The 47,633-nt window shown below is 55.9% G+C and carries 39 protein-coding genes, 1 tRNA gene and 1 pseudogene; 15 read left to right on the top strand and 26 right to left on the bottom strand.

All coding sequences use genetic code 11. The features are described 5' to 3' along the window. On the top strand, positions 1–442 hold a 442-nt coding region (locus ACLL9E_RS02560), incomplete at its 5' end, for an ExbD/TolR family protein (RefSeq protein WP_411290177.1). A 63-nt stretch (positions 443–505) separates the two neighbouring features. Here ACLL9E_RS02560 and ACLL9E_RS02565 read toward each other — a convergent pair. The 4 genes from ACLL9E_RS02565 to ACLL9E_RS02580 form a co-directional block, all read right to left on the bottom strand. Beyond that, positions 506–1,990: a S41 family peptidase gene (locus ACLL9E_RS02565; RefSeq protein WP_411290178.1), complete on the bottom strand. Its 1,485-nt coding sequence runs from the start codon at positions 1,988–1,990 to the stop codon at positions 506–508. A gap of 7 nt (positions 1,991–1,997) precedes the next feature. Then, positions 1,998–3,314 (bottom strand): M20/M25/M40 family metallo-hydrolase, encoded by a 1,317-nt coding sequence (locus tag ACLL9E_RS02570; RefSeq protein WP_411290179.1) that lies wholly within the window; start codon positions 3,312–3,314, stop codon positions 1,998–2,000. An 85-nt stretch (positions 3,315–3,399) separates the two neighbouring features. Then, positions 3,400–4,308, bottom strand: a complete 909-nt coding sequence (locus ACLL9E_RS02575; protein ID WP_411290180.1) for a Brp/Blh family beta-carotene 15,15'-dioxygenase — start codon at positions 4,306–4,308, stop codon at positions 3,400–3,402. A 39-nt stretch (positions 4,309–4,347) separates the two neighbouring features. Continuing rightward, the gene (locus tag ACLL9E_RS02580; RefSeq protein ID WP_411290181.1) at positions 4,348–5,109 is read right to left on the bottom strand and encodes a bacteriorhodopsin-like; all 762 of its coding nucleotides are present in this window, start codon (positions 5,107–5,109) and stop codon (positions 4,348–4,350) included. Between the two features lie 179 nt (positions 5,110–5,288). On the opposite strand from ACLL9E_RS02580, the gene ACLL9E_RS02585 reads away from it, so the two are divergent. Further along, positions 5,289–5,903, top strand: coding sequence for a LuxR C-terminal-related transcriptional regulator (locus ACLL9E_RS02585; RefSeq protein ID WP_411290182.1), 615 nt, complete (start codon positions 5,289–5,291; stop codon positions 5,901–5,903). A 109-nt stretch (positions 5,904–6,012) separates the two neighbouring features. Beyond that, positions 6,013–7,068: a glycine zipper 2TM domain-containing protein gene (locus tag ACLL9E_RS02590; protein WP_411290183.1), complete on the top strand. Its 1,056-nt coding sequence runs from the start codon at positions 6,013–6,015 to the stop codon at positions 7,066–7,068. Between the two features lie 66 nt (positions 7,069–7,134). Here the strand turns inward: ACLL9E_RS02590 and glnA are convergent, their stop codons facing one another. The 7 genes from glnA to ACLL9E_RS02625 form a co-directional block, all read right to left on the bottom strand. Next, a complete protein-coding gene (gene glnA / locus ACLL9E_RS02595) occupies positions 7,135–8,547 on the bottom strand; it encodes a type I glutamate--ammonia ligase (RefSeq protein ID WP_411290184.1) in 1,413 nt (470 codons plus the stop codon). 46 nt (positions 8,548–8,593) lie between these two features. After that, the gene (locus tag ACLL9E_RS02600; protein ID WP_125231011.1) at positions 8,594–8,932 is read right to left on the bottom strand and encodes a P-II family nitrogen regulator; all 339 of its coding nucleotides are present in this window, start codon (positions 8,930–8,932) and stop codon (positions 8,594–8,596) included. A 172-nt stretch (positions 8,933–9,104) separates the two neighbouring features. Then, positions 9,105–11,297, bottom strand: a complete 2,193-nt coding sequence (locus tag ACLL9E_RS02605) for a PQQ-dependent dehydrogenase, methanol/ethanol family (RefSeq protein WP_411290185.1) — start codon at positions 11,295–11,297, stop codon at positions 9,105–9,107. A 69-nt stretch (positions 11,298–11,366) separates the two neighbouring features. Continuing rightward, positions 11,367–12,032: a DJ-1/PfpI family protein gene (locus ACLL9E_RS02610; RefSeq protein WP_411290186.1), complete on the bottom strand. Its 666-nt coding sequence runs from the start codon at positions 12,030–12,032 to the stop codon at positions 11,367–11,369. A gap of 88 nt (positions 12,033–12,120) precedes the next feature. Further along, the gene (locus tag ACLL9E_RS02615; protein ID WP_411290187.1) at positions 12,121–12,591 is read right to left on the bottom strand and encodes an RcnB family protein; all 471 of its coding nucleotides are present in this window, start codon (positions 12,589–12,591) and stop codon (positions 12,121–12,123) included. A gap of 129 nt (positions 12,592–12,720) precedes the next feature. Beyond that, the gene (locus ACLL9E_RS02620; protein WP_411290188.1) at positions 12,721–13,908 is read right to left on the bottom strand and encodes an acetyl-CoA C-acyltransferase; all 1,188 of its coding nucleotides are present in this window, start codon (positions 13,906–13,908) and stop codon (positions 12,721–12,723) included. 81 nt (positions 13,909–13,989) lie between these two features. Beyond that, positions 13,990–15,726 carry a class I adenylate-forming enzyme family protein gene (locus ACLL9E_RS02625; RefSeq protein ID WP_411290189.1) on the bottom strand — a complete coding sequence of 579 codons (1,737 nt, stop codon included), beginning with the start codon at positions 15,724–15,726 and terminating at the stop codon, positions 13,990–13,992. Positions 15,727–15,844: 118 nt separating this feature from the next. Here ACLL9E_RS02625 and ACLL9E_RS02630 point away from each other — a divergent pair, with 118 nt between their 5' ends. The 11 genes from ACLL9E_RS02630 to ACLL9E_RS02680 all read left to right on the top strand — a co-directional run bounded on the left by ACLL9E_RS02630 (position 15,845) and on the right by ACLL9E_RS02680 (position 30,442). Further along, the gene (locus ACLL9E_RS02630) at positions 15,845–17,266 is read left to right on the top strand and encodes a coniferyl aldehyde dehydrogenase (RefSeq protein ID WP_411290190.1); all 1,422 of its coding nucleotides are present in this window, start codon (positions 15,845–15,847) and stop codon (positions 17,264–17,266) included. Between the two features lie 73 nt (positions 17,267–17,339). Beyond that, positions 17,340–17,423 (top strand) — tRNA-Leu (locus tag ACLL9E_RS02635). Between the two features lie 360 nt (positions 17,424–17,783). Next, a complete protein-coding gene (locus tag ACLL9E_RS02640; RefSeq protein WP_411290191.1) occupies positions 17,784–20,291 on the top strand; it encodes a GcvT family protein in 2,508 nt (835 codons plus the stop codon). 4 nt (positions 20,292–20,295) lie between these two features. Continuing rightward, complete coding sequence (locus ACLL9E_RS02645; RefSeq protein ID WP_411290192.1) at positions 20,296–21,510, top strand: aromatic ring-hydroxylating oxygenase subunit alpha; 1,215 nt, start codon at positions 20,296–20,298, stop codon at positions 21,508–21,510. Beyond that, positions 21,507–22,760 carry a sarcosine oxidase subunit beta family protein gene (locus ACLL9E_RS02650; protein WP_411290193.1) on the top strand — a complete coding sequence of 418 codons (1,254 nt, stop codon included), beginning with the start codon at positions 21,507–21,509 and terminating at the stop codon, positions 22,758–22,760. The genes ACLL9E_RS02645 and ACLL9E_RS02650 overlap by 4 nt, the downstream gene beginning before the upstream one ends. A gap of 1 nt (position 22,761) precedes the next feature. Beyond that, positions 22,762–23,034 carry a sarcosine oxidase subunit delta gene (locus ACLL9E_RS02655; protein ID WP_411290194.1) on the top strand — a complete coding sequence of 91 codons (273 nt, stop codon included), beginning with the start codon at positions 22,762–22,764 and terminating at the stop codon, positions 23,032–23,034. Beyond that, positions 23,031–25,892 (top strand): glycine cleavage T C-terminal barrel domain-containing protein, encoded by a 2,862-nt coding sequence (locus ACLL9E_RS02660; protein WP_411290195.1) that lies wholly within the window; start codon positions 23,031–23,033, stop codon positions 25,890–25,892. Before ACLL9E_RS02655 ends, ACLL9E_RS02660 begins: the two co-directional genes overlap by 4 nt. Next, on the top strand, positions 25,885–26,391 hold the full coding sequence (locus ACLL9E_RS02665) for a sarcosine oxidase subunit gamma (RefSeq protein ID WP_411290196.1): 507 nt from the start codon (positions 25,885–25,887) through the stop codon (positions 26,389–26,391). The genes ACLL9E_RS02660 and ACLL9E_RS02665 overlap by 8 nt, the downstream gene beginning before the upstream one ends. A 33-nt stretch (positions 26,392–26,424) precedes the next feature. Further along, on the top strand, positions 26,425–28,014 hold the full coding sequence (locus ACLL9E_RS02670; protein WP_411290197.1) for a BCCT family transporter: 1,590 nt from the start codon (positions 26,425–26,427) through the stop codon (positions 28,012–28,014). A 137-nt stretch (positions 28,015–28,151) separates the two neighbouring features. Then, positions 28,152–29,141 carry a LysR family transcriptional regulator gene (locus ACLL9E_RS02675; protein ID WP_411290198.1) on the top strand — a complete coding sequence of 330 codons (990 nt, stop codon included), beginning with the start codon at positions 28,152–28,154 and terminating at the stop codon, positions 29,139–29,141. Continuing rightward, complete coding sequence (locus ACLL9E_RS02680; protein WP_411290199.1) at positions 29,138–30,442, top strand: alpha/beta hydrolase family protein; 1,305 nt, start codon at positions 29,138–29,140, stop codon at positions 30,440–30,442. The genes ACLL9E_RS02675 and ACLL9E_RS02680 overlap by 4 nt, the downstream gene beginning before the upstream one ends. Here ACLL9E_RS02680 and ACLL9E_RS02685 read toward each other — a convergent pair. From ACLL9E_RS02685 to ACLL9E_RS02720, 8 genes are read right to left on the bottom strand one after another with little or no spacing between them, the layout of a single operon-like run. Next, entirely contained in the window at positions 30,426–30,917 is a 492-nt protein-coding gene (locus ACLL9E_RS02685) for a hypothetical protein (protein WP_411290200.1), read from the bottom strand. The genes ACLL9E_RS02680 and ACLL9E_RS02685 overlap by 17 nt on opposite strands. Beyond that, positions 30,910–33,645 carry a 2Fe-2S iron-sulfur cluster-binding protein gene (locus ACLL9E_RS02690; protein WP_411290201.1) on the bottom strand — a complete coding sequence of 912 codons (2,736 nt, stop codon included), beginning with the start codon at positions 33,643–33,645 and terminating at the stop codon, positions 30,910–30,912. Before ACLL9E_RS02690 ends, ACLL9E_RS02685 begins: the two co-directional genes overlap by 8 nt. After that, positions 33,642–33,905, bottom strand: coding sequence for a sarcosine oxidase subunit delta (locus tag ACLL9E_RS02695; protein ID WP_411290202.1), 264 nt, complete (start codon positions 33,903–33,905; stop codon positions 33,642–33,644). Before ACLL9E_RS02695 ends, ACLL9E_RS02690 begins: the two co-directional genes overlap by 4 nt. After that, positions 33,905–35,161, bottom strand: coding sequence for a sarcosine oxidase subunit beta family protein (locus tag ACLL9E_RS02700; protein WP_411290203.1), 1,257 nt, complete (start codon positions 35,159–35,161; stop codon positions 33,905–33,907). Before ACLL9E_RS02700 ends, ACLL9E_RS02695 begins: the two co-directional genes overlap by 1 nt. Next, positions 35,158–36,294 carry an NAD(P)/FAD-dependent oxidoreductase gene (locus ACLL9E_RS02705; RefSeq protein WP_411290204.1) on the bottom strand — a complete coding sequence of 379 codons (1,137 nt, stop codon included), beginning with the start codon at positions 36,292–36,294 and terminating at the stop codon, positions 35,158–35,160. The genes ACLL9E_RS02700 and ACLL9E_RS02705 overlap by 4 nt, the downstream gene beginning before the upstream one ends. Next, positions 36,291–37,754 (bottom strand): FAD-dependent oxidoreductase, encoded by a 1,464-nt coding sequence (locus tag ACLL9E_RS02710; RefSeq protein ID WP_411290214.1) that lies wholly within the window; start codon positions 37,752–37,754, stop codon positions 36,291–36,293. Before ACLL9E_RS02710 ends, ACLL9E_RS02705 begins: the two co-directional genes overlap by 4 nt. Next, the gene (locus ACLL9E_RS02715; protein ID WP_411290205.1) at positions 37,754–39,007 is read right to left on the bottom strand and encodes a cystathionine gamma-synthase family protein; all 1,254 of its coding nucleotides are present in this window, start codon (positions 39,005–39,007) and stop codon (positions 37,754–37,756) included. The genes ACLL9E_RS02710 and ACLL9E_RS02715 overlap by 1 nt, the downstream gene beginning before the upstream one ends. Further along, positions 39,000–40,211, bottom strand: a complete 1,212-nt coding sequence (locus tag ACLL9E_RS02720) for an aromatic ring-hydroxylating oxygenase subunit alpha (protein WP_411290206.1) — start codon at positions 40,209–40,211, stop codon at positions 39,000–39,002. The genes ACLL9E_RS02715 and ACLL9E_RS02720 overlap by 8 nt, the downstream gene beginning before the upstream one ends. A gap of 176 nt (positions 40,212–40,387) precedes the next feature. On the opposite strand from ACLL9E_RS02720, the gene ACLL9E_RS02725 reads away from it, so the two are divergent. Next, positions 40,388–41,302, top strand: coding sequence for a LysR substrate-binding domain-containing protein (locus ACLL9E_RS02725; RefSeq protein ID WP_411290207.1), 915 nt, complete (start codon positions 40,388–40,390; stop codon positions 41,300–41,302). Here ACLL9E_RS02725 and fdhD read toward each other — a convergent pair. From fdhD to ACLL9E_RS02760, 7 genes and pseudogenes are all read right to left on the bottom strand, one after another. Beyond that, positions 41,250–42,050: a formate dehydrogenase accessory sulfurtransferase FdhD gene (gene fdhD / locus ACLL9E_RS02730; protein ID WP_411290208.1), complete on the bottom strand. Its 801-nt coding sequence runs from the start codon at positions 42,048–42,050 to the stop codon at positions 41,250–41,252. The genes ACLL9E_RS02725 and fdhD overlap by 53 nt on opposite strands. Then, the gene (locus ACLL9E_RS02735) at positions 42,040–42,252 is read right to left on the bottom strand and encodes a formate dehydrogenase subunit delta (RefSeq protein ID WP_411290209.1); all 213 of its coding nucleotides are present in this window, start codon (positions 42,250–42,252) and stop codon (positions 42,040–42,042) included. Before ACLL9E_RS02735 ends, fdhD begins: the two co-directional genes overlap by 11 nt. Continuing rightward, positions 42,249–45,107, bottom strand: coding sequence for a formate dehydrogenase subunit alpha (gene fdhF, locus ACLL9E_RS02740; RefSeq protein WP_411290210.1), 2,859 nt, complete (start codon positions 45,105–45,107; stop codon positions 42,249–42,251). The genes ACLL9E_RS02735 and fdhF overlap by 4 nt, the downstream gene beginning before the upstream one ends. Positions 45,108–45,111: 4 nt before the next feature. Then, positions 45,112–45,657 carry a molybdenum cofactor guanylyltransferase gene (locus tag ACLL9E_RS02745; protein WP_411290211.1) on the bottom strand — a complete coding sequence of 182 codons (546 nt, stop codon included), beginning with the start codon at positions 45,655–45,657 and terminating at the stop codon, positions 45,112–45,114. After that, complete coding sequence (locus ACLL9E_RS02750; protein ID WP_411290212.1) at positions 45,654–47,096, bottom strand: NADH-ubiquinone oxidoreductase-F iron-sulfur binding region domain-containing protein; 1,443 nt, start codon at positions 47,094–47,096, stop codon at positions 45,654–45,656. Before ACLL9E_RS02750 ends, ACLL9E_RS02745 begins: the two co-directional genes overlap by 4 nt. Next, complete coding sequence (locus tag ACLL9E_RS02755) at positions 47,093–47,482, bottom strand: NAD(P)H-dependent oxidoreductase subunit E (RefSeq protein WP_411290213.1); 390 nt, start codon at positions 47,480–47,482, stop codon at positions 47,093–47,095. The genes ACLL9E_RS02750 and ACLL9E_RS02755 overlap by 4 nt, the downstream gene beginning before the upstream one ends. Positions 47,483–47,503: 21 nt before the next feature. Continuing rightward, positions 47,504–47,633: pseudogene (locus tag ACLL9E_RS02760) on the bottom strand (S-(hydroxymethyl)glutathione dehydrogenase); the annotation flags it as partial.

A 47,633-nucleotide genomic window follows, 5' to 3' on the forward strand; every position in this document is an offset into this window, starting at 1 on the left:
CGGTAAAGATGATGGCCAGCCGATGATGGAAATGAACACGACGCCGTTGATCGACGTCATGCTCGTTCTCCTCATCATGCTGATGATCACCATCCCCCCGGTTTCGCACGCCGTAAACATCGATCTTCCGGTCAATGACCCGAATGCACCTCCACCAGACGTCCCTATTGATCCTGTTATTAACAAGATCATCATTCTTCCGGACAGCACGATCCAATGGAACGGCACACCAGTGACGTTGCAACAGATGGAGCAGTATCTGGTGCGGACGACGTCGATGAATCCGGAGCCTGAGCTTCAGTTTCAGCCGGCACCAACGGCGCCCTATGATACTGTTGATAAGGCACTGGTGTCGGTGAAACGCAGCGGAATTACCAGATTTGGTTTCGTCGGCAACGAACAATATCGCGTATTCGGCAAGGCCGCGCGTGACGGTCGGTAGTCTTTAGACGAACCCGATTAAAGTGAGATTGAAAGGGCGGTGCAGCATTGCGCCGCCCTTTATTTATGTCCGCAGCAGATGTTGCACAGCAGCCTGCAATTGAGGGTCATCGCCCGATTCAATCGCCTTTGCCGTCATCGCCACCGCAATGTCAGGCGTGATACCCGCATCCGGCATCTTGCCTTCAGGGAAATATCCAATCAGCGGCACATCAAACTCAATCCCAGAATCTGGCAAGCGTGCAAAGAAGAATGCGCCGCCATTAATGCCCCTCTGGTTCCCGCCTGTGGTTTCTCCAATAAGTGTTCCAAGTCGTAGCTGCTTTGTTAGCGCGGCAAACTGGAATGTCGCGCTGCTATTTTGGGCACTGGTCAAAACGGCCATCGGAACATTAAGCCTCTTCGACGCCGCTGGGGTAATCATCGAATCGGCATCTTGCTTGAGCCGATAAAACCGGCCCTGTTTGGCCTCGATCTTACCGCTCCAGTCACGGAAGCTGTCGTCCCATGTGTCGAGATAGCGGTTCAGATGCTCAGGCGTTTTGACGAAGCGAACCAGTCGGCCGAATTTCGGCTTGGCAATATCGCGGCCAGCGAGCCGGGTGAGAATAAGATCACCGCAGTCCAACCCGCCCTCATTCTCCCGGATATCGACGATAAGGCCCTTCGCACCGGGCAGGCTGTCCAGTCGGTCATTAAGCCAGCCAGCCCAATCCCAACTGCTGTTGTATAGTCCCCATCCATCCATCCGTAAAACGGCAAGCCCGTCATCGCGCATCGTCCATTGCCACACAGGCGCTTTGCCGCGATAATCGACCGGCCGCATGAAAGATTGCCGCTGTAACAAGGTCAAGGCGGGTAGGTTGACGATCGTGTCGGTTTTTGCCCCTGGGAGGCGCACACGAAGACGAAAGGTGCGCATTGGGGTGTTGTCGCCTAATGCATCGTTCTGATGGTCCAGCAGCCCTTGAAACACGTCAAATGTCTCAATCTCGTCGCCACCTGTCGCTGACAGCAGTGCCCTGCGTTTATTGTCATTGTTTCCGTCGGCGCGCGCATATGGCATCAGACGGGTAAGAATGTCTGTGGCGGGAATATCGTTTATTCCGCGAACGACACTGCCCGGCGGCAGAGAGGCCGTGCCGCTCTGGTCCTGCAAGACCACCATTTGGCTACCCAGCCACCTGAATGTAAATGGCACGCGGGTTTGCCGGTCAAAAAGCGAAGCTTGAAGCGATTTTTTCTGATTGAAGAAATTGGCATAGCTATGGCCGCATTTAATCGTCGCCAGAAACCGCGATAAGTGTAGGTATCGCTCCGCAAGGTCGGCATTTGCAGCCCATGCCTTCGAAAGCTGCTCAAGTGATCGTTCCATCGCCGAAGGGCTTTGGTAGCGGTATAACCCGGGATGCAGGGTGCGCAATATGTCCCCAAGCAAGGTGATATCGTCAGGGCCGGACTTCGCGCTGGTTGCGGACAGGGCCTTGGGCAAGATAGCTGTCGCTGCTGCACCAGCGATGCCGACAACCAAATCACGACGGTTTGGCATATACGTTCTATTGGCCTTTTCCACTTGCCAAACGCGTCATCAAAATCGCCGCGCGTTTGGCCTGCCGTTTGATGCTGGCAAGGTCCACTGACTCGCCCGGCGCATGGTCGCCTTTGCTATAGGCACCAAGGCCGACAAGGCCATCGACATCATTGGCAACAAAGCTGATATCGCCGGCGCCTCTTTTTAGTGGGTCAAGCGTCGCTTGCTGTGCAAGGCCGAGATCGCGGTTTACAACATTCAGGCTGGCGAGAAGCGCCTTGTTTCCCTCGGTTGGTGCCATGGCCGGATAGCTGCCTGGATCAAAGGAAATCTTTGCGCTGGTTTTCGGCGACGATGCAGAAACGATAGCCAGCATTTTTTCACGGACACGTGCGCTTTGCTCTTCGGATAACGTTCTGAAATCACCGCGCGCAAGCGCAATACCCGGTATGATATTCGTCTTGCCCTTGGCGCTTACGCGAACGCCATCGGCATCCAGACTTGCCTCTTGCCCTGCAGCGATGAGGCCAACGTTGAAGGTCAGGTTCTGCTCCGGTAATTGAGTCCGGAACTGGTGGATGATCCGCGCCAGTTCAAACGCCGCACCGTCGCCATATGTAGAGTCAAAAATCAGCGAACTATGCCCCGTGACGCCGGACACCTCGAGTTTCCAGCTGTTCGATGACCGCCGTGAAATAACACCCATGTCCGCGCCGTTCTCAATCGACAGCCCCTCGAAATCCAGCGCCACGTCGGCTGCCTTGCCAGCGGCAATCAATGGTGCACGCGTCACGTCAATTGGGTCGCCCGCATCTTCCTCGTCTCCGGTCATATGAATTTCGATGGCAGCATCTTTCAACGTGCCAGCGGCCTGCATCGCCCGAAGCGCGGAGACGATGACCACTATGCCGCCTTTGTCATCACCGGCGCCTGGCCCAATCGCTTCATCACCATTGCGGACAAAGGTCTGAAAGGGACTGTCAGCCTCAAACACGGTATCGAGATGCGCAATGAGCAAGAGCTTCTTGCTTCCTTTTTTGCCCGCCTTCGTCGCAACAAGATGGCCGGCACGCCCCGCCTTTGCCATGTCGAGCCATTCTACCTTGAAACCCAATGGTTCCAATTCGGCGCGCATCATGTCGCCGACGGTCTTCACGCCCGGAAAGTTCATCGTTCCCGAATTCTGGTTTACCAGCCGCTCAAGCAAAGCCACCGACCGTTCATATTCCGCATCGACTGTGGCGATCATTTTGGCTTCGGGCGGCGACAGCTTGGCGTAAGCAGCGGGAGAAAGGGCAACGAGGGCAGCGCTACAGCAAAGCTTGAGGGTAAGGGTTTTCATGAAATACTCCGGACTGATACCGGAACGATGTGCCGCGCTTTGCCGGGCGGGGCAAGGGTATTGATGATGAAGACTATACGCAGGACTAAGCAGGCTGTCTGTTCGACATCAAATGCTCCAAAATGAAATGCGGCACCGTCAGTGTGGATATAAGGATGAATGCGGCCCGGATGACGCCCATGTCAGTTGGAACCTTGCCCTGATACAGGAACATCAGCACGCCGAGCCCCAAAGAAAGCGCTGACACCGCAGCAATGATGACAAGTTTTTTGACAGGCGAAAGGGCGCCTGTCTCACGCAGCGCATCGGCCATATGTCGCGGTGAGTGGAGGCCGCAGAAGAATACTGCGAATGCGACCAAGGGTGGCAGGAACAAAGCTGCAATGATGCAGGCAAGGACCTCCAATGCGCTTTGTGCATCGTCATTTCGAAAGGCCCAGTATGCAAAGACCAAACTGCCCAATGCTGCAGGAACCGATGCAGCGCCCAGTAGCGCTGCGATCACTGCGCCATTTTCGCTGCCGGTCAGCGCGGCAAATATTGCCGCGGCTTCATCGGGGCTGGCAAGTGCGGGCAAAGCCACCAAGGCCCAACCAACCATCATCGCCAGAAACGGATCTGCGCCGCCGCGCCAATCACGGCTGAAGTGAATGATTGAGATAAACAAAAATGAAATAAGCGCGCATTCAGGCAACCAGAGCCATAACATCACCATCGCTGCGGCACAGCCGATATAGCTGCCGAGGATTTTGGCTTTTCCGCTGAGGCCGTTTTGCCCGAAATGGGCGGCGGCAATCTCAATGTCGAGGGTGCCGTGCGGGATACCGGCAATAACGATTGCAATGGCGGCAAGCATGTTGGCTTGAATGCCACCGATGCCCCCGAACGCACGGTCGGCAACGATAAGGAGCATGCTGGCTATTGGCACCGCCCACAGGCGCAACGGTTTCGGGAACGTTGCGCCTGCGAACTTCGGTAGCATGATCGTGGTCATATCAAGACGTCATCTGCAAAAGCAGCGGACATCCAGTTATCAAGCAAATGCCTTCTCGCCATATTCGGCGCGCGATTTGCGGACTGCGATCATGTAGACCAGGACGCCAACGCCTGCCTTGGCGATCAAGTCAGCGATGGTGTAGCCGACTTGCACGCCGACGGTTACATTTGAACCGCTCAGGCTTGTATATGGGATCATATATACGATCGGGTAGAAACCCCATGATGCGAAGGTGAGCAAACGTGCCTTCTTCACGAGGTCACGGACATTTTCTGGCTGATTGTTGATCGATGCACCGAGGCCGGCGAACAACTGCCAAACGATGTAGACAAAAGGAATTGACGACAAGGTGCCCCAGAGAATTCGTGTCGAATTGTCTGCTGCGATTTCGCCTGGATAGCCCAGGATGATCATCAATGCCGCTGCGCCGCCAAGCTTGAAGGCCTTGGAGACGGTTTCTTCTTCGCTCAAGCGCATCACGAGAATGAGTTCGACCAGAAGCAGTGGCACGGTCAGCAACCAATCGACATAACGATAGGCATCATTAAATGCATATCCGCTCGAGGCGACAACGCCGCCTTCGATTGAATATGCGCCTTCCCAGCTTTCGAAAATCCGGAAGTAATGATAGGCAGCGATGGCGCAAACGAGGCCGGAAATGGTGAGCGCCGTTTTGTAGGCGGGGCCAACTTGCGACCGGCCAAGCCACAAGAATAATGTGGTTGCTGCCATCGTGGCAAATGTGAACGAAAATGCGTTGTAGACCAATGAATATTGGCCAAATGATAGGTTTTCCATGTGTTTCCCCTTAGCGACCCCGTTACGGATGACGGGTAGCGCCCAGATAGACGATGGGCTAAGAGCAACAACCTAACCTTTATACCATGTTTTGCCGATATTGCCGCGATAGGCCAGTCGGTCGAAAATCATGATGACGCACTCGAAGCGCTTTTTGTCAAATTTGGAGGCATTATATCTTGGTCGTCACTGACCACATCACCGAGCGATTGGATGTCCTGATCGCCAATAGTCCGATAGCGTCGGTGATTAGTGATCCGCGTCAAAGGGACAATCCGATCGTGGCGTGCAACCGGGCCTTCATTGAACTTACTGGCTATGCCGAGCATGAAATTATTGGACGGAACTGTAAATTTCTGGCCGGGCCCGCGACCGAGCCGTGGTTGACTCAGGCCATTCGGAATGGTGTGGAGCGGCACGCGCCGGTGTTGGTGGAAATCCTGAATTACAAGCGCGACGGCACGCCATTTCGGAACGCTGTGTTAGTGGCGCCTATGTTCGACGAAGAAGGCGAGCTTGAATTTTTCTTGGGCTCCCAGGTCGAACTCGAAGCCAGCGCCCCTATGACTCATGAAAACCGGCGTATTGCTGCTGCGCTTGCCGTAAAAACTCTGTCACGCCGCCAACGCGAGGTTCTGGCCGAAATGGCTCTTGGTCATCTGAACAAGCAAATCGCCTTCAGGCTTGGCTTGAGCGAACAGACAGTGAAAATGCACAGGGCGTTGTTAATGGACAGGCTGGGCGCCGCCACGACCGCAGACGCCATCCGTATAGCGGTCGAGGCGGGTCTCTAAGTAGCTGGCAACCGGTTTCCCTGCTGTCGCCATGGGGTGTCAAACCGGAACATTAGCACCAGCAGCGGATTACCCTTTCACGAAACAGTTACGTGAAAAGAGAAATCTTATGAAAAAGCAGATGTTCATGGCAGGCCTTGCGCTTGCCGCTCTCACCCCATCCGTCGCGATGGCGCAGGACGATGGCTGCCGCCGCGATAACAATGGCCGCATCATTGGCACGGCCATTGGCGCAGGTGCTGGCGGCGTTTTGGGTAACGTCATCGCCGGACGCGGAGACAAAACCGAAGGTTCCATCATTGGTGCAATCGTTGGCGCAGTCGTCGGCAATCAGGTATCAAAATCGGACCGTGGCGACTGCCGCAGCGCTTATGGTTTTTATGATCAAGAAGGCCGTTGGCATGCAACGGGCGTGAGCGCGTCTCAAGCACGTGGCTATTATGACCGTAATGGTGGCTGGGTAGAAGGTCAGCCGAATGGCTATTATGATAACGGTCGCTGGGTCATGTCGAACACGGACCGCAATAACTCCGGCTATGTGGACCGTGACGGCCACTGGGTTCCCGCGTCATCGGCAGGCTATTATGACCGCAACAACCGTTGGGTTGGGGGTACAGCAACAGGCTATTATGACACGAACGGACGCTGGGTCGCTGGCCCGACGCGTGGTCGTTATGACGCACGCGGACGCTGGATTGCAGGTGACACGGGCTATGCAAATGAAAACAGCGCTAACTGGAACGCCGTTGAACAGCCTGGCTATTATGACTCAAAGGGTCGTTGGGTAGCCGGCCGCGCTTATGGCTATTATGATGCGCGGGGCCAGTGGGTCTCAACGCGTAGCGACGGTTATCAGTCAAATAATCGGGACAACAATCAATATCGTCCGGGCAATGGCCAGTATGATTTAAACCAGATGCCTACCGACATTACGGGCCGTATCAGCTGGATGCGTGAATATATCCGCTCGTCCGTGCAATCGCAGCAAATTGACCGTTCAACTGCGCAATATGCGCGCCGTGAGTTGACAGCGATTGAAGCACAAAACCGTCAGTTTAATCGCGACGGCCGCTTCACGCAGCGGGAAGAGCAGATGATTGATCGCCGTCTTGATCGACTCAGGATGCGCTTCGACCAAATGGGGCGTCAAGCACGCAACTATTGATCCCACATATTAAGGCCCGGCAGTCCCCCAACTGCCGGGCCTTTAGCTATGATCCGATGCGTTGGATCAGTAGCTATAGTACATGTCGAATTCGACAGGGCTCGGCGTCATTTCCCAACGGGCGACGTCTTCCATCTTCAATTCGATATAGCTTTCAATCTGGTCTTTCGAGAACACGTCGCCCTTCAACAGGAAGTCGTGATCGGCGGCCAAACACTCCAGCGCTTCGCGCAGCGACCCTGCAACCGTTGGGACTTCAGCGAGTTCGGCTGGTGGCAAGTCATAGAGGTTCTTGTCCATCGCTTCGCCCGGGTGGATCTTGTTCTGGATGCCGTCAAGACCAGCCATGAACAAAGCTGCGTAGCACAGATAGGGGTTTGCCATTGCGTCGGGGAAGCGGACTTCAACGCGTTTTGCCTTGGCGCCGGCACCATAAGGGATCCGGCAAGAGGCCGAACGGTTACGTGCTGAGTACGCAAGCAAGACAGGCGCTTCATATCCGGGGACCAGCCGCTTGTAGCTGTTGGTGGTCGGGTTGGAGAAAGCGTTAATCGCCTTGGCATGCTTGATGATGCCGCCAATGAAGAACAGGCACATTTCGGAAAGTCCGGCATAGCCGTCGCCCGCGAAAAGCGGAGTCTTGCCTTCCCAGATCGACAAATGGGTATGCATCCCAGAACCATTATCCTCTTTGATTGGCTTGGGCATGAAGGTTGCGGTTTTGCCATAGGCATGGGCGACCTGATGCACGACATATTTGTAGATCTGCATCCGGTCCGCCGTCTGTGTCAGCGTACCAAAGGTCAGGCCAAGCTCATGCTGGGCGGCGGCAACCTCGTGGTGGTGCTTGTCGCAAGGCAGACCCATTTCGAGCATGGTCGAAACCATTTCGCCGCGGATATCCATTGCGCTGTCTACAGGCGCGACGGGGAAATATCCGCCCTTCGCACGTGGGCGGTGGCCCATATTGCCGCTTTCATATTTCGTACCGGTGTTGGTCGGCAGTTCGATGTCGTCGATTTTATAGTATGATGTGCTGTAGCTGTTTTCAAAACGCACATCGTCGAACATGAAAAACTCGGCTTCGGGACCGACATAAACGGTATCACCGATTCCAGTGGTTTTGAGATAGGCTTCAGCGCGCTTGGCGGTTGAGCGTGGGTCTCGGCTGTACAATTCGCCAGTCGAAGGCTCGACGATGTCGCAGAAGATGATCATCATCGGTGTCGCCGAGAACGGGTCGATATAGACTGCCTCAAGATCAGGCTTCAGGATCATGTCGGATTCGTTGATCGCCTTCCAGCCCTCAATGGACGAGCCGTCGAACATCAAACCGTCTTCAAGTTCGTCTTCGCCAATAACGCCCGCGCACATGGTCAGATGCTGCCATTTGCCCTTGGGATCAGTGAAACGGACATCGACCCACTCGATCTCTTCCTCCTTGATGCGTTTGATAATGTCCTTGGCTGACGTACCCATATTGCTTTCCTTCTTTCGCTTGTCTTTTTTAGCTGATTTGGAATGTTTAGACGGCATCGTTGTCGCGTTCGCCGGTGCGGATACGCAAAGCGGTTTCTACCGGAATAACGAAGATTTTGCCGTCGCCAATGCGGCCGGTTTGCGCGGCGGCAGCAATTGCCTCCACAACGCGGTCGGCCAACCCGTCTTCGACAACGACTTCAAGCTTTACCTTGGGAAGGAAGTCGACAACATATTCAGCGCCGCGATACAGTTCGGTATGGCCCTTCTGCCGGCCAAAACCCTTCGCCTCAGTTACGGTGATGCCGGAAACGCCGACTTCATGCAGCGCTTCTTTTACTTCATCCAGTTTGAACGGCTTGATGATCGCTTCGATCTTCTTCATGACTTTCTCCTGTATGGCGCGTGAGGCAGTGGCTCCGCGCGCGCGGATGTTGCCAAGCACTCATCAAGTATCGTGCCAGAATGTAGACGGCGCAAACACGCTGTTCCGTGACGGTTCGACGCTGGCATCTGCCTAATTTTTAGGCAGATGCCAGAATCATGGGCAGCAGTGTCTACTTGGCTGCCTTCTTCGTACCGCCGCCCAAGGCGGCGTCGTTAACCTTGGCATAATGCGCTCGGCTTACGACATAGGCACGCATCTGTTCCGCCTCTTTGGGCGTCAGCACGCGGCTGAAGCTTACCATGCCGTTGCTTTTCAAAATGCCGTCAATGACGACGGATTTCCATGTCGCGGCGTCGGCAATTGTTCCCGATTTGCGCAGATCGGGGAGCACACCGTTTCCAACCGCCCCCGGGCCGTGGCAGACGAGGCAGTAGCGTTGGAAGTTTGATCCACCGGCTGCAATATCCGCAGGGGTCCCGAACTGTACCGGCGGCGACCAGACGTAAGCTGGCGTTTCAGGCAGAGCCGGTAGCGCGATTTTGCCGCCCAGTTTAAGCACGATCAAGCGCGGTAAATTGGGCACTGAGGCACTTGTCGCACCTGCATAGCCGGACACCAGCGGAAACGCGCCGCCCTTGCTGGTCAGGAAGGCAACATATTGTTCGCCGTCGACAGTATATGTCGACGCGCCGGAAAGCACACCTGATTGCACTTTGAGGTTGAGCAATTGCTTGCCGGTGTCGGCGGCATAAGCGCGAAATTCGCCCATAGCGGTGCCTTGGAACACCAGATTGCCCGCTGTGGTCATTGTGCCGCCATTCCATGACGCCGGATGGTCGACGGTCCATTTCGCTTTGCCGGTCTTGGGGTCAAAAGCGACGAGCTTGCCCGTCGTTGCGGCCTTTACTGCCTTCACGAAGTTGGTGTCGTCAGGCAAATCAGCGGTCGCCATCGCGCCGCCGGTGTTAAAGCCAAGCGACTTGCGCTCCTGTTCATTTGGCGCGACTGGCGGCAAATATGCTCCGCCAATATACATCGCTGGAATGTAGACCAAGCCAGTGGCGGGGTTAAAGCTCATCGGGTGCCAGTTGTGTGCGCCCAATGCTGACGGGTTGGCCATGTAAAGCTTGCCCGTTTTCTCGTAGCGCGCTTCGGGGTTTTCGATCGGGCGTCCGGTTTTTACGTCGTAGCCACTGGCCCATGTGATGCCGTTGATGAAAGGATTGGCCGAAAGCAACTTTCCATTCAGGCGGTCAATGGTGAAGAAGAAACCATTCTTCGGCGCATGGTAAAGTACCTTACGTTCTTTGCCTCCACGGGTTTCGTTTGCCAGAATTATCGGCTGAGTGGCGGTGTAGTCCCAGCTTTCGGCTGGAGTCTCCTGATAATGCCAAACATATTCGCCCGTGTCGGGTTTCAATGCAACGATGGACGACAGGAACAGATTGTCGCCCTCGCCATTCGACCGAATACCATGGTTCCAAGGGTTGCCGTTGCCAACACCGAGATAGAGCTGATCGAGTTCGGCATCATACACGATCGCGTCCCACACGGTGCCCCCGCCGCCGCTCTCGCGCCAGTCTCCCTTTTTAGGCTTGGCACTCCATGTGCTTGTTGCTGCCGTTTTCAATATTTCGTCGCTGGCGGCGTTGTCGGGTTCGCCCTTTGGGTTGGGTGTTGTGTAGAATCGCCACGCCTGCTTGCCCGTGGCCGCGTCATAGGCCGTCACATATCCACGCGCGCCGAATTCCGCGCCGCCGAAGCCGATGACCACCTTGTCCTTGACCACCCGAGGGACGCCAGTGATTGTGCCATTGGATTCCAGATCGAGCGTTTGTGCGCTCCAGTTCTGCTTCCCAGTCGTCGCGTCGAGGGAAATCAAACGTCCGTCGATGGTGCCTACGAAAACGCTGCCTTTCCAGAAAGCAACCCCCCGGTTTACAACATCGCAGCACGCCTTAACACCGCGGGCCTTGTCAACTTCGGGGTCGAAATTCCACAACGGCTTTCCGTCTTTTGCGTCATAAGCGAACACTTTGGACCACGCGGTCGACACGAACATTTTGCCGTCCACGACAACGGGCGTTGCCTCCTGACCCCGTGCATCGGGCAAGTCGGCGAACCAGGCAATGCCGAGGTCCTTTACGTTTTTGTCATTAATCAGCGTGAGCGGGCTGTGACGTTGTTCATCATAATTGAAGCCTGTCATCGCCCAGTTGGAGCCATCACCACCGGATGTGAGATAATCACCGTCAATCGCAGTGGAGGCAGACACATTAGGTTTGACCGCGTCTTTTTGGCAGGAACCCAATATCGATGATACGCCTGCGCATGCCGCCGCCAGCCAAAACTTATATGTCATATTTCACTCTCCCGGCCGGGAGGCTATGCGCATGACGCCGCCGCGTCCAGTCCGAAGTTAATCGACGAATTAAATTAAATCTCTGATGGCACTTTCCATGTCCGCCGCCGCCTTTTGATAGACTCGCGCGCGCAGGTTTGCGACTATTTCGTCGGAGGCAACCGCGAGCGATCCACTTTGAAATGGCGGTGAGGGGTCATATTCAAGCGCCAACTGGATACTACGGGCGACATCGTCCCCGGATATTGCGGCGATCAGCTCAAATGCAAAATCAATGCCCGATGTGACACCGCCCGCCGTGATCAGATTTCCGTCGCGCACAACCCGTGCAGACTGGTGTATTGCGCCAAAAAGGGGAAGCAATTGGGTATAGGCCCAATGGCATGTTGCCTGCTTACCCTGAAGCAAATCCGCCGCACCCAATATGAACGCGCCGGTGCAGACGCTCGTTACATATTGCGCGCTTTTGGCTTGGGTCCGAACAAAATTGACGATCGTCTCATCAGCAATTGCATCGCGCACGCCGTGGCCTCCGGGCACACAGATAATGTCAGCGGGCGGGCATTGCGTAAAGCCCGAACGGGGCAGAATGGAAAACCCGCAGTCCGTCGTTGCGGCTTTGCCATCTTTGGTCACGACATGGATGTGCGCCCCGGGCAGCCGTGAAAGCACCTGCACGGGTCCGGTGAAATCGAGCTGCGTGACGTTATCGAAAAGGACGAACACTATATTCATCGGCAGTCTTTAACGCGCGGCGCGCAAAAAAACAAAGGGCCGCTGGATTTCTCCAGCGACCCAAAGCGTTCAGGGAGGATTGAACGCTTTAGAGGTAAAAGCCGCGATAGGCTCTAACCACGCGACCGGTCCGCGTGTTCACCAACAGCACGTCATTATAGTGACGGACATATGTTTGGTAGCGACCCGGATTAGGTAAGCGGTAATTCGAATAATTGCCTATCCGATAGCGAGGCGCGTAATAGCTTGCGCCAATGTTTACACCATTGTTAAAAGTCCGGTAACGGAATGGCGCGTTGAAACGTGTCGCTTGAAACGCGCGACGATTTTTCTGGCGATATTCGCGCCAGTCTTCGCGATATTCCTGACGCGCATCACGCACATCACGACGTTCGTCGCGTACGTCATCACGGTCGCCATAGCGCCGCGCTTCTTTAACGTCGCGCCGCTCTTCACGAACTTCGCGCCGGTCGCGTTCTAGCTCACGTGTCTGGGCCTGCGCCGCCATTGGCGTTAATGTGCTGGCGATGACCGCTGCGATCAAAAATTTGGTCTTCATGGTCTTCTGTCCTTCTTGTCGAGGTAAACGCATTGATTGCGTTGACGTTCCACAGATAGACTTTGGACCCTGAACGCGCGGCGAATAGTGTGTTCAGAAATCAGACATTAGTGTCGCAAATTGTATCGGTTAGATAATCTCGATAGCCATTGCGGTCGCTTCGCCGCCCCCGATGCACAATGATGCAACGCCGCGTTTCTTGCCGTATCGTTGGAGAGCCGCAACCAAAGTTGTAATAATCCGCGCGCCTGATGCACCGATAGGATGACCAAGCGCAGTTGCACCGCCGTGAACATTTATCTTGTCGTGCGGAATTCCCAGATCATGCATCGCGAACATCGCAACACAGGCAAAAGCTTCGTTGATTTCAAACAGGTCGACATCGCCGATGGCCCAACCGGCCTTTTCAAGGCATTTGGTGATTGCGCCGACGGGGGCAGTTGTGAAAGCCGATGGTTCCTGCGCATGCGCGGCATGGGCGATAATACGTGCAATGGGGGTTTGCTTATTAGTATCGGCGACCGACTGGCGGGTGAGCACAAGCGCAGCGGCACCGTCGGATATGGAAGAGCTGGTGGCGGCGGTGATCGTCCCGTCCTTGGCAAACGCTGGCTTCAACGTCGGAATCTTGTCAGGCATGCCCTTGCCGGGTTGCTCGTCGGTATCGACGATGACATCACCTTTTCGTGTGACAACGGTCACAGCAGCGATTTCCTGCTTGAACGCGCCATCGGCAATCGCGCTTTGTGCACGGCGAAGCGATTCCAGTGCGTAAGCATCCTGCGCTTCACGGGTGAGCTGGTATTCGTTCGCCGTATCTTGCGCGAACGTGCCCATCGCGCGACCAGCGTCATAGGCATCCTCAAGCCCATCCAGAAACATGTGGTCGTAGGCCGTGTCGTGGCCGATGCGCGCGCCGCCGCGATGCTTCTTCAACAGATAAGGGGCATTGGTCATGCTTTCCATGCCGCCTGCGATGACATAATCGACGGAACCAGCGGCCAGCGCCTCGCTGCCCATGATGACGGTCTGCATACCTGAACCGCACACTTTGTTGACTGTTGTTGCCTGCACGGACGTGGGCAAGCCAGCCTTGATCGCGGCCTGTCGGGCGGGGGCTTGACCCAAGCCCGCCGGGAGGACGCAGCCCATGTAGATGCGCTCAATCATTGCGCCATCAACGCCAGAACGCTCGACCGCAGCCTTCACCGCAACCGCGCCAAGGTCTGTCGCGGCAACCTCAGCCAGCACGCCTTGCATCCCACCCATTGGTGTGCGGGCGTATGACAGGATAACAACAGGATCGGCGTGGCTCATGAGAGTTTCCTTTGATTTCGATTTGCGGCCTTGTAGTGCGACGCAGCATCAAAAACAAATGTGAATCGGTCCCTTCGCCATTCAGAAAAGGGCCTTCAAATCCCGCTTTAGGATTTTCCCGTTGGCGTTGCGGGGAAGCGTATCATGCGTGAAGATGATTTTAACTGGCACCTTGAACTTTGCCAATCGTTCGCTGACCCAGCCACGCAATTCCTCTTCGCTGACTGCGGTGCCGGGCGCAAGATGTACCACGGCAGCAGGCTCTTCGCCCAATGTCTGGTGCGGAATGCCCACTAAGGCGGCATCAGTCACCGCCGGATGTTCATACAGGATATTTTCGACTTCGGATGAATAGATATTCTCGCCGCCGCGAATGATCATATCCTTGGCGCGATCGACGATGAAGCAAAAACCTTCATCGTCGACCCGTGCGAGATCGCCCGTGCGCACCCATCCATCAACGAAAGTCTCTGCGGTCGAGTCTGGGCGATTCCAGTATCCTTTAACGATTTGCGGACCGCGCGCCCATAATTCACCGACTTCGCCAATGGGCAACTCGGTCATGCCGTCTTCGGACATGATCTTGAGATCCGAAGCAGCCACGGCAGGACCGCAACTGTCTGGCCGGTTGAGATAGTCTTCAGCGGTGTGTGAGGTAACCGTCGCCATTGTTTCAGTCATTCCCCAGCCATTTCCCGGGAAGGCACCGAATAGCTCGTGGATTTTGCTCACCAGTTCAGGCGCAGAAGGTGCGCCGCCATAGCTGATGGTGTCGATGGAACTTAGGTCATATTTTTCGCGGTCAGGATGCTCGATCAGCTGCCAAGCAATAAAGGGCACGCCGCCAGTGGCGTTGATCTTTTCGCGCTCGATGATCTCGAACGCTTTCAACGTGTCCCATTTGTGCATGAACACAATTTTATGGCCGGCCTGAATGGTCGGGATCATCGATGCCGAGCACGCTGTAACGTGGAACATGGGGATAACCACCAATCCGGCCCTGATGCTTGGTTCGGGCAGGGGGTCACCCCGGCGCAGCACCGTTGCGGCACCCGAATAGGCGCTTGAAAGGCCATTGGTCAGCAAATTGCGATGCGAACCCAAGGCCCCTTTCGGCTTGCCAGTCGTCCCGCTGGTGTAGAAAATCGTCGCGGCGTCATCTGGCGCGATTTCGACCTTGGGCAAGTCGATTTCAGGCAAGTCCGCATAGCCATTCGCGTTACCAATGATGCTTTCGAGCGCGATTGCAGGCTCCGCCAGAGTCGCTGCACCTCCGCGTGTTACAAATACATGCTGAAGTGCTGGCATCGCTGCCTTCAAAGGCGCAATCCGATCCCATCGTTCGGTATCGCAAATGAGAACACTGGCGCCAGAATCGGCCATTCCAAAGGCCAGCTCTTCTCCGGTCCACCAGGCATTCAGTGGCACAACAATCGCGCCTGTTACCGCTGCTGCAAAAAAGGCCACCGGCCATTCGGGCAGATTGCGCATGGCAAGCGCAACGCGGTCGCCCTTTTTAACGCCGCGCTCCTGAAGCGCCTGTGCCAGCGTTGCAACTGCACGGTGCCATGCCGCATAGGTCACTCGTTCGTCTTCATACACCACAAATTCGCGGTCGCCGAATGCTGTCTTGGCATGGTCGGCAAGAACGGCGAGGTTCGGCAGGGCATTCTTCCAAACGCGTGTTTGGATGCCATCAATGGACACAGATTCCATCTCGAACGGCATGCCCGGCGCACATAACGCAGCCTTTACTTCGTCACGAGTCATCGCTGGCCAACCCGCAGGTGGCGTCCACTTTTTACCGGCCTCGATCATGTTCTCTCCAATAGTTCGTCATGCTTTGCACATGTTCGCGACTGCGATACGCCAAAATGGTTTCAATGTGCAACGCTTCGCGCTAGCAATTCATCAACTGATTAAACGGAGAGAGAAAATGTCTGCAAATATGCAAGCCGTGCTCGAAAAACAGCGCGCAGCGTTCACGTCCGCTATGCCCGAATCAATGTCGGTGCGTCGGGATCGGATCGACCGCGCCATTGCCATGCTGATTGACCATGCCGAGGACTTTGCAAAAGCTGTTTCTGCAGATTTCGGACATCGCAGCCGCGAACAGACATTGCTCACCGACATCATGCCATCGGTAAGCGCAATGAAACATGCCAAAAAGCATTTTGAAAGCTGGGCCAAGGGCGAAAAGCGCAAGCCAACCTTTCCACTAGGGCTGCTCGGGGCCAAAGCCGAGGTCGTCTACCAGCCAAAGGGCGTTGTCGGCGTGGTTGCGCCATGGAATTTTCCGGTGGGCATGGTGATGGTGCCAATGGCAGGCATTCTGGCCGCCGGTAACCGCGCGATGATCAAACCGTCTGAATTTACCGAGCGCGTGTCGGCATTATTTGAAGAAGTCATACCAAAATATTTTTCCGAAGAGGAAATGGCGGTGTTCACCGGCGACGCCGATGTCGGGATGGCTTTTTCCAAGCTCGCCTTCGACCATATGATCTTTACAGGCGCGACTGGCGTTGGCCGGCATATCATGCGCGCCGCTGCCGACAATCTGGTGCCTGTCACACTTGAGCTTGGCGGCAAATCCCCGACAATCGTCAGCCGCAGTGCAGACAAGAAAAAAGCGGGCGAGCGGATTGCCTTGGGCAAGATGATGAATGCCGGACAGATTTGCCTCGCGCCCGATTATCTCATGGTGCCCAGCGATCAGGAGCATGATGTCATTGAAGCGGTAAAGGCCGGCGTAACTGCGCAATATCCCAAATTGCTGCACAATGATGATTATACCTCAGTTGTAAACGGTCGCAATTATGAACGGCTGCAAAGCTATCTCGACGATGCACGCGAAAAGGGCGCGGAACTGATTGAAATCAACCCTGCTGGTGAAGACTTTGCATCGTCGAACGGCAACAAGATGCCTCTGACGATCGTCCGCAATGTGACCGACGATATGAAAGTGATGCAGGAGGAAATCTTCGGGCCAATCCTGCCTGTGATGACCTATTCGTCGATGGACGAGGCAATTGATTATGTGAATGCGCACGACCGGCCGCTTGGGTTGTATTATTTCGGATCCGACAAGGCAGAGGAAGAACGCGTATTGTCGAGGACCATTTCCGGCGGTGTCACCGTTAACGACGTCATCTTCCACAACGCGATGGAAGACTTGCCGTTTGGCGGGGTGGGTCCATCAGGCATGGGCAATTATCATGGTGCCGACGGCTTTAAAACCTTTAGCCATATGCGTGCAGTTTATCGCCAGACCGGCATTGATGTCGCAGGCATTGGCGGCTTCAAGGCCCCTTATGGCAAGGCAACGCTCAAGACTCTGGCAAAAGAGCTGAAGAAATAAGGATGCGCTTGCATCAAGGCGGAGGCTCGGTTAGAGGGGCCTCCGCTTTGACGGGTCCGCCCGTGAGAGCTGTGCCCCAGTGGTGGAATGGTAGACGCGCTGGATTCAAAATCCTGTTCCGAAAGGAGTGCCCGTTCGAGTCGGGCCTGGGGCACCATTACTGGTCAAAGCTGGTCCTAAACCTGGCCGGAAATGCATCCACAACGATTATCGGTTGGACCATCTGTTGTGTCTGCACCCTAAACCTGTTTTACTCCCTGATATTGAACGCGGCACCGACCGCAGGAAAACAGGCAGAGCGCGCGCAGGTCTAAGGATGCCGAAGCGCCATTACTTCCGCTGAATCGCTGATCTTGGAGCGGCTCCTTTATGCGGACGACAGCATGAGCAACAGTGAGTAACTTAAACTAATAGTTAGGATTAATAAATCCTATAGTCACCTTGTGCGGTTCAATCCACTTGTCGAACTGTCATGTGTTCTGACATGCTCAGTTTTTTATCAGACAGGGTAACAGGAATGAAATCGACGGCACGTGCGGTGGTTATTGGCGGCGGTGTCGTAGGCGTTAGTACCTTGTATCATCTTGCCAAAATGGGGTGGAGCGACGTTGTCCTGCTTGAGCGTAAGGAACTGACATCTGGGTCGACATGGCATGCGGCTGGGTTGTTACCGCTTTTCAACCTCAGCTATTCCGTCGGTAAATTACATCAATATTCTGTAGCTCTATATCCCACTTTAGAAGCCGAAACAGGCCTCCATGCGGGCATGTCGCAAGTTACCAATATCCGGCTGGCGACGACCAAGGACCGCATGGATGAATATCTTTATTATGCCGGCGTTGCCCGCACCATTGGCGTTGATGTAAATTTCCTGACGCCGGATCAGGTCAAGGATATTTGGCCGCTTGCCAATATGGACGGTGTTATCGGCGCGATCCAGCATCCCGATGATGGTTATATCCAGCCAGCTGACCTTACCCAAGCGCTGGCGAAAGGCGCGCGGCAGCATGGGGCGACGATTTATCGCAACACAACGGTCACTGCCATCACACAACAACCAAATGCCAAGTGGCTCGTCTCAACAGACCAGGGCGACATTATGTGCGAGCACGTTATTTCCTGCTCAGGTAACTTTGCGCGACAAACCGGGGCTATGGTTGGCCTTGATATTCCCGTCATTCCAGTCGAGCACCAATATCTGGTCACCGAACAGCATCCCGAAATCATGAAACGCAAAAAGGCTGGCCTGCCAGAAATGGGCGTTCTGCGCGAATCCGATGCAAGCTATTACATGCGCGAGGAAGCCGGCGGGCTGTTGCTTGGACCCTATGAGGTTGGCGCGCCCGCATGCTACGTCGATGGTCCTGCTGCGAACAGCGAATATGAACTTTTTCCCGATGCGCTAGAGCGGCTTGAGCCTTATATCCTGGCGGCCATGAAACGGGTGCCGGCCTTTGGCGAAGTTGGCATCAAGAAAGTCTATAATGGCGCTATCGCCTATACGCCCGACGGGTCGCCTATTGTCGGACCGGCATGGGGCCTCAAAAACTTTTGGCTGAATGAGGGGCATAGTTTCGGAATAACCGCTGCTGGTGGTGCGGGTTGGCAGTTGGCGCACTGGATTGTGGATGGCGAGCCGACCATCGACATGATGGGCGTCGACCCCCGTCGCTTTGGCGAATATGCGGGCAGGGGTTTTCTGGTTAAAAAGAATGAGGAGGCCTATGCCAAGGTCTTCACGGTGCATTATCCTGATGAGGAACGCGAAGCCGGAAGGGCATTGCGGCGCACGCCTTGCTACGACCGGATGAAGGCACTCGGCGCAGTATTTGGCAGTGTGTTTGGCTGGGAACGTCCCAACTGGTTTGCGCCCGCTGGCTACAACTTGAGCGCAGCCGATCTTGATAAACCAGACGTGCTGTTAAACGATAACCACCCAGTTCTACCGGGCGAACCTGTTCGTGAAAAATGGTCATTCCGCCGTTCCAATTACTTCGAACATGTCGGCAATGAATGCCTGCATGTAACAAAGCATGTCGGCATTCAGGATATGAGCGCTTTTGCCAAATGCGAAATATCAGGTCCGGGGGCGGAAAGCTGGCTTGACCAATTGCTGACAAATGCTGTGCCGAAAAAGGTTGGACGCGTGACCTTGTCCTATCTGCTCACGCATAGGGGCGGCGTGCGCAGCGAATTCACGGTCTATAAAGCCGCACCGCGGCGATATTATATGGTGTCTGCAGGCGCATATGAGCGCCACGATCATGATTATCTGAAAAAGGCCATGCCAAACGATGGCTCAGTTAATTTCGAGCGGCTGACAACGTCCATGGGCGTCCTGGTGGTTGCTGGCCCAAGGTCGCGCGACGTGCTGGCGAAGTTGACAGATACGGATTTGTCTAACGACGCCTTCCCGTGGCTGACTGGCAAGAAAATGAGCATTGGCCTAGCGCAGGTGGACGCGTTGCGGGTCAATTTCATTGGTGAGCTGGGCTGGGAAATCCACCATCCAATTGAAATGCAGAGCTATATTTTCGACAAGTTGATGGAGGTGGGTGCAGCGTTTGACATCAAACCATTTGGCATCCGCGCGATGACGTCAATGGCGCTGGAAAAAAGCTACAAGCTCATCCCGCGCGAATTGTCAGTTGAATATTCGGCCTATGAAAGCGGCTTGGACCGTTTCATCAGCATCAAGAAACCATCATTTTTTGGACGCGAGGCGTTGCTGGAATGGCAGGAGCGCGGCAGCGCGAACCAGTTGGTTACGATGGAAGTGCATGATGTCACCGATGCCGACGCGCGCGGGTCAGAACCGGTTTACCATGAAGATGACATGGTTGGCCGCGTTACATCGGGGGGCTATGGCTGGCGCGTCGGTAAATCGCTTGCCCTTGCAATGGTCCGGCCGGATTTGGCGGTAGCGGGCGCGGAACTGGAAATCGTTATTTTAGGCGTTCGTCACAAAGCAACTATCATAGCAGATTCGCCGTTCGACCCTGACAACTTGGCGTTGAGAAGTTAGGTCGATGTCGCATTTTGCTCCTGTCGCCAATTGGCTTGCCAATGACCGCAAAGGTTACACGTTGCCGCGTGGCTTATATGTCAGCGACGATGCGTTCGCATTCGACACGCAGGTCATGCTCAAATCGGTGTGGTTATACGCCTGCACCGTTGCCCATGTTAAAAATCCGGGCGATTATTTCGTGTTTGAACTGGCCGATAACTCTATCATCATCGTGCGTGGACGCGACAATGAAGTCCGGGCATTTTGGAACAGCTGCCGGCATCGCGGCGCAAAAATCTGCTTGGAACAGCGCGGTCGTGCGCCTCGTTTGATGTGTCCCTATCATCAATGGACCTATGGCCTTGACGGGCAATTACTCGCCGCGCGGAGCATGGCAGAGAATTTTGACAAGACGGATCATGGCCTGTCGCCGGTGGCGCTGGAAAATGTCGGCGGGCTGATATTCATCTGTCTCACCGATGATCCGCCGCTAATTGATCGCGTAAAAGCCGACATTGTCGATCAGATCGCAGTGTATAACCTCGAAAATTTGAAGGTCGCTGTTCAAGACAATTATGTCGAGAACGCCAATTGGAAACTGGTTATGGAAAATAACCGTGAATGTTATCATTGCGACGCAGGCCACCCCGAATTGATCAGCGTGCTTGGGACAACAGGGTTCGGCAAAGACGCGCCTGCGGATGCCGCGTTGCAGGCCAGCCGGGATGAATGGCGCCATTTGGGCATTGACCGCGATTTGATTGAATTTCCCGACGGATGGTGGCACCGGATTGCCCGATTAAAGTTGGCCAATGGCGCGGTTACTCAATCAATTGATGGCAAACTTGCCTGCCAGAGGCTCATTGGGCCATTTACCGAGCCTGAAATGTCAAGCCTGTCGGTTTGGACTCAGCCCAATAGCTGGCATCATTTCTGTTGCGACCACGTCGTGACATTTTCGCTGACACCCATCGCGCCTGACAAGACTTTGCTACGGACGAGCTGGCTGGTGCATGAAGACGCAGTTGAAGGGGTTGATTATGACCCCGAACATTTGGCCGCATTATGGCGCAAAACCAACGAACAAGACGGATATTTTTCCGCGATCAACCATCGTGGGATCGCGAATGACGGCTATGTTCAGGGGCCTTATGCGCTGGAGGAAAAGCTGGTTGATGATTTTAAGACTTTCTACGTGAGCCGGGCGAAAGCGGCGCTTGCGCAGGTGCAATCATGACTCGCTTCAGCGCATTGAGCCTTTTTACCAGAGCGTTCAGCGGGCATAAGAACTGGCCTGAGCAATGGCCTGATGCTGCGCCCAAGCCAGCTTATGATGCGATTATCGTTGGCGGTGGCGGCCACGGTCTTGGCGCGGCTTATTACCTCGCGAGCAAATACGGCATTACCAACGTTGCAGTGCTTGAAAAGGGCTGGATTGGCGGAGGTAATACCGGACGAAACACGACGATCATCCGCTCCAATTACCTATATGACGAAAGCGCGCATCTTTATGATCACGCAGTGAAATTGTGGGATGGCCTCAGTCAGGAGCTGAATTACAACATCATGTATTCAAAGCGCGGTGTCATGATGCTCGCGCACAATGTGCATGATGTGCAAAGCCTTCAGCGGCATATTAATGCAAACCGCCTTAATGGCGTCGATAATGAATGGCTGACGCCTGAAGAGGCGAAGGCATATTGCCCGCCGCTGAATATATCGCCTGATGCGCGCCATCCAGTGTTGGGCGCAGCGCTGCAACGGCGCGGCGGCACTGCGCGGCATGATTCGGTAGCCTGGGGCTATGCCCGTGCGGCGGCTGCTTTGGGTGTTGATATCGTTCAGAACTGCGCTGTCACGGGTATCCGCCGTGGCGCGGATGGCGCGGTAGAAGGTGTAGAAACAACGCGGGGTTATATAGCCTCGAAGCGTGTTGGCGTATCGGCGGCGGGTAACACTTCCGTCATCATGCACATGGCGGGTCTAGATTTTCCACTTGAAAGCTATCCTCTGCAGGCATTGGTTTCCGAACCGGTTAAGCCCACTTTTCCGTGCGTTGTGATGTCGAATACCGTCCATGCGTATATGAGCCAGTCGGACAAAGGCGAGTTGGTGATTGGCGCGGGAACAGACCAATATGTGAGCTATTCGCAACGCGGTGCGCTGCATATCGTTGAACATACATTGGCTGCAATCTGCGAAATTTTCCCGATTTACCGGCGGATGCGGATGTTGCGGACATGGGGCGGTATTGTCGACGTGACGCCCGATCGTTCGCCAATATTGGGCAAGACGCCAGTCAAAGGCCTTTACGTTAACTGCGGTTGGGGCACGGGCGGGTTTAAGGCTACGCCGGGTGCAGGCGACTTGCTGGCCTACACAATGGCAAACGACGAGCCGCATAATATCAACGCCCCCTTCAATCTCGACCGCTTTCGGAACGGGCGGTTGATTGACGAGGCGGCGGCAGCAGCAGTGGCGCATTGATATGATCCTGATCCACTGCCCTTATTGCGACGAAAAGCGTCCAGAGATTGAATTTGCGAACGCGGGACAGGCGCATATCGCGCGGCCGATCGACCCATCCGGCCAAAGTGATGCGGAATGGGAGGCCTATCTGTTCATCCGGGCCAACCCGCGTGGTCGGCACCATGAACGCTGGCGGCATACACATGGCTGCGGGCGTTTCTTTAACGCGGTGCGCGATACAGTGACGGATAAATTTGAAACAATATATAAAGCTGGAGAGCGGCGCAGATGAGCGGTTTTCGCCTTGAAACCGGCGGGCGGATTGACCGAAGCCAGCCTGTTCAATTCCGCTTTGATAGTAAAATCTACAATGGCTTCTTGGGCGACAGCTTAGCGTCTGCCTTGCTCGCCAATGGTGTGATGTTGTTCGGCAGATCTTTCAAATATCACCGACCGCGCGGCTTGGTTGGCGCGGGCAGCGAGGAACCAAATGCCCTTGTTTCGGTCAACCGCGGGCCGGGCCGTTTCACACCTAATTTACGGGCGACCGGTGTTGAAATCCACGATGGCCTAAACGCGTTCAGTCAAAATCGCTGGCCATCTTTGGCGATGGATCTTGGTGCGATCAACGACCGGTTGGGGATGTTTTTTCCGGCAGGTTTCTATAACAAAACTTTCATGTGGCCGCGTTCATTTTGGGACAAGGTATATGAGCCAGCCATTCGCAAAATTGCAGGACTTGGCGATGCACCGACCGCCGAAGATCCTGACCATTATGCATCAACCTATGCCCATTGCGACCTGTTGATCGTTGGCGCAGGTCCCGCGGGTATCGACGCCGCGCTTGGTGCCATGGATTCAAACAAGCGGATCATCCTGATTGATGAGCAGGATGAATTGGGTGGGGGCGCGCTGGCGGACCCTTCATTATGGCTATGGCTGGAGCGTAGCCGGAAAGCGCTGACCGACGCGCCGAATGTTAAGATACTGACCCGAACCACGGCGTTCGGTTATTATCATGACAATTTCATCGGCGCTGTGCAGCGGCTGACCGACCACCTTCCGGACTTTACAGACACGCCGCGCGAAAAATTATGGCGCATCAGGGCAGGCGAAGTCTTGCTCGCGCAAGGTGCAATCGAACGACCGCTTGTTTTCGATGGCAATGATACGCCCGGCGTGATGCTGTCGTCTGCCGCGAAGGTCTATGCCACGCGCTACGGCGTGGCCATTGGTAGAGCCGTCGTGTTGATGGCTTCGCATGACAGCGGCTGGCACGATGTGTTTGCACTGGCCCAAGCGGGCATTGGGATTGCGGCGATTATTGATGCGCGGCAACACGTGGACAGCGCGCTCATGCAGGAGGCGGATCGGTTAGGAATCGTCGTGCATCTCAACCACAGCGTCATGGGCGTAACGGGCAGGCACGGCGTCCGTTCGGTGCAGATATGCAACAATGACGACTTTCTAGGCCGCCGCACCGATTGTGATGCGCTGTTGATGGCGGGCGGTTGGACGCCCAGCGTGCATTTATGGTCACATAGCAAGGGTAGCCTTAAATGGCGCGATGACCTTGGCGCTTATGTGCCCGATCAGCCAAATGAAAATGTCCGTTGTGTCGGTGCATGTTCAGGCGATTGGGATTTTGGCACGGGCATGGTCATCGATATGCTGCCGACGCCAAAGGATCAAAGCCGGATAAAGGCCTTCGTCGATTTCCAGAATGATGTCACGGCTAAGGACATCACGCTTGCGGTGCGCGAGGGCTTTCGCTCCATCGAGCATATCAAGCGGTACACCACCAACGGCATGGCGACCGACCAAGGCAAGACATCGAACCTCAACGGTTTGCAAATTGCGGCGTCCGCGCTGGATAAGCCTGTCCCAGACATCGGGCTAACCAGCTTTCGTCCGCCTTACACGCCGCAAACATTTGGGGCATTGGCCGGACATGCCAAAGGGGCGTTGTTCCAACCGACACGGACAACCAATATCGATAGCTGGGCGCAAGTGCATGGCGCAGTGTTTGAATTGGTCGCGCAATGGCGACGGGCGCGTTATTTCCCTAAGCCAGATGAAGATATGCATGCGGCGGTAAACCGTGAATGCGTTGCCGTGCGGTCATCGCTTGGTATCTTTGATGCGTCTACGCTGGGCAAGATTGAAGTTGTCGGCCCCGACGCTGCCGAATTTCTCAACCGCATGTATACCAACCCTTGGAAGGCGCTGGAGCCGGGGCGTTGCCGTTATGGACTGCTGTTAAAGGAAGATGGTTTCATCACCGATGACGGAGTTTCGGCACGGCTGGCGCACGACAGGTTCCACCTGACCACGACGACAGGCGGCGCGGCGCGCGTGCTGAACATGATGGAGGATTATCTCCAGACCGAATGGCCCGACCTTGACGTCTGGTTGACCAGCACGACCGAGCAATATGCCGTTATCGCCTTGCAAGGCCCAAATGCGCGCAAAGTGCTTCAACCGATGGTGGAGGGTATTGACCTGTCGGCAGAAGCGTTCCCGCATATGGCGATCCGCGAGGGCATGATTTGCGGCATCCCAACGCGCCTGTTCCGGGTAAGCTTCACGGGCGAACTAGGCTTCGAAATCAATGTGCCGACGGCTTATGGCCGTGCCGTGTGGGAACAGTTGATGGCGGCAGGGGCGCAATATGACATCACGCCTTATGGCACCGAGGCGATGCATGTGTTGCGCGCTGAAAAAGGTTTCATCATTGTGGGGCAAGACACCGACGGTACGGTGACGCCCTTTGATGCTGGTCTCGATTGGGCCGTAGGTAAGAAAAAGCCTGATTTTGTGGGTAAGCGGTCAATGGCGCGCCAGGACATCGTTGCGCCGGGACGCAAGCAGTTGGTGGGGCTTTTGACCGATGATCCTAATGTCGTGTTAGAGGAAGGCGCGCAGATTGTTGCTGACCCCAATCAGCCAATCCCGATGACCATGATTGGTCATGTCACATCGTCTTACTGGAGCGAAACGCTTGGCCATTCGATTGCGATGGCGCTGGTTGCCGGTGGACATCAAATGATGGGCGAGACGCTGCATGTTCCCATGCCGGGCAGGACGCATACTGCCAAAATCAGCAGCATTGTTTTTTACGATGCCGAAGGAGCGCGGCTGCATGTCTGACGCCCTCATTCGTCATGAACCTGTTTCCGAAACCCCATTTAGTGCGGCCGGTGTCTCAATCAGCCTTGCTGCACCCATGCAGCGCTATGCACTGCGGGCAAGGAATGCAGAGGATTTGGAAAGCCTGCTAAAGGTCAAAATGCCACGGAAAATCGGTGGGTCCGAAGGTGGTATTTTCTGTATTGGCCCTGACGAATGGTTTCTGCGCACCGAGGCTGGCGCGACGATCCCGATCGGGGGCGGGCTGCCGGTTGCCATCACCGATGTTAGCGAACGGAGCATATGCCTTGTCGTCGAAGGCCCGCGCGCATCGGAAATTTTGATGTCGGGGTGTCCGTTGGATCTCGAAAACTTTGCCGTCGGGCGGGCCACACGTACCATTTATGAAACGGTCGAAATCATCCTGATCCGCGATGCTGAACATCGGTTTCATGTCGAAGTCTGGCGCAGCTTCGCCGTATGGCTGCGAAGTGCGATGACAACCGCTGCCAGTCATTAGATGACTGACTGATGACCTTAAGGGAGAGCGGCAATGGCACGTTGGGATAAATCGATAGATCTGGGCAATTATGGCCAGTCCAACCGCAATTGGGGCGGGATGCACATCAACCCCGCCGTTTTCTTCCCTACGGCATTCATTTCCTTCGCTGTTATCTTATTTAGCGTGATTGCCCCTGCAGCGTCCACGAACGTCTTCGCTGCTTTGCGCGGTGGTGCCGTGTCTCATTTCGACTGGTTCTTCATGATGTCCGGCAACCTGCTCTTGCTGTTCTGCGTTGTCGTTGCACTGTCGCCGCTTGGTAAAATCCGCTTGGGCGGTCAAGGTGCAACGCCCGATTATTCCCGGCTGTCATGGTTTGCCATGCTGTTTGGCGCTGGCATGGGCATCGGCCTGGTTTTCTATGGCGTGGGTGAGCCCGTTACCCATTTCACATCTGCCATGGCCGGCGGACCTGCGGCACCATTGGGGGGTGCCGTTGGCGATGCCGATGCCGCAAGAAGCATCGCGATGGCAGCAACAATTTTTGACTGGGCGCTTCACCCCTGGGCGATTTTCGCAGTGACTGGCCTCGCGTTTGCTGTCTTCAATTTTAATTTCAACATGCCGTTGTCCATGCGCTCGGCATTTTATCCGTTGTTTGGAAGGGCCGTTTGGGGGCGCACGGGAGATGTTTTAGACGTTCTGGCGGTACTCGCGACAATTTTCGGACTCGCGACGTCTCTTGGGCTCGGCGCGCAGCAAGCTATGGCAGGGATTGCCTATCTGTATGATATGACGAGTTCGTCGCTCATGATCCTGGCGCTAATCCTCGTAATGGCGAGCATCACCTTCCTGTCGATCCGGGGCGGTATTGACCGTGGCATCCGGATTTTGAGCGAAGTGAATCTGCTGGTCGCCTTTGCGCTGCTGATTTTTGTCCTTACAACCGGGTCAACGGTTCAACTGCTTGGCGACCTTGCAAGCAACATCTACAACTATCTCAAGCTGCTCCCGGCATTATCCAACCCGATTGGTCGCACGGACACCGGTTTCTATAACGACTGGTCGGTTTATTACTGGGCGTGGTGGATGAGCTGGGCCCCTTTTGTCGGCATGTTCATGGCGCGCATTTCATTGGGCCGGACCGTGCGTGAATTTATTGCGGGGGCGGTCATTTCGCCAAGTTTGTTAGGCATATTATGGCTGACCATTTTTGGCGATGCCAGCATCGCGCAAATCGTTGCGGGCAATGGTGCGGAGTTGGCATCGGCCTCACTCGACACGCAATTATTCGTGCTGCTCGGCGCTTTGCCATGGGCGCAATTCACGTCTTTTGTTGCGATTGCTCTGATCCTCATCTTTTTTGTGACAGGGTGGGATTCCGGCACTTTGGTCATTGATACAATGACAGCGGGCGGACGCACCGATACGCTTTTGAGACAAAAGACGATCTGGCTGGTCGCAGTTGGCGGCATTGGCGTCGTTCTGCTCCTCAATGGTGGGCTGACTTCACTTCAGGCAGGTGCCATCGCCACTGGCCTACCCTTGGCTCTCATCCTGCTGGGAATGTGCATTGGAACGCTAAAAGGGTTGCTAGCATTGCATCTGCATCCCGTGGGCGACGATGGCGCCATAAAGTGACGCAAGTATGCAACGAACCTAATGCATAATCCGTCTATGTCGAAAATGCATAGGACTATTACCTCAAGTCTCGCATAGCCATTAGCGCAGGTAATAATAGCCATTGGCTATGCCTGAGCGCTTGGAGGGGCTGCTGTATGAAATTGCCACAGGAATTCGATCTGCACGCGCTGGAAGTGTTCGTCATGACCGTTGAGCTTGGCGGCATGTCACAGTGCGCTGCGCATCTTCAGGTCACGCAATCGGCGGTTTCGCAAACTATCGCCAGGCTGGAGACCGGCATCGGCGCGTCGTTATTTGACCGCACGACGCGCCCATTGGGTTTAACCGCGAGTGGAAAGTCCCTGTTTGTGCGCGGCCACAAGCTTATCGCCCATGCCAGACTGGCTTATGATGAGGTCCGTGAAGGCGCAAACCTGCCGATTTCCAGTGTTACCGTTGCGATGTCATTCAGTTTGGCCAACCAACTTACTGCACCCATCCTGCAGAATCTTGGTCCCCGCGCAGATCGTTGGAATATTCGTTCCGGCATTTCCATGGAGCATCAAGGTGAATTTCTGGCGCGGGACATTGACATGATGGTAACCGGAAGCTTCAATCTTGAGCATCGTGACACGGTGGAGCTGCACGCCGTGTTTGAGGAGAGCTTCATTCTTGTGTTCCCCAGAAACTATCGTGAGCCGCTCGATCTGATCGGCGTGCCCTCGTCCTTACCATTCATCCGTTTCTCCCGCCTGACGGGCACAGGCCAGCAAATCGAACGCCAGATTGTCAGGATGAAGCTGAAGCTGCCACAGTTGGTTGAAGTGGAATCGGCGCATCAACAATTGGCGTTGGTCGCCGCAGGCATCGGGTGGACCATAACCACGCCGGTATGCTTGGCGGCTGTGCCAGAGTTGCTCCCCGAGCTTCGCGCCGAACCGATGATGCGTGGGCGCTTCTCACGCGCGGTTCAAGTGGTGGCGCGGATCGATGAACTGGGTGATATTCCGCAGCTTACCGCGGCTTTGTGCCAGCAGGTTTTGCGAGAAAAAACCTTCCCGCCGCTGATTGCTGAATATCCCTGGATGTCCCAGCAACTGTCTTGGCCGGCCACGACGTTTGAAGGCGAAGAGATCATGGCATGAGCCGCTGCGTCTGGTTTACCATCCTGACCTTGCTGGCTGCGCCGATCAATGCTGGCATTCCCAGCGTTCCCGGCGTTGACGCACCGGAGCTTGCAAAACTGGGTTCACATAATGTTGGCTTCCGTTCCGTCCTGTTCACGCACAGGAACCAGCCAGATGTTGAAAATGGCAATATGGATGGCATTGAAGTCCCACTGACTGACCGCAGTTTACAGGTGGATATCTGGTATCCCGCGTTGCCGAAAAAAGGTTCAAAACCTGTTTTGTATCGCGGAACCCTACCTGCAGAACCTCCGCGTCCGCCAGTCGATTTTACGCAAAATGGCATTGCGGTGGCAGGTGCAAAGGCAGCAGGTACCAAATATCCTTTGGTGATCATCAGCCACGGATATAGCAACAGTCCCGCCGTAATGACGTGGTTGACCGAAAATCTCGCGTCTAAGGGCTATGTCGTTGCGGCCATCCATCATCGTGACCCAAATCCCTATATTGTGTCACCTGCCACCCGCGCGGCGCCGAATTTTAACCGACCGCGCGATATTGTTTTTGTTGCAAGTGAACTCGGCGCCGCTTTGGGCGACCTTATCGATACCGATAATGTCGCGCTGATCGGTTATTCGCAAGGTGGCTATGGAGTGCTGACCGCTGGCGGGGCAACGCTTGATCCGTCGGGGCCGAACATGGATATGGTCGCGGGCGGCTGGCTCAAGAAATTCGCGCGTGGCAGTCAGCAAGCTGATGCCATGAAACTGGCAGGGGTGAAGGCAGTGGTGGCAATGGCACCCGCTGGCGGCGCTCCACGCAGCGCATGGGGCGCAGAAGGTCTTGCCGCGCTCACCGCGCCTTTGCTGTTGATTCAGGGTGATAGCGATCCGGTCGTTGACTATAATACCGGTGCGTTGGCGGTCTTTAACGGCGCAGTGAACAGTGATCGCATGCTGCTGACCTATAAGCAGGCCGGTCATGCGATTGCGCTCAATCCGGCACCGCGCAACATGCGCGGGTCGGTTTGGGATATGGACTGGTTTGAAGATCCAATTTGGCGGCAAGACCGGATTAACGCCATAAACCTGCACTTCATCACCGCGTTTTTGGCCGTCCATCTCCGCAACGACGACGGCAAGGCCGCGTATCTGAACGTGTCAGTGGAAAATTCGGATGACGGCGAATGGAATGCGCCCGCCGGAACAGCATGGGGCGCTTATAGCCCGGGCAGCGAGGGGGTGACGTTATGGAAGGGTTTTCAGCGCCGCCATGCCCGCGGCATGAAGCTGGTTCGCCTGCCTAGATCGCCAAATTGAGCGCAGCCTGTTCCCAGAAGTGCATCAGCCCCTGACTATAGCTTAATGGCACATAGGCGACGCAGGTTGTTTCATCGACCACGTGCAGCCGAACATTGACATGATCGATGATCGTCGCGACGCTGCATCCCGATGCGAAATTCGGGTTTTCCGCGTCGAACACGCCGCCTTCCAAGAGCAACGTGCGCCAGCCACTGCCGGACAGCCGGACCCGGACGATGCCGCCGCCAATGGCTGTGAGCGCCCCGTCATCAGCCAATATGTCGGCTAGTGTCGACGCGCCGCCCTCTACAAGCCAGACGGTGGGCTCAAAGCGGATCAGGCGAAGTGCGTCGCTCCCTCCGGAACGGCCCATATTTGGCAATTCAAATCCGCACGCTTCCTTGAACCTCTTGGCAACCGCCGCCGGATTGCCCCAAATCTCAAACACATGAAGCGGTGCGGGGGGCAGGGCTGTGATGGTTACATCAGTCACGATAGCGTTCTCCCGCCGCATCATAGAAATGCGGCGCCACAACGCGCACCCGCGCCTGTTGCCCGCGCGTGGGTGAGGTTGCGATCAACTCTTCCCCATGCCGTGCAAAGCCGTCGGTCAATTGGCCAAGCGCAATCGATCCCCCCTCGATTATGCGAAACGCAGCGGCGCTTACATGGCCATGCGGAGATGCGCCTTCGGCTGTGACCAGCATTGATCCTTCGGGAATGTTGCCTTCAATCGCTTCAAGCCCGACTAATTGTCGTCGCCCCGGTTCGGATAGCGCGGGGCGGGACAGCCCCGACGCACCAACAAACCCGCCCGCCTTATTGAGCATCTTGTCCAGCGCCAGATCATGCGGGGTCAACCGCCCATCGACTTCACCGCCAACCACCAAATGGCCCTTTTCGATACGGAGAAATTCCATCGCATCAAGGCCGTAGAGCGCGCCTTTATGTTCCGAGACAGCCAACTCGCAAGACGTCCAAACCGATGCCGCTTGGCTTGCCTCGACATAGATTTCGAACGCACGCTCGCCGCTGTAGCTGGCGGCAAGGATGATGACCGGCACGCCTGCGATGACCGCCGGAACGGTCGACATGTGGCGCGGTGGCTCCTCGCCGATCAATGCCGACAGCACCGTTTTGGCTTTTGGCCCCGCGACCGCAATCCCCGCATAATGCTCCTGCACGTTGACGGCGGAGACGCGCAAATGTGGGCACAGATATTGGCGGACATAAGAGATATGCGTCGCCATCCTGTCCGCCCCGCCGGTTGAGCTGGTGAGCAGATAGCGGTTTTCGTCAAGCCGCCAGACGGTCCCATCGTCAAAGACAATGCCGTCCTCGCGTAGCATGAAGGTGTAACGGCCACGCCCGACGGCAAGCTTACTGACCGTGGTTGCGCAAATGATTTCAAGAAAAGCGGCGGCGTCCGGCCCGCTGACTTCGAATTTGGCGAGGGTGGACACGTCCGTCATCCCAACATTGGTACGCACGGCCTTTGCCTCACGCAGAGCGGCTTGCGCCAATGTTTCACCGCCTGTGGGATAAGCGCGCGGCCGGAACCAATAGCCTAGCGGCTGCCATATCGGGTTTTTTGCGGCATGCAGATCATATAGCGCAAGTCTGCGAACATGCGCGCCTGCATCTTTCGCGCCAGCACCCGCGAGCAACCCCATGGTCACGGGCGTGTAAGGCGGACGGAATGTGGTCAGCCCAGCCTCGGGAATGGCGACGCCCTGTTTCTCGGCCAAGCGCCCAAGCGCCGCCATATTGCTGAGCTTGCCTTGGTCAGTCGCCATTCCAAGCGTGGTGTAGCGTTTGAGATGCTCGACTGAACGATAGCCCTCGGCCCACGCCAGATCGACATCCGCCAATGTCACGTCATTCTGAAAATCGATGAAGCTTTTCTTGGGGCTGGAAACGGGCGAGAGATTGAACACCGGTTCGGGATTGGCGGCACCGCCGATCGTCGTCACATTCTGGCGGGATGCAGCAGGAACAAAGGCTTGCGCGGGCTCGTTCCAATCAAGCGTGCCACCCGCCTGCATGTGCAGATGAACGACGGGCGTGAAGCCGCCGGAAACCGCGAGCAGATCGGCATCGAAGCTAACCGTCTTGCCCTCAACCAGCGCGCTCACACTTTTCAGGCAATGTCGTGCGCCTTTGGTCGAAAGCGGAACGGCGTTGTTGTAAACGCGAAATCCGCTGTCCCCGCCGGCAGGTGCTGACCGGGCGTCGAGGATGGCGACCACTTTCGCCCCGGAGTCTGCAAGCTTCTTCGCGGTTTTATAGGCATCGTCATTGTTGGTTGCGATGACGACGCATTTCCCCGGAATGACGCCAAAGCGGCTGACATAAGTTCGTACCGCTTGCGAGAGCATGACGCCGGGACGGTCATTATGCGCAAAGGCCATTGGGCGCTCAATGCTTCCGGTCGCCAAAATGACGTGCCCTGCGCGGACATGCCATAAACGTTGGGCAACACCGTGCGGGGGGATTTGTCCGGGTTCGGCCAAAAGCTGCGTCAGGGTGACGAGGTCGTGTTCCCAATAGCCTGAGGCTGTCGTGCGCGTGAGGATGAGGCCATTTGCGGCACGAATGCGTGCCGCGGTGGCATTGATCCACGCTGCATCCTGCTCTTGAGGATCGCGGAGTAACGACGGGGCGAGGACGCTATCTTGCTCCACCAGGATCACGCGCTTGCCCGCTTCGGCAGCGTCAACTGCGGCTTGCATACCTGCGGGCCCGGCACCGACAACCAGCACATCGCAAAATGCTCCACGTTGGCTGAACCGGTCGGGATCGGGTTCGGTGGGCGCATTGCCAAGCCCTGCTGCTTTGCGGATGAAATATTCGTAAAACATCCATCGTTTGGCCGAACCAAAAAATGTCTTGTAGTAAAAGCCCGCTGAAAGGATCGGAGCAGCTAAGCCGAGAATCGACCCGACATCAAACGACAGGTTTGGCCAACGGTTCTGGCTTTTGGCCACCAGACCTTCATACACAAACACATCAGTGGCGCGGGTATTGGGTTCAGTGCGGCCACCTGTGCCAATGGTGACGAGCGCATTTGGCTCCTCAATCCCTGCGGTCATGATGCCGCGTGGGCGGTGATATTTGAAGCTGCGGCCGACAAGGCCAATTCCATTGCGCAGCAACGCCGCCGCAAGCGTGTCGCCTTCCTGAGCAGAATAGCTTTTACCATCGAAGCTGAAGTTGATCATGACAACGCCTCAGGACCAACTGCCCTGATTTCGAAGATTTCGTTGGTCACGCGGTGACGGGTCACCACTATCCACGCGCGGCAGCCATAAGTATGGCGCCAGATTTCGTCGTCCACGCCGCGCGGGTTGCTGCGGGTAAACAGCGTTGCCATCGCATTTTCGGGCGACGCATCAAGCGCCACAACGGAATCGACAGTGCGTTCATATACAAACTCGGCTTGCGCGCGCGGGCCGCAATGGGGGCAGATAAATTGCATCATTAGCGGCTATTCGGCATCGGGCCGCTCCCCGTTTCGTCAATGGTCGCGCCGCGCGCAAAACGGTCGAGCGCAAAAGGTGCATTGAGCATGTGCGGCTTTCCAGTCGCAAGCGTGTGCGCATAGGTCCAACCAGAGGCAGGCGTTGCCTTAAACCCGCCATAGCACCAGCCACCGTTGAGGAAGAGGTTCCTTACCGGCGTTTCGCCAATGATCGGCGCGCCGTCAAAACTCATATCGGTAACACCGCTCCAAGTCCGCACCATGCGCAAGCGTGAAAGTGCCGGGACGAGCGCAAGGCCTTGTGCAACCGCGGCCTCCATCACCATCGGGTTGCCCCGCTGGGCATAGCTTGGCCAATTGTCGGGATCACCGCCGAAGACAATCCCGCCTTTGTCTGACTGGCTGATGTAACAATGCAGCGACTGCGACATGATCACGCTGTTGATCATGGGCTTCACGCCTTCGGTCACCATCGCTTGTAGCGTCTGCGATTCAATCGGTAGTCGCATACCCGCCAGCCCTGCGACATGGCCGCTATTCCCCGCTACGCAGATGCCGACCCGGCCTGCGTTGATACGCCCGCTTGTCGTTTCAACGCCGACCACCGCCCCGCCATCGCGCACAAAGCCGGTCACTTCGCATTTCTGGATGATATCGACGCCCAAGCTGTCCGCTGCGCGCGCATAACCCCATGCCACGGCGTCATGGCGCGCAGTGCCGCCGCGCCGCTGTATCATGCCGCCCTCGATAGGGAAGCGGGCATTTCGTGAGAGATCGAGCAAGGGTTCCAATTTGGCAACCTGATCACGCGACAGCAATTCCGCATCAATTCCGTCACACCGCATGGCGTCGCCACGTTCGGCGAGCTTTACCATATCGGCATCGCTATGACCCAGGAACATCCCGCCGCGCGGCGAAAACATGACATTATAGTTCAGTTCATCGCTCAGATGCTCCCACATCTTGAGCCCGAATTCGAACAAGTCGTGCAACGGCTTTAGGCGGTAATTGGACCGGACTATTGTCGTGTTACGTCCGGTATTGCCGCCACCAATCCAGCTCTTTTCAACCACAGCGATATTTTTAAGGCCGTGCACCTTTGCCAGATAATAAGCAGTAGCGAGCCCATGGCCACCGCCGCCAATGATGATGATATCATAATGCGATTTAGGCTCGGGATCACGCCATGCCGGCTGCCAATGCTTCTGCCCATTAAAGGCACCGCGTAGCAATCCGAACGCCGAATATCGGTTCATGAAATCGGCATCCACCCGCGTTTTTCGCGCCAATCGGCTTCCAGATTGTCAAAGCGTGATAGTTTCAGGATATCTATGTCGGCGAACGAACATGTCCCATCGATTACCAGATCGCGAATTGCATGGCCCGATGCCGGGGATAGGCCGAAACCAACGCTAGACATTGAGGCGACAACAACATTGTCGGGGCTGGTGAGCCGGTCAATAATGGGGCGACCATCAGGCGAATTTTCGATGATACCGGCCCAGTTGCGAATAACATTGAGATGCGCCGCCTTGGGCAACATTTCGGCTAAACGCTTTGCAAGGTTGCGGGCAAGCGGCGTCGATGGCCGCGCGACAGGGCCATCTGCGTCCATATCAAGCCATTCATGCGGTCCGCCGCCATAAGCAAGGTTGCCGCGCATCGTTTGTCGGCCATAGATTTTATGGCCGTCAACGCCGCCAAGCGGCATCATCGGCGCAGGTTCGGTAATGATCATTTCGGCGCGGGCCGCAGCCAATGGCACATTGACGCCAAGCTGCGCCATTAATTGCGGTATCTGTGGTCCAGCGGCAACCACTACAGCGTCGCAGCCATATGTAGCATTGGCTGTTTTAACGCCCGTCACTTTGCCACCAGCGGTTTCAAAGCCAGTTACCGGGCTATGCTGCATGATTTTACCGCCTAAATCCTGCAACGCCCAGGCATAAGCCTGCACACTGCGTTGCGGGTTGGCATGGCCGCCAAATTTATAATGCACGCCGCCAAAGCAATTGTCGCCAGCGAGCGGCACTGCTTCTTGCACTTGTTTGACGTCAAGCACTTCGACCGGATGGTTCAACCGTTTGTGTCGTTCGGCGACGAAGCGATATTGCTCCCATTGCCGTTCAGTCATTGCAATCAGGATGCGGCCTTTTTGATGCTCAGTAGGGTAACCCAGCAATTCGTCCATTTGCGGCCACAGGCGCTGTTCCTCATCGAACAACGGGCTGGCATAATGCGATGCACCACCGCCATTGCGCCCGGAGGCTTCCCAGCCAACAATGAACTTGTCGAGCACCGTGACCTTGATACCTGAACGCGCAAGCCACCAACCAGCACTCAGCCCAGTGACGCCACCGCCGACAATGACGACTTCAGAGCCGCTCATTTATACATCCCTGTGTATAGCATCTCACGATGCTCATCCTGATATTCTGTGCCGATATCTTCCACGGGCACCCACTGGGTCGGAATACCGAACCAGACGTCCCAGGCCGCATCCATGGAGCTCGGCTCATCCCATTCGGCCAAGATCTTCAGCGGCAGTGGGCGGACGGGTGCGCGGTGTGACGCAAGGGGAATCGTGCCGAATGGTGTGCCGGATTCAATGGCTAGCATCATCGCCACCTGATCGCGGCAGCGGCGACCCTGACACACACCCATGCCAGAACGGGTCAGTCGCTTGATCTGATCCGGGTTGGCCGGGCCATCGTCGAGCAGCGTGCCAAGTGATCGGGCCTGAAGCGCCGGTGGGCGGGGCAGGTAATTTGGTGGCTGGATACCGATCAGGTCGGCAATAGTTACTTCTTCACATTGGCAGATGATCGTATCGTGCGCATTGACGCGCAAAGCCGCGCGCACCCAATCCATACGATAGGCAACATGATCAAAACCCGTATCAGGCAAGCCAGCGCAAGTGCCCACGGCCGCGACATTTGGCTCTCCTACCGGAATATATCCGCCACGCGCCGGGTTTAGCGCTCTTGGGCCGTGCATGGCATCCACCAGTTCAATGGAAGGCACAAGGCCAATTGCAACACATACGGTATCGCATGCAATGTCCGTTCCGTCGGTCAGGGTGATGGCTTCAATCCCGTCAAGGCCGCCTTTGCTCGATTTGATGCTTTGACCGCAGTGGATGGCAATGCCCGCCGACATAATCTTTTCGACGAGCGCGGCATCACCTTGCGGGGCATCGCGCACTTCCACAAGAGCGGCCACTTCCAGCCCATGTTCCAGCGCCAGAAGCGCGGTGTCGAGCGCAAGGTCATGTGACCCCAAAACGACAATGCGCCGTCCTGAAAAGGCCCCATAGCGGGACAACAGCATCTGCAAGCCTGCGGCCCCCATGACGCCGGGCTGGTTCCAGCCGGGAAATGCAATTGCAAGGTCGCGTGCACCCGTTGCCAGCACAATCCGGTCGAAGCCAACCATCCAAGACCGTTCTGAATCAGCAAGGCCAACAACTTGCTCTGGCAGGCTCTGCACGCCCGGCCCGTTGCGATACACGCCCCACGCGGTAGTCCCGAGCAGCAGCTCAACTCCGGCGTCCATTGCCTTTTCAAGATCGGGCATGCTGATGAAAATTGCCTCGAGCATCCGGTCGCTATTTTGCGTGGCGGCGGTCATTCGCCCACCGAAATAGAGCGGGGTGTCATTGCCCATCAGGGCACCGGACACGGGATTTTCATCCACTAGAAGCACCGAAGCTCCACTGGCCGCGCCCTCAATGGCAGCCGCAATGCCGCTCGGGCCCGCACCAATCACGACAATGTTATAACGCGCTTCGGGCGCGCTACGCGTACCATTGATTGCGCACAAATCGGTTCCGGTAAAGTTCAGTTCCATCACACCGCCTCCAGCGCTTGGCGCAAATCATCAATTAAATCATCCACATGTTCCAGCCCAACCGAAAGCCGGATCGTGCCGTCGGTAATTCCACCTGCCAAACGCTGGGCAGGCGCGACCGCATAATGCGTGGTGCTTGCCGAATGGCAGATTAAAGTCTCCGAACCGCCAAGGCTGACGGCCAGTTTCAACAGCTGCAAACGGTCAAGCATGCGAAATGCCTCCGCTTCGCCGCCATGCAAATGGAATGAGAAAGTGGAGCCTGCTGCCTTGCATTGCCGGTCATAAACCGCGCGGGCCCGGGTGCCCTCTTCAAGGAAACCGAGATAGGTGACGTCGGCAATCTTGGGATGGCTGCGCAGAAACGCGGCGACACCGCGTGCATTGTCCATCGCGCGTTCGGTGCGCACTGCAACCGATTCCAACGAACGCAGAACCAACCAAGCCGTATAGGGATCAAGGTGGTTGCCCCACGTTGTGCGCTGCATCCGTAAATGTTCGATCAACTCTTTGCGACCGGTAATCCCGCCCGCGAGCAAGTCACTATGTCCGCCGCAATATTTGGTGAGCGATGTCATGCAAAGGTCGACTTTATGTTCAATTGGCCGCTGCGCAAACGGGCCGAGCAAAGTATTATCTACCACGACAAGTGGGCGATGCCCTTGCTTTTCACCAATCTCGTCCGCAATCCGCACCATCAGGTCAAGGTCAACCAATGCTGCGGTCGGGTTCGCTGGTGTTTCTGCTATTATGAGCTTGAGCGGGCCTTTGGACATGGCCGCTTGCGCTGCGGCGCGCACGTCGGCTTCGTCAGTACCGTCCAGATATGCGGCGGCATGCGATCCGAATTGTGGCATAACATTATTGTAGAGCATATCGACACCGCCATAGATCGGACGGCCGTGAATAACGCTATCGCCGGGGCGGACATACGCAAGCGCGATGCTTGATTGTGCAGCCATACCACTTGAATATGCGACCGCTTCTTCTGCGCCATCAATGGCGGCGAGGCGCTTTTCCAGAAAGTCCAATCCGGGATGGCCAAGCCGCGAATAAATGTGGTTGGTTTCGCCGACCAATGGTCCAGTGCCGTCAAAATAGGCCTCATGCACGTTTTTCGCATGTTGCGCTGTGGGATAGACGAAGGTCGACGTCATGAAAATTGGGGGTTTGACTGATCCCATGCCGAGTTCAGGGTTGTAGCCATAAGCGACCGCCAGCGTTTCGGGGCGCAACCCCTTATGCTTATCCATGGACATGGCTAGCAAGATAATCGCGGGCCTTGTCGCAATAATAGTCGGTAAAACGCTGTGCGAGCATTTCTGCCTCTTGCGAATATGGGCCGGGGGTGTAGCCGGGACTGTTCACGCCGAGTTGGTTATTTTCCGCCAGTGCCTTGTCCTCCAGGTTGGTCGTCGTCCACAACGCGATAAGTTTATCGACATCGTAATCGACGCCTTCAACCGCATCCTTATGCACATACCATTTGCCGGTTACATGCGTTTCATTGGGTCCAACGGGCATGGCGCTAAACATGAAAGCATGATCTGCGGCGCAATGCACGAAGCAGTGCGGGTCAATTGCCCAACGCATTGAACCAATGTCGCCTCCATTGGCCTCGCACATTAACTTACGCGATAAATGTTTACCGTCGCCGGAAATCGAAACACAGCCTTCATTCAAAGCAAAGCGTGCAACTTGCCAATAATGTCCCTCAACCGGAGTCTGCGGAAGATCATATTCGCGCATCGCGGCTTCAAAGGCCACCACACGGGCATCATGGCCACTGTCGAAATGCTTCGACATACCGACAGGAAAAGTCTTCGAAAGTTCAGGATGCCCGGTTCCACAGTGATAGCACTCACGGGCATTTTCCATGACCAGCTTCCAATTGGCATTTTCAACGAGGACGCTCTCATATGCCAGCTTTGCATCCTTGAGATTATGCGGCGCTGCGTATTCGGCGAGCTTCTCACGAAAGTCTTCGATTGGTGGCGGCATTTCGCCCAAACAAATGAACATTGCACCGGCGATACATTCGAGTGCCACCGGTTTTAGGCCATGATCGGCTTTTTGAAAATCATCACCCATCCGATTTGCGGCAAACAGCGCGCCATCGAGGTCGTATGTCCAACGATGATACGGGCACACCAACTTTGGCGCTGTGCCGCTGCCAAGGGGGCAGATCATCGAGCCGCGATGGCGGCAGCTATTATGGAATGCACGGATTTCGCCCTGCCGGTCACGCGTGATTACGACTGGCCATTTGCCAATCATCATGGAGATATAGCTGCCTGCTTTTGGCAATTCGCATTCCATGCCGGCCATCAACCAGCTTTGGCCATAAATCGCCGCCATATCAAAATCAAAGCTGTCAGTCTCTGTGTACAAAGCCTGAGGCAATGTATGCCCTTCACGACGCTGTTTAAAAAGCGCGTCTATCCGCTTCAAATCCATGGCTGGGCCTTTATGCAAATCTCTCCAAAACGGGAATGGGCCAGATATGAGATCGAATAAAATCGCATTTTCGCATAGCCCTATGTCAAAATGTCGGGCTATGGTGTCAGCGTAAGATTGCCCGCAGTCGAAAGGCCGAACCCATATCCAACCGTAGCACAATTAACCGTCGCTGGTTGCCGTTGAATGCCTTGCGCGCGTTTGAAGCGGTGGGACAGAATTTAAGCTTCACGGGCGGTGCGTCAGCACTGTCGGTCTCGCAAAGCGCGATGAGCCGCCATGTTGGCGGGTTGGAGGAACTGCTTGGCAAGCAACTTTTCGTCCGCGACGCGTCACGGCTTTCGCTCACGGCGGCAGGTGAAGAATTGTTGCCGGTCGTGAGCAAATGCCTAGACCGGTTAGAGCAAACGATGAACGCCATCCGCGATGATGAAGTGACTGGTCGCTCACTGCGATTGCACGTGCCGCCGTCGCTGCTTCAACAATTGTTCCTGCCGATGCTGCGTGATTTTCATGCTGAACATCCCGATATCCGCCTTGATGTTTCAAGCGCGCATGTGACAGGATTGCCATCAACAGATTTCGACATGGCAATTGCCTATGACCGGCCCAATGTGGATGACCGGATTACTGACCTGCTATGGATGGTGCGCGTTGCGCCACTTTGCGCGCCGGCAACGGCCATGGCCAGTCAGGGCAATTCGCTTGAGGCGTTCCTTGAAAGTCAGGAATTGCTTCATCTTAAACTGGATGGCGAACCACGAGACCTTTTGTGGACCGCCTATCTTCGGCAAAGCGGCCTCGCCACCGCAACGCATCGCGGGCTGGCGTTTGATACCACCATTGCGGCTGCGCAATATGCCATGGCCGGCAATGGCGTGTTTTTGGGTGATGTTGATATGTTCGCTCAGGAAATCGCTGATGGGCGACTCGTGATGCCTTATGATGCGGTGATTGAAGACGGCTATGGCTATTATCTCAAACTTCATGCGGATGATCTGGCTGACCCAGCCATTTCAATGTTCCGAAGCTGGTTGATCAGCCGTTTTGGGGCATTGCGGCAAGAGCCGAGTCCGCACGCGCAAGGCTGATCAAGCGCAGGCCCGATTGTTCGGCTATACTAATCGCCAGATCGGTCGCAGCCGAAATCGTCACGAGCATAGGGCAGTTCGCAAGGATAGCCTTTTGAACCAGCTCGAGACTGCAGCGTGCGGTCAGAATGATGAAGCCGGCCGAGATGTCGATCTCCGCGCGGGCGAGTGCGCCAATTAACTTATCAAGCGCGTTGTGGCGGCCAACATCCTCGCGCGTCAGGAGGATCGCACCGTCGGGCGCGCAGAACGCTGCCGCATGTGCGGAACCCGTTTGCGCATTTAACGTCTGGTGCGACCGCAAACTCGATAGCGCCGAAAAAATCACTGCTTCGGCCACATCGATCTGTGTGGTTACGCGCGGCAATGAGCGCATGACTTCCTCCAGATTGTCCATGCCACATAGGCCGCAACTGCTTTCGGAAACGCGCTGACGGGCGCGGGCGATAACTTTCTCCGCGTTCTGTTGCGGGAGTTGAATGCGTAATATCCAGCCCAATTCGGCCTGATGCGTATCGATAGCCAGAATTTCACTAGCGTGTGTAATCAAACCCTCCGACAGGCTGAAACCGACGGCATAGTCCTCAAGATCAATCGGCGTTGCCATCATTACGGCATAACCAATGCCATTATATTCAATGGCGATGGGTGCCTCTGATATGATGGCCCGTTCGATTATTTCGGTCGAACGATGATCAGGTTTAAGCACCGAAAAGCGGACAGGCTTTGCGCCCTGCTCAGCCGCCATTTTGCGCGTCGGCGAGCAAGCTAATAGCAGCTGCAGCAATTGGAGACAGACCAGCGGTCCCATGCGCAAAAACCATTTGTTTCATCCGCGGATCCCAGAATAACTGAATATGTTCGGCGACAGCAGCGACGGGCGCATCGTCCGTCGCCAGATTTGTAGCGATCTGGTTGGCCATATGGACGAGACGCTCGGTGCTGTTCATTCGGCAGGAATCTCGGTTCCCACCCGGCGCGCGCGTGCCGACAAAGCCTCATATTCTTCCTGCCACTCGGTTGGTCCGTTAGACGCGCTGATCTGAACCGCTGTAACCTTATATTCGGGGCAATTGGTCGCCCAATCGCTGTAGTCGGTGGTGACAACATTGGCCTGCGTCACCGCATGGTGAAATGTGGTGTAGACAACGCCCGGGGCAACGCGGTCCGTCACGGTGGCGCGTAACGTGGTTTCGCCCGCGCGGCTGGCCAGTTTAACCCAGTCGCCTGATTTCACCCCGCGATCCTCGGCATCCACCGGGTGAATCTCGAGCAAATCCTCAGGATGCCAAGCGACATTCTCGGTCCGCCGTGTTTGCGCGCCGACATTATACTGTGACAATATCCGCCCGGTCGTCAGCAGCAGTGGAAAGCGCGGGCCAGTCTTTTCATCGGTCGGGACATAATCTGTCACAACAAATTTGCCCTTGCCGCGCACAAAGCCGTCGACATGCATGATTGGCGATCCGTCGGGCGCGTCTGCTGTCACTGGCCATTGTAATGAGCCGACCTCATCCAGCCGAGCAAAGGATACCCCTGCAAAGGTCGGTGTCAGCCGGGCAATCTCGTCCATGATGTCAGACGCGTGACTATAGTTCCAATTTAGCCCCATCGCCTGCGCCAACCGCTGCGTGACCTCCCAATCCTCCAACCCGTTCATTGGCGTCATCACCTTGCGCACAGGTTGAATACGGCGTTCGGCGTTTGTGAAGGTGCCGTTCTTTTCAAGGAATGTCGATCCGGGCAGGAAGATATGCGCGTAGTTTGCGGTTTCGTTGAGGAACAGGTCATGGACGATCACACATTCCATCGCCGCCAGCCCTGCGGACACATGGGCGGTGTTCGGATCTGACTGGAGAATGTCCTCGCCTTGGCAATAAAGCGCCTTGAATACGCCATCGACTGCGGCATCCAGCATGTTGGGAATGCGCAGGCCGGGTTCTGGATCAAGCTTCACGCCCCAGTCATTTTCAAACAATGACCGTGCATCATTGTCGCTTATGTGACGATATCCCGCAAGTTCATGCGGGAAGCTGCCCATGTCGCATGCGCCTTGGACATTGTTCTGGCCACGGAGCGGATTGACGCCGACCCCCCGACGACCAATATTGCCCGTTGCCATCGCCAAATTGGCGATTGCCATAACGGTGGAGCTACCTTGGCTATGTTCCGTAACGCCAAGGCCGTAATAGATCGCGCCATTGCCGCCTGTGGCATAAAGCCGCGCTGCTGCGCGCAATTCCTCGGCATCGACCAACGTTACGGGTTGCAGATTTTCGGGGCTGTTGCGGGCTTGCGAAACAAACTCGGCCCAATGGCTAAATTCATCCCAGTCGCAACGCTCTCGAATGAATGCCTCATCGGATAGGCCCTCGGTGACGATCACATGGGCCATCGCGGTCAGCACTGCGACATTGGTGCCGGGGCGCAGCGGAAGGTGATGCTCCGCCTCAATATGCGGTGAACGCACAATATCGGTCCGGCGCGGGTCGATGACGATAAGCTTGGCACCGGGACGTCCGTCTTGCCCACGCAAGCGGCGCTTCATCCGGCTTGCGAAAACGGGGTGGCCATCTGTGGGGTTAGCGCCAATGATCAGGATGACATCGCTGTCTTCGACGCTATCAAAATCCTGCGTTCCCGCGCTTGTGCCAAAGGTCGTTTTCAGACCATATCCCGTCGGCGAATGGCACACGCGTGCGCAGGTATCGACATTGTTGTTGCCAAAGCCTGCACGCACCAGCTTTTGCACAAGGAAAGTTTCTTCATTGGTGCATCGGCTTGAAGTGATGCCGCCAAGGGCATTGCGGCCATATTTCTCGCTAATCCGGTTCAGTTCGGATGCGGTGTAGGCAAAGGCTTCGTCCCATTCGACCTCGCGCCACGGGTCGTTGATCGATTGACGGATCATTGGCTTCAGGATGCGTTCCTGATGCTGGGCATAGCCCCAGGCGAAGCGGCCCTTTACGCAACTATGGCCACGATTGGCCTTACCGTCCTTGTAGGGAACCATCCGCACCAATTGTTCGCCGCGCATTTCGGCACGGAAGGTGCAACCAACCCCGCAATAAGCGCAGGTCGTGACGACGCTGCGTTCAGGTGTGCCGACCTCGACCACTTTTTTCTCGACCAATGTCGCCGTGGGACAGGCTTGCACACAGGCACCGCACGAAACGCATTCCGAGCCCATAAAATCGTCGCTGGCAAGGCCAGCAGATATTTTGGAATCCCACCCTCTGCCTTCCATAGTAAGCGCAAGTGTGCCTTGCACTTCGTCACAGGCGCGGATGCACCGTGAGCAGGCAATGCACTTGCTGGGATCGAAATCGAAATAAGGGTTGGAGTGATCTTTTTCCTGCCCCAGATGCGTCGCCTTCACATCATAGCGTACATCACGAAGGCCAACGGCCCCTGCCTGATCCTGCAACTCGCAATCACCATTGGCAGCGCAGGTTAGACAATCGAGCGGATGGTCGGAGATATACAGTTCCATCACGCCTTTGCGCAATTTCGCCAGTTGCGGGGTCTGCGTGCGAACGACCATGCCCGGTTCAACAGGCGTCGTACAACTTGCCGGCGTACCCCTGCGGCCATCGATTTCAACAAGGCACAAGCGGCACGAACCGTAACTTTTTACGCTGTCCGTTGCGCATAATTTGGGAATGGAGGTGCCTTGTTCGGCCGCCGCACGCATGACGCTTGTTCCGGCAGGCACAGTGACATTGCGGCCGTCAATCGTCAACGAAACCGCTTCGTCCGAGCGACTTTCCGGCGTTCCGAAATCTTTTTGCGGCTGGTACGTCATCTCTCTACCTTATACCAATAGCGGACTGTTGCGCAGCATATTGCGCAAGATCCGAAGGCGTGTTCAAGTTGTAAAAAATATCGCTTGATTTGATCGCCTGCGCGCCAGTCGCCGCGATCCAGCTGCGCATCGAGAGATCATCTTGATTGCGCAGATGCTTTTCAAGAACGGGGGCTAGCGCAACTGGCCACAAGCCGAACAGATAATGCCCATCAATGTAGACCGCACGTCCATCATATAAATGGCGCGGAAATTTCGCCACGGGGACGACGTCACACCCAGCGGTCATTACCTCGTCAAACCCCTTTTGCTGCGCGTAAAGAAGCGCTGCATTCAGGCCGCCCAAAGGCCCCATGTCGGGGAATGGATGGTCTTCCATACAATCCATTCCGGGCCATGCGCGCCCACAGACAATCAATGCGTCCACCTGCTTGCGCAATCCCTCGGCGACATGTTCCATGAGCGGGCGACCGTTTAACAGTGCAGCGGCCTTGTCGCTGCCAAAGCGCGTCGCTTTGCCACCGGCAATGATCGCGCCGAGCCTTTTCACCGGAAATCCTCGGGGAAATGTTTGATGGCGCTCATTACCGGGTAAGGCGTGAAGCCACCCAAGGCGCAGAGCGAACCGAACTTCATGGTTTCCGACAGGTCGGCAATGAGCGCGAGATTTTCTTCGACATTTTTACCTGCGATAATCTGGTCAAGCGTTTCCATGCCGCGCGTGCTTCCCAATCGGCAAGGCGTACATTTTCCGCAGCTTTCAATAGCGCAAAATTCCATCGCAAAGCGCGCCATTTGCGCCATGTCGACGGTGTCGTCGAAAACAGTGATGCCAGCATGGCCAACCAGTGCATCGGCGGCCGCAAAAGCTTCGTAATCAAGCGGAAGATGAAACTGTGCCGGGGGGATGTAGGCGCCCAGCGGCCCTCCAACTTGCACACAGCGGACGGGACGGCCACTCGCCGTGCCCCCGCCTACGTCATTGACCAATTCGCCAAGCGTGATGCCAAACGCAGTTTCAAAAAGGCCGCCTTGCTTCACATTCCCAGCGATCTGGATGGGCATTGTCCCTTTGGACCGGCCTGCGCCGAACGCGGCATAGGCTTCACCGCCATGCGCTAGAATCCATGGCACAGCCGCCAGCGTCAGCACATTATTGACTATCGTGGGCTTGCCAAACAGGCCTTCAAGCGCGGGCAGTGGCGGTTTGGCCCGCACTTCACCACGTTTGCCCTCAAGGCTGTTCAGCAGCGATGTTTCCTCGCCGCAGACATAGGCGCCAGCGCCTACGCGGACTTCAATAACAAATGGCGCGATCAAATGGGATGATAGTTTGATGGCGGCTTGCATCTTATCAATCGCATGCGGATATTCGGACCGGATATACACATAGCCCTTGCTGGCCCCAACCGCGAAACCGGCGATCGCCATACCCTCAATCAGCATGAAGGGATCACCCTCCATGACCATACGGTCAGCAAAAGTCGCACTGTCGCCTTCGTCGGCATTACAGACGATATATTTCGGATCACCGTCGGCCCGCGCAACCGTCTGCCACTTTATCCCGGCAGGAAAGCCAGCGCCCCCACGGCCTCGAAGCCCTGATGTCATGACCGTGGCAATGGTTGCTTCGGCACCCATTTCGTGTGCTTTTGCAAGCCCAAGCCAGCCTTGCGATGCGTAATAATCGTCTAGCGAGAGTGGGCGGGTTTTGCCTGCGCGCGCAAAAGTCAGGCGCGTCTGATTGGCGATAAAGGGATGTTCCTCGATTCGACCCACGGACGGAGCAGTCCCGTTGATGATCGCCGGAACCTGATCGACAGACACCGGACCAAAGCCGATACCGTCAATATCGACCAACGGCTCGAGCCATTGCATGCCCCAGCTCGAAACGCGCTCGACTGCAACGCCCGCTGCAATGAAAGCAGCCGCAACATCGTCAGCGCCGCAAGCGATCGCCACCGCATCGTCGGATATCCGGACGGTCACATGGCCTCCAATAATGTTTTGAACCGCGCACTGTCCAAACGTGCATAGACCTTGTCACCAACCATTGCAGACGGACCAACCGAACATAGTCCAAGGCAGTAAACAGCCTCTATTTTTATGCGGTTCTGGCTTTCGGCCAGCGGAACCAGTGCCTCCACGCCACGCGCTTTACAGGCTTCGGCCCGGCATAGTTTTAGAACGGGCCTAGCTTCAGCTTCTTTGCGGAAGTCATGATAAAAGCTGACGACGCCGTACACTTCCGCGCGCGTCAGGTTTAATATATTTGCAATCTCGCGTATGGCTTCTTCACTGACATGGCCGAACTGTTTTTGCACATCGTGCAGAACTGGCAGGAGTGGACCTTCTCTGTCTTTATGCTCAGCCAAGATGTCCGCGATGGACACCATTCAGAAAACCACGACGCTGCGGATACTTGTTCCCGCATGCATTAAATCAAATGCCTTGTTGATCTCTTCCAGACCCATGACATGCGTGATCATCGGGTCAATCTCGATTTTGCCGGTCATGTACATGTCA

Origin of the sequence: Sphingorhabdus sp. (assembly GCF_046596595.1) — a bacterium.
Taxonomy (GTDB): Bacteria; Pseudomonadota; Alphaproteobacteria; order Sphingomonadales; family Sphingomonadaceae; genus Sphingorhabdus_B.

Excerpts from the sequence above, each read along its gene's own strand:
- ACLL9E_RS02565 (WP_411290178.1), bottom strand. The coding sequence starts at position 1,990 with ATGCCAAACCGTCGTGATTTGGTTGTCGGCATCGCTGGTGCAGCAGCG.
- ACLL9E_RS02570 (WP_411290179.1), bottom strand. The coding sequence starts at position 3,314 with ATGAAAACCCTTACCCTCAAGCTTTGCTGTAGCGCTGCCCTCGTTGCC.
- ACLL9E_RS02575 (WP_411290180.1), bottom strand. The coding sequence starts at position 4,308 with ATGACCACGATCATGCTACCGAAGTTCGCAGGCGCAACGTTCCCGAAA.
- ACLL9E_RS02580 (WP_411290181.1), bottom strand. The coding sequence starts at position 5,109 with ATGGAAAACCTATCATTTGGCCAATATTCATTGGTCTACAACGCATTT.
- ACLL9E_RS02590 (WP_411290183.1), top strand. The coding sequence starts at position 6,013 with ATGAAAAAGCAGATGTTCATGGCAGGCCTTGCGCTTGCCGCTCTCACC.
- glnA (WP_411290184.1), bottom strand. The coding sequence starts at position 8,547 with ATGGGTACGTCAGCCAAGGACATTATCAAACGCATCAAGGAGGAAGAG.
- ACLL9E_RS02600 (WP_125231011.1), bottom strand. The coding sequence starts at position 8,932 with ATGAAGAAGATCGAAGCGATCATCAAGCCGTTCAAACTGGATGAAGTA.
- ACLL9E_RS02605 (WP_411290185.1), bottom strand. The coding sequence starts at position 11,297 with ATGACATATAAGTTTTGGCTGGCGGCGGCATGCGCAGGCGTATCATCG.
- ACLL9E_RS02610 (WP_411290186.1), bottom strand. The coding sequence starts at position 12,032 with ATGAATATAGTGTTCGTCCTTTTCGATAACGTCACGCAGCTCGATTTC.
- ACLL9E_RS02615 (WP_411290187.1), bottom strand. The coding sequence starts at position 12,591 with ATGAAGACCAAATTTTTGATCGCAGCGGTCATCGCCAGCACATTAACG.
- ACLL9E_RS02620 (WP_411290188.1), bottom strand. The coding sequence starts at position 13,908 with ATGAGCCACGCCGATCCTGTTGTTATCCTGTCATACGCCCGCACACCA.
- ACLL9E_RS02625 (WP_411290189.1), bottom strand. The coding sequence starts at position 15,726 with ATGATCGAGGCCGGTAAAAAGTGGACGCCACCTGCGGGTTGGCCAGCG.
- ACLL9E_RS02630 (WP_411290190.1), top strand. The coding sequence starts at position 15,845 with ATGTCTGCAAATATGCAAGCCGTGCTCGAAAAACAGCGCGCAGCGTTC.
- ACLL9E_RS02640 (WP_411290191.1), top strand. The coding sequence starts at position 17,784 with ATGAAATCGACGGCACGTGCGGTGGTTATTGGCGGCGGTGTCGTAGGC.
- ACLL9E_RS02645 (WP_411290192.1), top strand. The coding sequence starts at position 20,296 with ATGTCGCATTTTGCTCCTGTCGCCAATTGGCTTGCCAATGACCGCAAA.
- ACLL9E_RS02650 (WP_411290193.1), top strand. The coding sequence starts at position 21,507 with ATGACTCGCTTCAGCGCATTGAGCCTTTTTACCAGAGCGTTCAGCGGG.
- ACLL9E_RS02655 (WP_411290194.1), top strand. The coding sequence starts at position 22,762 with ATGATCCTGATCCACTGCCCTTATTGCGACGAAAAGCGTCCAGAGATT.
- ACLL9E_RS02660 (WP_411290195.1), top strand. The coding sequence starts at position 23,031 with ATGAGCGGTTTTCGCCTTGAAACCGGCGGGCGGATTGACCGAAGCCAG.
- ACLL9E_RS02665 (WP_411290196.1), top strand. The coding sequence starts at position 25,885 with ATGTCTGACGCCCTCATTCGTCATGAACCTGTTTCCGAAACCCCATTT.
- ACLL9E_RS02670 (WP_411290197.1), top strand. The coding sequence starts at position 26,425 with ATGGCACGTTGGGATAAATCGATAGATCTGGGCAATTATGGCCAGTCC.
- ACLL9E_RS02675 (WP_411290198.1), top strand. The coding sequence starts at position 28,152 with ATGAAATTGCCACAGGAATTCGATCTGCACGCGCTGGAAGTGTTCGTC.
- ACLL9E_RS02680 (WP_411290199.1), top strand. The coding sequence starts at position 29,138 with ATGAGCCGCTGCGTCTGGTTTACCATCCTGACCTTGCTGGCTGCGCCG.
- ACLL9E_RS02690 (WP_411290201.1), bottom strand. The coding sequence starts at position 33,645 with ATGATCAACTTCAGCTTCGATGGTAAAAGCTATTCTGCTCAGGAAGGC.
- ACLL9E_RS02695 (WP_411290202.1), bottom strand. The coding sequence starts at position 33,905 with ATGATGCAATTTATCTGCCCCCATTGCGGCCCGCGCGCGCAAGCCGAG.
- ACLL9E_RS02700 (WP_411290203.1), bottom strand. The coding sequence starts at position 35,161 with ATGAACCGATATTCGGCGTTCGGATTGCTACGCGGTGCCTTTAATGGG.
- ACLL9E_RS02705 (WP_411290204.1), bottom strand. The coding sequence starts at position 36,294 with ATGAGCGGCTCTGAAGTCGTCATTGTCGGCGGTGGCGTCACTGGGCTG.
- ACLL9E_RS02710 (WP_411290214.1), bottom strand. The coding sequence starts at position 37,754 with ATGGAACTGAACTTTACCGGAACCGATTTGTGCGCAATCAATGGTACG.
- ACLL9E_RS02715 (WP_411290205.1), bottom strand. The coding sequence starts at position 39,007 with ATGGATAAGCATAAGGGGTTGCGCCCCGAAACGCTGGCGGTCGCTTAT.
- ACLL9E_RS02720 (WP_411290206.1), bottom strand. The coding sequence starts at position 40,211 with ATGGATTTGAAGCGGATAGACGCGCTTTTTAAACAGCGTCGTGAAGGG.
- fdhD (WP_411290208.1), bottom strand. The coding sequence starts at position 42,050 with ATGGCGGCTGAGCAGGGCGCAAAGCCTGTCCGCTTTTCGGTGCTTAAA.
- ACLL9E_RS02735 (WP_411290209.1), bottom strand. The coding sequence starts at position 42,252 with ATGAACAGCACCGAGCGTCTCGTCCATATGGCCAACCAGATCGCTACA.
- fdhF (WP_411290210.1), bottom strand. The coding sequence starts at position 45,107 with ATGACGTACCAGCCGCAAAAAGATTTCGGAACGCCGGAAAGTCGCTCG.